Origin of the sequence: Pseudoalteromonas sp. BSi20311 (assembly GCF_000239875.1) — a bacterium.
Taxonomy (GTDB): domain Bacteria; phylum Pseudomonadota; class Gammaproteobacteria; order Enterobacterales; family Alteromonadaceae; genus Pseudoalteromonas.
In genome coordinates this window covers 1-44,911 of the sequence record NZ_BADU01000069.1, presented here as the reverse complement: position 1 = coordinate 44,911, position 44,911 = coordinate 1, and the positions used below count along the sequence as shown (strand labels likewise).

41 protein-coding genes are annotated in these 44,911 nt (G+C 39.9%); 26 read left to right on the top strand and 15 right to left on the bottom strand.

What is annotated here, in order from left to right:
• The first annotated feature begins 433 nt into the window (after positions 1 to 433).
• The gene (locus P20311_RS07770; protein WP_238529441.1) at positions 434 to 1,999 is read left to right on the top strand and encodes a diguanylate cyclase; all 1,566 of its coding nucleotides are present in this window, start codon (positions 434 to 436) and stop codon (positions 1,997 to 1,999) included.
• Positions 2,000 to 2,044: 45 nt separating this feature from the next.
• On the opposite strand, the gene P20311_RS07765 is transcribed toward P20311_RS07770, so the two are convergent.
• Positions 2,045 to 2,464, bottom strand: a complete 420-nt coding sequence (locus P20311_RS07765) for a VOC family protein (RefSeq protein WP_008111426.1) — start codon at positions 2,462 to 2,464, stop codon at positions 2,045 to 2,047.
• A 283-nt stretch (positions 2,465 to 2,747) separates the two neighbouring features.
• Here P20311_RS07765 and P20311_RS07760 point away from each other — a divergent pair, with 283 nt between their 5' ends.
• From P20311_RS07760 to P20311_RS07750, 3 genes are all read left to right on the top strand, one after another.
• On the top strand, positions 2,748 to 3,053 hold the full coding sequence (locus P20311_RS07760) for a hypothetical protein (protein WP_008111425.1): 306 nt from the start codon (positions 2,748 to 2,750) through the stop codon (positions 3,051 to 3,053).
• Positions 3,050 to 3,433 (top strand): hypothetical protein, encoded by a 384-nt coding sequence (locus tag P20311_RS07755; protein WP_008111424.1) that lies wholly within the window; start codon positions 3,050 to 3,052, stop codon positions 3,431 to 3,433. The genes P20311_RS07760 and P20311_RS07755 overlap by 4 nt, the downstream gene beginning before the upstream one ends.
• 141 nt (positions 3,434 to 3,574) lie before the next feature.
• A complete protein-coding gene (locus P20311_RS07750) occupies positions 3,575 to 5,764 on the top strand; it encodes a fasciclin domain-containing protein (RefSeq protein ID WP_008111423.1) in 2,190 nt (729 codons plus the stop codon).
• A gap of 70 nt (positions 5,765 to 5,834) precedes the next feature.
• On the opposite strand, the gene P20311_RS07745 is transcribed toward P20311_RS07750, so the two are convergent.
• Positions 5,835 to 6,659 (bottom strand): sterol desaturase family protein, encoded by an 825-nt coding sequence (locus P20311_RS07745; RefSeq protein ID WP_008111422.1) that lies wholly within the window; start codon positions 6,657 to 6,659, stop codon positions 5,835 to 5,837.
• Positions 6,649 to 7,098 carry an SRPBCC family protein gene (locus tag P20311_RS07740; protein ID WP_008111421.1) on the bottom strand — a complete coding sequence of 150 codons (450 nt, stop codon included), beginning with the start codon at positions 7,096 to 7,098 and terminating at the stop codon, positions 6,649 to 6,651. The genes P20311_RS07745 and P20311_RS07740 overlap by 11 nt, the downstream gene beginning before the upstream one ends.
• A 96-nt stretch (positions 7,099 to 7,194) precedes the next feature.
• On the opposite strand from P20311_RS07740, the gene P20311_RS07735 reads away from it, so the two are divergent.
• Positions 7,195 to 8,193 carry an AraC family transcriptional regulator gene (locus tag P20311_RS07735; RefSeq protein WP_008111420.1) on the top strand — a complete coding sequence of 333 codons (999 nt, stop codon included), beginning with the start codon at positions 7,195 to 7,197 and terminating at the stop codon, positions 8,191 to 8,193.
• A 139-nt stretch (positions 8,194 to 8,332) separates the two neighbouring features.
• The gene (locus tag P20311_RS18670; protein WP_008111419.1) at positions 8,333 to 8,506 is read left to right on the top strand and encodes a hypothetical protein; all 174 of its coding nucleotides are present in this window, start codon (positions 8,333 to 8,335) and stop codon (positions 8,504 to 8,506) included.
• Here P20311_RS18670 and P20311_RS07730 read toward each other — a convergent pair.
• Positions 8,503 to 8,913, bottom strand: a complete 411-nt coding sequence (locus tag P20311_RS07730; protein WP_008111418.1) for an NUDIX hydrolase — start codon at positions 8,911 to 8,913, stop codon at positions 8,503 to 8,505. The genes P20311_RS18670 and P20311_RS07730 overlap by 4 nt on opposite strands.
• A gap of 203 nt (positions 8,914 to 9,116) precedes the next feature.
• Here P20311_RS07730 and P20311_RS07725 point away from each other — a divergent pair, with 203 nt between their 5' ends.
• Both P20311_RS07725 and P20311_RS07720 read left to right on the top strand, forming a co-directional pair.
• Positions 9,117 to 11,006: a propionyl-CoA synthetase gene (locus P20311_RS07725; RefSeq protein ID WP_008111416.1), complete on the top strand. Its 1,890-nt coding sequence runs from the start codon at positions 9,117 to 9,119 to the stop codon at positions 11,004 to 11,006.
• Positions 11,007 to 11,125: 119 nt separating this feature from the next.
• Positions 11,126 to 12,394, top strand: a complete 1,269-nt coding sequence (locus P20311_RS07720; protein WP_008111414.1) for a mechanosensitive ion channel family protein — start codon at positions 11,126 to 11,128, stop codon at positions 12,392 to 12,394.
• Positions 12,395 to 12,397: 3 nt separating this feature from the next.
• Here P20311_RS07720 and P20311_RS07715 read toward each other — a convergent pair whose 3' ends face one another.
• Positions 12,398 to 13,282 (bottom strand): LysR family transcriptional regulator, encoded by an 885-nt coding sequence (locus P20311_RS07715; protein WP_008111412.1) that lies wholly within the window; start codon positions 13,280 to 13,282, stop codon positions 12,398 to 12,400.
• A 110-nt stretch (positions 13,283 to 13,392) separates the two neighbouring features.
• On the opposite strand from P20311_RS07715, the gene P20311_RS07710 reads away from it, so the two are divergent.
• Together P20311_RS07710 and P20311_RS07705 are read left to right on the top strand one after the other, a co-directional pair.
• Positions 13,393 to 14,535 carry an alkene reductase gene (locus P20311_RS07710; RefSeq protein WP_193371760.1) on the top strand — a complete coding sequence of 381 codons (1,143 nt, stop codon included), beginning with the start codon at positions 13,393 to 13,395 and terminating at the stop codon, positions 14,533 to 14,535.
• Positions 14,536 to 14,791: 256 nt separating this feature from the next.
• Positions 14,792 to 15,979, top strand: coding sequence for a diguanylate cyclase (locus P20311_RS07705; protein ID WP_238529440.1), 1,188 nt, complete (start codon positions 14,792 to 14,794; stop codon positions 15,977 to 15,979).
• A gap of 69 nt (positions 15,980 to 16,048) precedes the next feature.
• Here P20311_RS07705 and P20311_RS07700 read toward each other — a convergent pair whose 3' ends face one another.
• Positions 16,049 to 16,576: a hypothetical protein gene (locus P20311_RS07700; protein WP_008111407.1), complete on the bottom strand. Its 528-nt coding sequence runs from the start codon at positions 16,574 to 16,576 to the stop codon at positions 16,049 to 16,051.
• Between the two features lie 291 nt (positions 16,577 to 16,867).
• Between P20311_RS07700 and P20311_RS07695 the strand changes: the two genes are divergently transcribed.
• Positions 16,868 to 18,208, top strand: coding sequence for an L-cystine transporter (locus P20311_RS07695; RefSeq protein WP_008111405.1), 1,341 nt, complete (start codon positions 16,868 to 16,870; stop codon positions 18,206 to 18,208).
• A gap of 315 nt (positions 18,209 to 18,523) precedes the next feature.
• Entirely contained in the window at positions 18,524 to 20,791 is a 2,268-nt protein-coding gene (gene katG / locus P20311_RS07690) for a catalase/peroxidase HPI (RefSeq protein WP_008111404.1), read from the top strand.
• Between the two features lie 61 nt (positions 20,792 to 20,852).
• Here katG and P20311_RS07685 read toward each other — a convergent pair whose 3' ends face one another.
• Positions 20,853 to 22,733, bottom strand: a complete 1,881-nt coding sequence (locus P20311_RS07685) for an MFS transporter (RefSeq protein WP_008111403.1) — start codon at positions 22,731 to 22,733, stop codon at positions 20,853 to 20,855.
• A 233-nt stretch (positions 22,734 to 22,966) separates the two neighbouring features.
• Between P20311_RS07685 and P20311_RS07680 the strand changes: the two genes are divergently transcribed.
• The 6 genes from P20311_RS07680 (at position 22,967) to P20311_RS07655 (ending at position 28,334) form a co-directional block, all read left to right on the top strand.
• Complete coding sequence (locus P20311_RS07680) at positions 22,967 to 23,746, top strand: DUF2189 domain-containing protein (RefSeq protein ID WP_008111401.1); 780 nt, start codon at positions 22,967 to 22,969, stop codon at positions 23,744 to 23,746.
• Positions 23,747 to 23,918: 172 nt separating this feature from the next.
• Positions 23,919 to 24,338 (top strand): HPP family protein, encoded by a 420-nt coding sequence (locus P20311_RS07675; protein ID WP_008111399.1) that lies wholly within the window; start codon positions 23,919 to 23,921, stop codon positions 24,336 to 24,338.
• 160 nt (positions 24,339 to 24,498) lie between these two features.
• Positions 24,499 to 24,867, top strand: a complete 369-nt coding sequence (locus P20311_RS07670; protein WP_008111396.1) for a DUF2237 family protein — start codon at positions 24,499 to 24,501, stop codon at positions 24,865 to 24,867.
• Positions 24,868 to 25,174: 307 nt separating this feature from the next.
• Positions 25,175 to 25,699 carry a DNA starvation/stationary phase protection protein Dps gene (dps, locus tag P20311_RS07665; protein WP_008111394.1) on the top strand — a complete coding sequence of 175 codons (525 nt, stop codon included), beginning with the start codon at positions 25,175 to 25,177 and terminating at the stop codon, positions 25,697 to 25,699.
• A 177-nt stretch (positions 25,700 to 25,876) separates the two neighbouring features.
• A complete protein-coding gene (locus P20311_RS07660; protein ID WP_008111392.1) occupies positions 25,877 to 27,604 on the top strand; it encodes a SulP family inorganic anion transporter in 1,728 nt (575 codons plus the stop codon).
• A 277-nt stretch (positions 27,605 to 27,881) separates the two neighbouring features.
• Positions 27,882 to 28,334, top strand: coding sequence for a c-type cytochrome (locus P20311_RS07655; RefSeq protein ID WP_008111390.1), 453 nt, complete (start codon positions 27,882 to 27,884; stop codon positions 28,332 to 28,334).
• A 55-nt stretch (positions 28,335 to 28,389) separates the two neighbouring features.
• Here P20311_RS07655 and P20311_RS07650 read toward each other — a convergent pair whose 3' ends face one another.
• Complete coding sequence (locus P20311_RS07650) at positions 28,390 to 29,100, bottom strand: VC0807 family protein (protein ID WP_008111389.1); 711 nt, start codon at positions 29,098 to 29,100, stop codon at positions 28,390 to 28,392.
• A 256-nt stretch (positions 29,101 to 29,356) separates the two neighbouring features.
• Between P20311_RS07650 and P20311_RS07645 the strand changes: the two genes are divergently transcribed.
• Together P20311_RS07645 and P20311_RS07640 are read left to right on the top strand one after the other, a co-directional pair.
• Positions 29,357 to 30,136, top strand: coding sequence for a hypothetical protein (locus tag P20311_RS07645; RefSeq protein WP_008111388.1), 780 nt, complete (start codon positions 29,357 to 29,359; stop codon positions 30,134 to 30,136).
• A gap of 122 nt (positions 30,137 to 30,258) precedes the next feature.
• Positions 30,259 to 31,596: an MFS transporter gene (locus P20311_RS07640; protein ID WP_008111386.1), complete on the top strand. Its 1,338-nt coding sequence runs from the start codon at positions 30,259 to 30,261 to the stop codon at positions 31,594 to 31,596.
• A 61-nt stretch (positions 31,597 to 31,657) separates the two neighbouring features.
• Here P20311_RS07640 and P20311_RS07635 read toward each other — a convergent pair whose 3' ends face one another.
• Positions 31,658 to 31,999 (bottom strand): choline transporter, encoded by a 342-nt coding sequence (locus tag P20311_RS07635; RefSeq protein WP_008111385.1) that lies wholly within the window; start codon positions 31,997 to 31,999, stop codon positions 31,658 to 31,660.
• Positions 32,000 to 32,469: 470 nt separating this feature from the next.
• Here P20311_RS07635 and P20311_RS07630 point away from each other — a divergent pair, with 470 nt between their 5' ends.
• The 6 genes from P20311_RS07630 (at position 32,470) to P20311_RS07605 (ending at position 36,156) form a co-directional block, all read left to right on the top strand.
• Complete coding sequence (locus P20311_RS07630) at positions 32,470 to 33,153, top strand: CsgG/HfaB family protein (protein WP_008111383.1); 684 nt, start codon at positions 32,470 to 32,472, stop codon at positions 33,151 to 33,153.
• Positions 33,150 to 33,497 (top strand): DUF4810 domain-containing protein, encoded by a 348-nt coding sequence (locus P20311_RS07625; protein WP_008111382.1) that lies wholly within the window; start codon positions 33,150 to 33,152, stop codon positions 33,495 to 33,497. The genes P20311_RS07630 and P20311_RS07625 overlap by 4 nt, the downstream gene beginning before the upstream one ends.
• A gap of 1 nt (position 33,498) precedes the next feature.
• Entirely contained in the window at positions 33,499 to 34,179 is a 681-nt protein-coding gene (locus tag P20311_RS07620) for a DUF799 domain-containing protein (RefSeq protein ID WP_008111381.1), read from the top strand.
• 141 nt (positions 34,180 to 34,320) lie between these two features.
• Positions 34,321 to 34,953 carry an energy transducer TonB gene (locus P20311_RS07615; RefSeq protein WP_008111380.1) on the top strand — a complete coding sequence of 211 codons (633 nt, stop codon included), beginning with the start codon at positions 34,321 to 34,323 and terminating at the stop codon, positions 34,951 to 34,953.
• A gap of 14 nt (positions 34,954 to 34,967) precedes the next feature.
• Positions 34,968 to 35,558, top strand: a complete 591-nt coding sequence (locus P20311_RS07610; RefSeq protein ID WP_008111379.1) for a sigma-70 family RNA polymerase sigma factor — start codon at positions 34,968 to 34,970, stop codon at positions 35,556 to 35,558.
• Positions 35,545 to 36,156, top strand: coding sequence for a hypothetical protein (locus tag P20311_RS07605; protein WP_008111378.1), 612 nt, complete (start codon positions 35,545 to 35,547; stop codon positions 36,154 to 36,156). Before P20311_RS07610 ends, P20311_RS07605 begins: the two co-directional genes overlap by 14 nt.
• Before the next feature lie 84 nt (positions 36,157 to 36,240).
• On the opposite strand, the gene P20311_RS07600 is transcribed toward P20311_RS07605, so the two are convergent.
• From P20311_RS07600 to P20311_RS07575, 6 genes are all read right to left on the bottom strand, one after another.
• A complete protein-coding gene (locus tag P20311_RS07600) occupies positions 36,241 to 37,896 on the bottom strand; it encodes a P-loop NTPase fold protein (RefSeq protein ID WP_008111377.1) in 1,656 nt (551 codons plus the stop codon).
• A gap of 207 nt (positions 37,897 to 38,103) precedes the next feature.
• Positions 38,104 to 39,480 (bottom strand): Na+/H+ antiporter NhaC family protein, encoded by a 1,377-nt coding sequence (locus P20311_RS07595; RefSeq protein WP_008111375.1) that lies wholly within the window; start codon positions 39,478 to 39,480, stop codon positions 38,104 to 38,106.
• Positions 39,481 to 39,587: 107 nt separating this feature from the next.
• Positions 39,588 to 41,252, bottom strand: a complete 1,665-nt coding sequence (gene pbp4b, locus P20311_RS07590) for a penicillin binding protein PBP4B (protein WP_050949644.1) — start codon at positions 41,250 to 41,252, stop codon at positions 39,588 to 39,590.
• Positions 41,253 to 41,256: 4 nt separating this feature from the next.
• Positions 41,257 to 42,432, bottom strand: a complete 1,176-nt coding sequence (locus P20311_RS07585) for an exo-beta-N-acetylmuramidase NamZ domain-containing protein (RefSeq protein WP_008111371.1) — start codon at positions 42,430 to 42,432, stop codon at positions 41,257 to 41,259.
• A gap of 415 nt (positions 42,433 to 42,847) precedes the next feature.
• The gene (locus P20311_RS07580) at positions 42,848 to 43,642 is read right to left on the bottom strand and encodes a LytTR family DNA-binding domain-containing protein (protein ID WP_008111369.1); all 795 of its coding nucleotides are present in this window, start codon (positions 43,640 to 43,642) and stop codon (positions 42,848 to 42,850) included.
• Positions 43,642 to 44,625, bottom strand: a complete 984-nt coding sequence (locus tag P20311_RS07575) for a sensor histidine kinase (RefSeq protein WP_008111366.1) — start codon at positions 44,623 to 44,625, stop codon at positions 43,642 to 43,644. Before P20311_RS07575 ends, P20311_RS07580 begins: the two co-directional genes overlap by 1 nt.
• Positions 44,626 to 44,911: the final 286 nt, after the last annotated feature.

Sequence of the window (44,911 nt, the reverse complement as noted above, 5' to 3'; positions counted from 1 at the left end):
TACTTTATTACTAGTAAAGTCTACCGGCTTTGTTAAGGTCTGTTGACCTTTGCGGATTAAAATTTGCTCAAACTAGGGGCGGTTTAATCACGGCGCGAGGTTTGTAACCTAGTGGGCTAAGTAAAAACCGAGCAAAGCTTCCGCGTCCTGCTCACGCCCCTTACCTACATCCATGTAGGCAACAAAGAGTAAATCGCCCCTAGGCAGAATCCTTCGGGCAGCGCCTGTTTGGCATTGATGCTGCGTTATCGCCTATTTATGGGGAATAACCACACCACATAGGCTCTGCCTTGCCTAAATACCAAACAGACTGCTGCAAATTTAACCTTGAAAGGTCAACAGACCCTAGTATGGTTTAAAAGTGTTCGTCTACTTAGTAGCAATAAATTGTACGATAAAGACAAGGAGTTTTTTGAGCATGTTAAGCGCTCTCATGGTTAGGTTTAGCATTTTTATATGCGCTTTTACTCTGCTATTTAGTAACGTTACTTTTGCGCAAGAGCATTGCCAGCTCAGTGTAAGAGCAACAAACACATCGGTGTCTTTGTCCAAAGAAGTTGTCTCAAATATTAAGCTTAAAAACGGTATCAATCATCTCGAATTAAGCTGTAACTTAAACCAAGGCGGGGTGTTTTCATTTACTCGTCCTGCACTTAAAGACTTTTCGTGGCAGCAAAATTCAGTATATAAAATACCTTTAAAAACCAATCAGATGGCAATTTTAATGGACCCAGGCGTTTTTACTGCCCAGCTTACGGTTACTACCTCAGCAGCTTATACCCCACGCTTTACTTGGTCAGATACACAGCCTTTTGTCGAAAAAATTCAACGCTACAACCTTATTTTTGGCATTTTTTATGGTCTTTGCGCCACGCTTATTTTTTATGCACTAATTATAGGGCACGGCATAAAAGACCCTCTTTTTAAACTGTATGGCATTTATATTTTTTGCATCGCTAGTTTTATATTCTTTCAAGAAGGACAGCCTTATTTATTTACACAGCAGTACTACTCTGTGTACGTAAGCCATCTTTACACGTTAAGTATTGGCTTAACTATAATCAGTGCTACATGGTTTATGAGCGCACTATTGGAGCTACCTAAATACTTTCCAAAGATAAGCAATACATTAAAAGTTGCCGCCTTATGCGTACTGACTTTGTGCTTACAAAAAATAGCCCTCGATCTGCCACTAATAACCAATATTACCTCTGCAGTAACCGGCTATTTATCATTATTTATTGTCATGACTATTTTTATCCTCAGCGCGATACAAACAAAGTACGGTGTTAATGAAGCAAACTTGGTATTTATAGCACTGGCAAGTGTGTTTATTAGTATGGTGTTTAGAGTACTACTAACCGATTACAGCCCGTTCATTCAACGCTATAGATTTGTTATTGCGTTTACAATTGAATCTTTATTACTAGCTATTGCCGTCGGCAGACGAATTCAAAGGTTAAGTTATGCAAAAAAACAAGCTGAACGACACGCTAACTTTGATCACTTATGCCATATATACAATCGTCGCGGTTGGAGCTTAAAAGCAAACGACTTACTAGCAGAGCACAAGCAACGAGGAGGCGTTTTATGTTTTTTATATATAGATTTAGACCGTTTTAAAGCAATTAATGATACTTATGGTCATGATGTGGGCGACAAAGTACTGTGCAAAGTTGCAGAGTCACTTAGTCAACATATGCGCACTGAAGATGCCGTTGGTCGCTTAGGAGGCGATGAATTTGTGGCCATGGCATTATTTAATAGCAACGAAAAAATTAACCAGCGAGTTAACACCCTAGAGCAACAATTAAACCAGTTAACTATAGAGCATCAGGGCCATACCATTTCCATTTACGCCAGTGTTGGGCAAACTAGCTATACTCAGCCACCTGATAACTTAGACACAGTTTTAAAAGCGGGTGATGAAGCGATGTATAAACAGAAATTACAAAGAAAGGCGAAGCAGGCTGAAAAAATGGTAGTCCCCGCTATTTAAAAACATAAAACATGAGCTAGTCAATAAGACTAGCTCAGCTACAGTCTAATCCTTTTTAAATAGTACCTCAGGATTAACCATGGTTTTCATTTCGAGCACGTTACCGTTAGGATCTTCAATAAAAAAGGTTTCTTGCTCAAACTCATCACCTACAAAACGGCGGTAAGGCTTATCTAGATATTCAAGGCCGGCATCTGCAATACGTTTTTTTAACGCTTGAAATTCATCTTCAGATAAATGAATGCCAAAATGCGGTACAGCTACAGCGCCCATATCAACATCATGACGCACCGTTGGTAAGCGCTCTGTGCTTTGATGAAGCGTTAACTCGTTACCCCAAAAATCAATGTCTACCCATCGCCCAGCTTCACTATTACCCGTTTTACAACCAAGCACGTCACAATAAAACGCTTTCGCTTTTTCAAGATCACCAGCTGGAATAGCCAAATGCAAACAGTTAGACATAAATTACCTTAGGTTATAACTTTTAATATATGAAATATGCTGCATTATACATAATTTGTAATTTATAGAACATTAACGGCATTATTTTTAGTCATTCATTGCGTACATTTAATTTAAAGCCACGGTTATTTGCTCTTTTGGGGGCCATATATCGCTTTTAGTCTTAAATCGTCGATTTTAACTATTAAAGCTAAAACTGAACCTTTATGATGTGCGCCTTATGACTAAATTCATACTTTTAAAATTCATCACCTTTTTTATCGGCTGCTTGTCGTGCTTTATAATGCATACCACATTGGCATTACCTATTGTTGTGTCTGCTGCTTTAACAGGCCTTATCGGCTCATTTATTCCGTTTCCTGCACGTTATCAAAATCACCCTTATGCCTCCATTTATGCAGGTAGTTTTGCCGGTATGTGTTCCACCAGCTTAATTAGCAACTATTGGGAAATCGCTATTATTTCTGCCATTGGCGCTGTTTTATATACACTGACACTTAATGTATTTGCAGGATTTGGCGGACGATTAGGCAGTATTGCATTTGCCAGTGTAGCCCTGTTTGTTTTAGCTAAAGGATTGCTGATATGACTATTACATACCCAGTATTAGCCTTGGCTGGTGCTTTTTTTACCTTTTATTTAGCAAAGCATAACCGCTTTGATGCTATAAGAGCCTCAGCTGCACTCTCAATTATTGCCTATCTGATTTTTGCACAGCTGAGCCTCAACGCAGAACTCTATAGTATCGTTTTTTTTGGCGGCACCTTTATTGGCATGAGCGCCCCTCACCGCTTTGGTGTTTATACGCTTGCCAGTTCAGCAATTATATTTTCATTGTTTTTTGCCTATTTGGTTCCCATTCTTGATGGCTTTGGTGGCGCTTTGGGAATTAGTGCATTTTTATCCGTGTGTATTTGCCACCTTTTTATTTTACTGGGTGCGCCTCGCAGTAAAAAAACTAAAATTTAAGACTTACTTGAATAAAAGTTCAATTAAATCTTACACCTATTAAATCGTACAAAAATAACGCTCCTTTTTTGATCAATACAGAGCTTGGCTACGTAAAGTTCACAAAACCGTAACACTGTAACATTCAATTAAAGGAAAATTATGAATAAAGTATTTAAGCTCGGTGCTATCATACTTCCCTTGTTACTCATTCAAGGTTGTAGTAGCGACGACGATAACAACGCCCCTGTCACTGTAGATCCACAACCAGCCGTTTCTGTTTTTGATGCCGCACAGGACTCTGGAGAATTCACTACCCTTGTTGCAGCTTTAGAAGCAACAGGTCTAGATGAAACACTAGACGATTTAACTAACAGCTATACCGTTTTTGCTCCTACTGATGATGCATTTGCGTTATTAGGTGAAGAAACTATCAATAATTTATTAGCTGATCCTGATACTTTAAGCTCAATTTTAACTTACCATGTGATCTCTGGCAGAGTAGATGCGCAAGCAGCAATTGGTTTGGCTGGGTCAACCGTTGAAACGGTAAACGGACAAAGTATTGCACTGTCTTTAAATGGTGAAAGCTTATTAGTTAATACCAGCACGGTAACAATGACCGACATTAAAACCGACAACGGTATTATTCATGTTATTGATGCAGTACTTACACCAAAAACGGTGTCAGAAACACCGCCAACCAACAATATTGTTGAAACAGCTCAACAAGCAGGCGACTTTAGTACTTTGCTTGCCGCACTTGACGCTGCAGGCTTAACATCGGCACTGGCGGATACGTCGAAAGAGTTCACCGTTTTCGCTCCAACCGACGCTGCATTTGAAGCAATTGGTAGTGGTTTTTTAAATTCACTGCTGGCAAACCCAACCGTTTTAGCGGATGTTTTAAAGCAGCATGTACTTGTTGGGTCCGTTGATTCAGTCACTGCAATGTCTTTAAACGGCCAATCAGCTGAAACGCTATTAGGCAATACACTTCCGATTGCGATAAACGCAGATACAAATATGTTGTCGTTTGGCGGTGCAAACATCATTGTTAAAGATATTATGACTTCTAACGGTGTTATCCATGTAATCGATTCGGTTATTGTTTCTGATGTAACCTTACCGCAAAGCGCAGGAACAATTGCTGATATAGCCAGTGCAAATGGTAACTTTACTACACTTCTTGCTGCGCTAACGGCAACAGGCTTAGATACGTTAGTTGCTGATCCAGATAACACTTTTAGTGTATTTGCTCCTACGGATGATGCATTTGCAGCGCTCGGTCAGGATACAATTAATGCGCTGTTAGCTGATACAGATACACTTCGTGATATCTTGCTTTACCATGTATTCCCTGACGCCACTGTTTTATCTGATGACGCTGTAGCCATTGCTAATAGCAATAGTAACAAAGTAGAAATGGCCAATGGCGACATGGCTGCTATTTCTCATGTGAATAGCTCGCTATTTATCAATGATTCGGCAATCACAGAGGCAAATGTAACCGCTAGCAACGGCGTTATTCATGTATTAAATAAAGTGATTATGCCACCGGCTGAAGTCGGCACACCGACTAAAACTATTGCAACAGTTGCCACAGAAACGCCTGCATTATCTACATTAGTAACAGCACTGCAAGCAGCAGGGTTAGTTGATACGTTTAACGATACAACTCAATCATTTACTGTATTTGCACCAACAAATGCGGCATTTAGTAAAATCCCTTCCGCTGATTTAGATGCCTTATTGGCTGACACCGCTGCACTAACAGGTGTTCTGACTCAACACGTATTAGGCGCTCAAGTTGGAAGTACCGATGCATTTGCAGCCAATGGTAAAATGGTCACTACACTTGCTGATAATATGCTAAGCGTAAACGTGGTAGATTTTACCAGCACCGAAAATACAGCAACAGACAGCGTAGCTTATGATGCAACAAATAATAGTTTAGTAACGGGTATGGCCAACGCAATGCCTGGTAAAACCGTGTATGTATTTGATAACGACTTAGGTGAGGCAATGAGCGTATGTGAAGCAGCTTGTGCAACAACGTGGCCACCCGTGTTAGGCACTGCGGAGTCTATCGAAAATATTCCGGGTTTATCATTGATTGCTCGCTCAGATGACAGCATGCAAGTCGCTTACCTTGGCCGCCCTTTATATACCTTCTCAGGTGATACGGCAGCTGGTCAGAATAATGGTCAAGCTGTGAACGATATTTGGTGGCAAGTAAGCTTACCGGCTACATCACTACAAGTAGCTGGCAGCAATGTAACAACCACTGATATTTACACTAGTAATGGCGTTGTACACTTAATTGATACAGTGATCACAACGGCCAAATAACTAAATTTTACTGTGAGATAAGCCAGGAGTGATGCTATTTGCTTCTGGCTTTTTTTATATAAAAATAGGCTTACTTATTACTACTTTGAGAGCTTGTTGGGTAGCCAAACAACACGTTTAACTTGGCTTTTAACCCTTTAGCTTGGTAAGTACTTTTAAATAAATACTGCCACTGATGAAAAGTGATTTTGATTGGGTTATTACTGTTTAATTGACCAATAATGCCGTATTTACAGGGCTTGTTTTCATCCTCTTCTACATAAGTGCCAAATAATTTATCCCAAATAATTAAAACGCCAGCGAAGTTTTTATCTAAGTAGCCATTATTTATAGCGTGGTGCACCCGATGATGCGATGGGGTATTAAATAATGCTTCAAACCAACCGAGCTTTTTTACCACTTGCGTGTGTACAAAAAATTGATAAGCCAAATTAAGTGCCACCACCGCAAAAACAATCACAGGCTCAAAGCCTATTAATATCATCGGCAACCAAAATAGCCACATTCCCGCCAGCGGATACATTAAACTTTGCCTAAATGCCGTGGTAAAGTTCATTTTAGTAGAACTATGATGCACTACATGAGCGGCCCATAACCAATGAATATGATGTGATGCACGATGAAACCAATAGTATAAAAAGTCTTGCAGTAAAAAAGCGCCTAATACAGTAAATAGCGTCAATTCAATATCAAATAGCCGAAACTGATACAACCAATAAAAAAACGGCATTAATAATAATAACGCAATGGCATCAGCGCCTTGATGTAATAAAGCAAGTAACGCGTTGGCTAAGCTGTCTTTTATATCGTAGTAACGTCTAAATTTTATAAACTCAACCCCTACAAACAGCAAAAAAATAGGGCTCAGTGCCAATAAAATAATTTCAATGCTCATGATGTTTCTCCTGAAAATAGCTGGCTATTTTTTTAAGTGCTTGGCTAACATCTTTTTTTATAAAAAAAGCCAGTATAAAATTGGGTAACCACAAAGGCGCAATGCAACGAATATGGTAGCTGATCTCGGTGAGTGATGGCTGAGTATTATTGGCTTTTAAGTAAATATCACCACGGTGCTGTGCAACGGGTTTATCCCCTAAAATGCGGTAACAAATGTGGCTATTATCGGCCGTTATTATTTGCTCCTTAAATGTTGTACCTTGCATTTTTATTTGTCTAATGGTGCCTTTTCCACCACTTATTTCACCAAAGTCTTGCGGTGTTAACACTTCAAACTGCGCATTAAAAAAGCGCCCCAAATCAGCATGCGCTAATAATAAGGTGCGTAATTGTTCAGGCGTTGCTGCCACACTATGTTTAACGTTTATCTCAATCATTGTGTGCCCCCTATTATTTTTATAGATCTCTAGCATATAAAAATATTGCATGGCAAACTTGCGATTAGATGACTATTTTTTAGCTTTAGGCGACAAATGAAAACCTTAGCCGATCATTACTTTTCTAGCTGTTTGGATTATCTTCAAAGCACAGGATTAGATAGCCAAGAGATACTAACTGCCATTGAATTTGATGAATATACAAATAAGCAAACACAACAATTAGCGCCTCGTATTAGCTTAAAAAGCTATAATGCGCTGCTTAGTTATGCACAGCAAACGCTAAATGACTCCTTATTCGGGTTTGAATTAGGAAAACAAATACGTACCGCTGATTTTGGTATACTTGGGTATTTAATTGAATCGAGTACTAATCTAGCCAGTGCCATTACTGCATTACTGAGCTACGACAGCCTAGTGGCTAACATAGGGCGTGCTGAGTTTGAACAGCAACAAACACTTTGCAAGATAACCTGGTTAGCCGATCCACAGTGCAGTCCACAGGCCGTATTACGAAATATGACCGCGTGGGTAAGTGTTATACGCCAACTGCTTAATCTTCAGCTTTCGCCTAGTTGCGTTTATTTTACAGCACATTTTTCAGACAGTGAGTTACAACAATTAGCGCAATGGTTTAATTGCCCAGTAAAAGCTGGCGCTAACTTTAATCAAGTAGAGTTTCCAAGTAGTTACTTAACCCTTCCTTTTAAAACCGATAACTCCCAGATTAACGCTGTGCTAAAGCAAATGTCAGAGCAACAGCTATCCCAGTTTAAAAGTCAGCAATTATTAACAGAAAAAATTAATCATATTTTAATGGCTAAATACGATTTGCAGGACTGCTCACTGATCAGAGCGGCTAGTGCTTTAAATATGACCCCGCGCACAGTGCAACGTCATCTAAAGCAAGAAAACACCAATTTTGCCGCGCTTCTTGAGCAAGAGCAAAAACGCCGTTTGTTAACATATATTCCTCATTATTCGCTAAGCAGTATTGCAACTATGTTGGGGTTTAATGATCAAAGCTCTTTTAATCGCGCCTTTAAGCGCTGGTATCAATGCTCACCTCGTCAATTTATAAATAACAATAATTAAACAATTTGATTACCTAAAAAACACATTTAACGTGTACCTTTTTATTGATTTTATTTACACTAGCCTCATGTATTGCTTTAAAGACAATTATTTATGCGTTTGCGTATGATGTTAACTGTTTTTGTATTGGTTTTTTATAGTGCGGTCTGTCACGCAAACCCGGTTACCTTCTTCTCTTCACTTTGCAGCAAGTAAGCAGCTTAACCCGCAAACAGCGAAAATTATTACTGATAGATTAAACGCGATAAAAGAAAGCGGTGAATACCAACAAATTTTAAATAAATGGCAGCTCCCTATTCCAACGCGCCTTTAGTCTTGAGTAGGTAAAACGCCTTGCGTTAAGTAATTTTTCAATGAAGTAAACAAAGGTGAAGGTAAGTTATTAATATCGCACCAACGCCACTGTAAACATTTGTTAGGCTCTTTATTCACAGGCTCGCCACCTTCATACTTTGCCCGTACATATAAAGTAATATAGTGCTTGTTCTCGGCGCTAAAAATATCGTTGGTAAAATCGAGTTTACGAATATTAGTAACAGTAAGCCCTGTCTCTTCTGCTACTTCGCGCACTGCACATTGCTCAACCGTTTCACCAAATTCTAAATGCCCCCCAGGGGTTGCCCAGGTATTTGCACCATGTGCGCCTATTCGCTCACCGAGTAAAATTTTATTATCATGCATTACTATCACTGCAACGCCTACTCTGACAACTTGATTCATTATTACCACATTAAATAGTTCATCATTTTTATATGTTACCTCATTTAAGTCATCAAACTAGTTGTTAGTTCGTTATAAACCATAGCGTTAGCTAAAAACCAAACAACTCGTTCATTATTTAACCGACCATAGTCGAATATCACTCCTGATAAAAAGCGCTTAGTTTTAAATAAAGTTATATTAAATTTTGCTCAGGAGCCTTTATGTCAGGTGAATACAAACAACATTACAACGAGTTTAAACAAAACCCGGCAGCGTTTTGGTTATCGCAAAGTAAACGTCTCCCTTGGTACCAGGCTCCCGAAACAGCTTACACACAAGATGAAAACGGTTTATATCACTGGTATGCCGATGGCCAACTTAATAGCTGCTTTTTAGCGGTAGATCAGCATGTTATTGCCGGCCATGGTGATGAAACAGCGTTAATTTATGACTCACCCGTAACCAATACCGCGCGCAGCTACAGTTACTTTGAACTGCAACAAGAAGTCGCTAAATTCGCAGGAGTAATGCAGTCTTTAGGCGTAACAAAAGGCGACCGCGTGGTTATTTATATGCCCATGATCCCCGAGGCTGTAATTGGCATGTTAGCCTGCGCCCGCATCGGCGCTATTCATTCGGTCGTATTTGGCGGGTTTGCAGCGCATGAGCTTGCCGTAAGAATTGATGACGCCAAGCCTAAGTTAGTACTCAGTGCTTCTTGCGGTGTAGAAGTGAATACCGTAATTGAATACAAAGAGTTACTTGATAACGCGCTCGAATCAGCCTCGTATAAAGTAGAAAATTGTATAATTTATCAGCGTGAGCAAGTAACTGCACCACTTATGCCTGAGCGTGATATTGACTGGGCTGTTGCAATGCAAACAGCTACTGGCGTTGATCCCGTTCCGGTAAGTGGCGATCACCCGCTTTATATTTTATACACGTCAGGCACAACGGGTACTCCCAAGGGGGTTGTTCGTGAAAATGGCGGCCATGCCGTGGCCATGCATTACAGCATGGAAACCGTATACGGAATGAAACCCGGTGACGTGTTTTGGACCGCTTCGGATATTGGTTGGGTTGTAGGCCATTCGTACATAGTGTATGCACCGCTTATGTACCGCTGCGCCACTATTTTATTTGAAGGTAAACCAGTTAGAACCCCAGATGCCAGTGCATTTTGGCGAGTGGTTGAACAGTATAAAGTAACGGCTTTATTTAGCGCACCAACGGCCTTTAGAGCGATAAAAAAAGAAGATCCCAATGCCGATGGGTTTAAACAATACGATACTTCAAGCCTGAAACGCTTGTTTTTAGCAGGCGAGCGCTTAGATCCTCCCACCTACGATTGGCTCAAAGAAAAAACAGGCCTACCTGTGCTTGATCATTGGTGGCAAACAGAAACTGGTTGGGCGATAGCCTGTAATCCTGTCGGCATTGAGCACCTACCTACAAAAGCAGGCAGTTCAACGGTTGCGACTCCTGGGTTTGACGTACGTATTTTAGATATGAATGGTGACGAATGCGCCCCCAATGAACAAGGTGCAGTCGTTATTAAACTGCCCTTACCGCCAGGATGTTTACCCACTATTTGGCAAAATACCGAGCGCTTTAAAGCCGGTTATTTAAGTGAATATGAAGGCTATTATCTTTCTGGCGACGGCGGTTATATTGATGATGAAGGCTACCTATTTATTATGGGCCGCACCGATGATGTTATTAATGTAGCGGGACATCGTTTATCAACCGGTGAAATGGAAGAAATTGTAGCCGCTCATCCCGCGGTTGCTGAATGTGCCGTATTTGGTGTTAATGATGCGCTCAAGGGTCAAAACCCCATGGCCATGGTGGTATTAAAAAATGATTTTCATGGCTCGCATAAAGAAGTAGAGCAGCAATTGGTGCAAACCGTGCGTAATCAAATCGGCGCTATTGCGTGTCTTAAAAACATTATGTGTGTAGAGCGCTTACCAAAAACACGCTCAGGTAAAATTTTACGCAAAAACTTACGTCAACTTATTGATGGTGAAGAACTACAAATTCCATCAACCATTGACGATCCGAGTATTTTTGAGGAGTTAACTCTGCAACTTGCTGAAAATAAAATATAAATATTATTTTTAAAACGTCTATTTAAGCGCGGCTTAAATAGACTTTTCTCGCCCCATCTGCTTAACTAGATTTCATTAAATAGATGAAACTCACGCAAATAAATCTCTTGGGAATATAAATGACTGAAATACGATCGCAGCTGCGAGAATTTTTACTACAATGGTTTAGTCTTTATTTTCCTGGGAGTGCGCATTTATGGTACAACATATTAGTACTGTGCTGGGTTGGCTTATTTGCGCTCATATTGCACCTCATCTTAAGGTCAGTTTCAAAACGACTACTTAAAGGCCGCTTTAGTGATAAAGTTGTTCAAACCGATACCCACACGCCTGCCGACTTAGCGCTTAAATTAACACGTAATATTTCCTTTGTTTTACAAGGTGCAGTGGTTGTTATACAAACAAGGCTCTGGGTTCCAGAAGGAACGGCTTTTTTACATATCATTGAGATGTTTACTGATCAGTGGATCATTTTATTTGCACTGCTCTCGCTGTTCTCTTTGCTCAATATTTTTCAAGCAATATCTGACAGGCAACCCATTGCAGCTCACTTTCCATTACGTGGTTTTTTACAAACAATTAAACTGATCGCCAGCGTATTAACCGGTATTTTAGCGATTTCATTATTAATGAATAAATCCCCGTTAATATTACTCAGTGGTTTAGGTGCGCTATCGGCTGTACTGCTACTGGTGTTTAAAGACGCTATTTTAGGGCTGGTGGCCGGTATTCAGCTTTCAGCAAACAATATGCTTGCGGTTGGTGATTGGTTAGAAATGCCCAAATACGGCGCTGATGGCGATGTGATTGATATAGCCTTGACCACAGTTAAAGTAAGAAATTGGGATAAAACCATTACCACTATTCCAACCTATGCGCTAATTTCTGACTCATTTAAAAACTGGCGCGGTATGTCAGAATCCGGTGGGCGGCGCATAAAACGGAGCATTCATATAGAAATGAGCAGTGTGCGCTTTTTAGATGAGCAAGAGATCACCGCGCTGAAAAAAGCAGATTTATTAAGTCACTACCTCGAAATTACCCTACCGGCTATTAACGAGCAAAATACCACGAAAAAAATAGATATGAGCTGTACGTTAAATGGTCGTCGGCTCACTAACGTTGGCACATTTCGTCATTATTTAGTCGCGCTATTAAAACAGCATCCACATATTCATCAGGGAATGACACTGATGGTAAGGCAGCTAGAGCCAACTAAAAATGGCTTACCCATTGAGATTTATGCATTTACCAATACAACTAATTGGGGTGAGTATGAAAATATTCAGTCAGATATATTTGACCATATATTAGCGATATTACCCGCCTTTTCGTTACGCGCCCATGAGGCACCAACAGGGAACGATATTCGTCAACTAATTAAATAATCACTAAATCCGTTTTAATTGTGCTATTAACCACTGGTGAATATCGCTGTTATTTGAACGTGGATGCCACGCTGCAATCACCTTAAATGGCGGTGGTAATAATTCAACTTCAAGCTGTTTCACTTTGGCGTTTGGCAGTAAACGCGATGGGTAAAAAGCAATTAAGTCAGTACTGCAAAGCAAATCGGGGACAAATGAAAAGCCAGGCACTGACATAACTATATTGCGCGCATAGCCCTTATCAGCAAACCATTGGTCGTGAGAGCCTCTTAAGTTAGCACGTGACGCTGAAACCACTAATTGAGGGTGTGCCGCCACTTCAGCAAGGCTCAACGTCGATGAAGAAAACACCGTGTCTTTCCCCGCAATACAAATATGTTGTTCTTCAAATAATGTGTCATAGATTAAGTTTGTAGGGATAAATTCAGGAAAACTAATTAATAAATCCAGCTCTCCTGCACTTATTAATTGATTAACATTATCAGAGGCAAAGTCACGAATAATCAGCTTTAATCCTGGCGCTTCGCGTCTTGTTATTTCTAATAATTGTGGCAAAAGAGCTGCTATAGCGTAATCAGTCGCACTTATTGTAAATACGCCCTTGTAGCTACTTGGGATAAATTGTTTAGGTATTAATAACGCTTCTACCTGAGTTAATATTTGATTAATGGGCTTCTCTAGTGCAATTGCTTTAGGTGTTGCAACCATTGTATTGCCTTGGCGAATAAAAAGCCGATCGTCAAATAAGTCACGCAATTTTCGCAGCTGCTCACTAATAGCCTGCTGGGTTAAGCCCATTTTGCGGGCCACATCCGACACATTTTTTAGTTTAAGTAATGCACTCAATATTCGTAATTGTTTTATATCAAGCCGAGATATACCATTCATAATTGTATCTTAAACAAAAAAGCATTGTTTCAAATTGTACCTTTTAACCCCTATGCTCACCAGCATTGTAATTGGCGCTAAACAGCATTATTAATTTAAAAGGTATTAAAATGAGTCAACCAAGTAAAAATATCGACAGTCTATTTTCATCAATCAATTTAGGCCCATACACACTTAAAAACCGTATTGTAATGCCGCCACTTACACGTTCACGTAGCACGGTTCCTGGCAATATCCCCAACGAGGTGATGGCCACATATTATGCACAGCGTGCTAGTGCTGGTTTTATGGTTACCGAAGGCACTCAAATTGAACCAAGAGGACAAGGGTATGCCTGGACACCAGGCATTCATTCTAATCAACAAATAGCTGGTTGGAAAAAAGTAACTGATGCAGTACATGCAGAAGGTGGAATTATTTTTGCTCAACTTTGGCATGTTGGCCGCGTTTCACACACCAGCTTACAGCCTAATGAAGCCAAACCTATTGCCCCCTCAGCTCTAATAGCTGATAGCGTTAAAGTCTTTATTGAAACAGGACCGGCTCAAGGCGCTTTAGCCAACCCAAGTGAACCACAAGCTTTAACAACCGATGAAGTAAAAGAGCTTGTTGGCATGTATGCACAAGCTGCTCGTAATGCGCTAGAAGCGGGGTTTGATGGCGTAGAACTGCATTGTGCTAATGGGTATTTAGTAAATCAGTTTATTTCTGAGCACACCAATAAACGAGATGATGAATACGGCGGATCTCTTACTAATCGCCTGCGCTTTTTAAAAGAAATTGTCGCGGCAGTAAGTGACGTAGTAGGCCCTGAGCGCTTAGGGGTTAGATTTGCGCCCTTATTTAGCAGTACTGATGAAACCCGTGTTTATTTAGGGTTAGTAGAATCAAACCCGCATCATACCTACATTGAAGCGATTAAAGTACTTGAACAAGCCGGTATTGCTTACCTTTCAATTGCAGAAGCTGATTGGGACAATGCTCCTGATTTACCAGAGCTATTTTATCAAGCAGCTAGAGCTGAATTTTCTGGGCGTATTATTTACGCTGGTAAGTACACTGTTGAAAAAGCGGTGGCGATGTTAGCTAAAGGCTTCGGTGATTTATTTGCTTTTGGTCGCCCTTTTATTGCAAACCCTGATTTACCAGCGCGCATAAAAAATCAATGGCCATTAAATGAAGCCGATGCAGCCACTATGTATGGCGGGACTGAGCAAGGTTACAGTGACTACCCTTACTACAAAAACGATTAATTAATAGGCCATGGATGGCCTTATTCAATGTTAAAACGCTTTTTACATCGTCTCCCACCTTGTTGTATTTAATCTACTCACTATTTTTACATTTACTAAAATGTCATACATTTGGTTAAAAAATGTCGATAAAAAGCATTAAAGTTAGTTTTAAAGTATTGCTTTTAAATAATTAACAAGCATTAAAGTAGTAATATTTTTTAATGTCAATACAATAAGCTTTTATTTTTTTAGGCATCGGTCTTTGGAGCATGGGTTGTTAAAATTAGCAGGAGTTAAATCAACTTCTTTGAGTCTTTTAGCCGTGTATGGATTATTTTTGTTATTAACTCAATTTCAAACCCAATGGCAAAGTAAGCTCTCTCTTATTAATAATCTTGTTTATCCATTACTGATTATTACCGCTATATTTGCCACTCAGTTTAATCGAAGTCGAGTCGCTATTTTGTGCGCATTTTGGTTACTTTATTTATGTTCACTTGAGTATGCTTTGCCGTGGTCAAGTTGGCTTAAAACGCAATCTGACTGGGTTTTATTATGCGCTGCAAGTTTATTAATGTTGTTAGCCGTGATAAAAGATCGCGCACTTTTATCAATACACACTGCGACCCGAACCTTATTAATTATTCTATGTGGCGGCGCAGCGTTTGTGTGGCTGGCACTGAGTCTGCATTTACAAGGGCTATCATTACAACCTTATGTTTATACTCAACTGCTTCCTTATTTACCCATAGCTTTACCACTGTCGCTCATTGGTTGCTTACTCATTTGGCAAAGCGTAAGAACACATAACCTGACGCAAACGGCGTTACTCATTACTTTTATTGTGTGGTGCCTTAACCAACAACATGTTATTGATTTTCCTTGGTCTGTCATTGCTGTACTTATGGCTTCTCTGTATTTATTAGCGGTGAGTACCGACTCTTATTATTTAGCTTACAGAGACGATTTAACGAGCTTACCAACGCGCCGCGCACTTAATCAGCTTGCTCTATCATTAGGGCGAAAATACACCGTTGCTATGCTCGACATTGACCACTTTAAAAAATTCAACGACACCTATGGCCATGATATTGGCGACCAGGTACTTAAGCTAGTGGCAGCAAAAATGAGTGGCGTTAAAGGCGGTGGCAAGATTTACCGTTATGGCGGAGAGGAATTTACCGTTGTATTTCCAAGAAAAACAGCTGAGCAGTCAATTCCTGAACTCAAAACACTGCGTCAAAATATTGCAACTTACGACATGGTGATCAGAAACCCAAAACGCACAGATAAAAAATCTCGCAAAGGTAAACAGCCAAGCGACAATAAAACAGTGAACGTGACTGTTTCTATTGGCGTAGCACAAAGAACAGCAAAACAAAGCTTTGACGAGGCTTTAAAAAATGCTGATTTAGCGCTTTATAGAGCTAAAAAGAAAGGCAGAAACAACGTAAGCGAATAATGATTTTGTAACGTGGTACGCTAACGTTTAGTTATAGCATGCCCAAAGGCAACTAATTTTATCTGCAAACTATTGCTTTTCAATCACCGCTTTTAAATTATTTAACGCGGAGACCGAAAAGCCACGGTCGTAAAAGTAAATAATTTTGCCACTCTCATCAAGCAGTATTACGCGGCTGTTATTCGGGTTTTCGTTACCAGTAAATGCCTGAACCTTATCGCCATCTTTGTAAATTGTGATCACCCCACCCCACAACTCTTTTGGGATCCCTTTGCGCATACCGCTATCAATTAAGGTACTAAACATGCGAGGAACCATACCCTGAATAGTGGGCAACTCATAAGCGGTCACATTCACTGCGCTCATATCTAAACCAATAAGCCAACGATCAATATCAAACTGGCTATCTTGTTTATAACCAATTAACAGCAACGTATTGGGGTTGTTAAAGTCCTCAGGAATGGTGAATGACTTTTGCTCTAAGCTTTCTCCCGTCACAGTAGGAAATTGCTTACCAAGTAGTGCTTGGTTTGGGTATTGGGTTGAACACCCACTAACCACTAAAACCATCACCAGTGCCATTATTGCCTTTAACATACCTCTACTCCCTCTTTTAAATAAAAACTAAAGTGAACAAATTAACTTATTACCGCGTACTAAGGTTACGATTTTAACTGTAGTTAAGATCTTACTTTCATCTAGTAAACGCCATAAATTAAAGAAAATACAATCATATGGGTTAATTTTTTCAATAATGTGCTCATTCGTTATACTTTAATATTATTACTATATTCATTTTAATTCTATACCATAGCGAAAGCGTATTTTGTTAACGTCTTACAAAGCGTTAAAGTGCCGCGCTAATTCACAGCTATAAAAGAGGGTACTATGTCGCTTGCTGTATTATTAATGTTGGCATTATTTGTCAGTTTGCTGTTCGCGATTTATCTTTTTTCGCAAAAAAGCAGCTCTTTATCTCGTACCGTTTTATTTGGCTTAGTGCTTGGTAGCACCTTTGGCTTAGCCCTACAGTTTTTATTTGCCCACTCTCCAGAGACGATTAAAGAAATACTCAGCTGGGTAAGCGTGGTGGGTAAAGGCTATGTCGGTTTATTAAAAATGATCATCATGCCATTGGTATTAATTTTTATGATTGCCGCAGTGGTAAAGCTCGAAAACCAAGGCTCTTTAGGTAAAATATCATTTATTAGTATTTCTGTTTTACTCTTTACCACAGCAATTGCCGCTTTGGTGGGTATTGCTGTCACCTATGGATTTGACCTCAGTATTGAAGGGCTTGTTTCGGGTACTCGAGAAGCCGCTAGAATGGACACCCTACAAAGCAAAGCTGCGAATGTAGCCGACCTAAGTGTGCCGCAAATGCTACTGAGCTTTATTCCTGAAAACCCCTTTGCGGATTTAAGTAATCAACGTTCAACCTCTATTATTGCCACGGTTATATTTGGTGTACTTGTTGGTATAGCTGCACGTAAAGTAATGCTTGAAAAAACAGAACTTGCTAGCCCAATTCGTAACGGTGTAAACGCCCTACAAGCAACAGTAATGAGCTTAGTTCGCATGGTAATTGCACTCACTCCTTATGGTGTTGCGGGCCTAATGGCAAGCGTTGTGGCAAACTCAAGCAGTAGCGATATTTTAAATTTACTCGCCTTTATTGTTGCCTCGTATGTGGCTATTTTATTAATGTTTGTTGTGCATGGTTTACTGCTTAGCTTAGTAGGTGTTAATCCAAAACATTACTTTGAAAAAATCTGGCCAGTGCTTACCTTTGCTTTTAGCTCACGTAGCTCAGCGGCATCGATTCCTATGAATGTAGATGTGCAAATTAACCAGTTAAAAGTGCCCCCAGCAATCGCTAACTTATCGGCTTCTTTTGGTGCCACCATAGGTCAAAACGGCTGTGCTGGTATTTACCCTGCCATGCTCGCGATGATGGTTGCGCCAAGTGTGGGGATAGACCCACTCACGTTTGAGTTTATTTTACCGCTTATTGGTATTGTGGTTATTAGCTCGTTTGGTATTGCTGGCGTAGGCGGTGGTGCTACTTTCGCAGCGTTGGTTGTATTACCTACCATGGGATTACCTATAGAGGTAGTGGCTTTACTTATTTCTATTGAGCCTTTAATAGATATGGCGCGTACCGCACTCAACGTGTCGGGTGCTATGACCTCTGGTGTGATCACCAGTAAGTTAATGAAAACTCAATAGCATTAAGTTTATTTAATAGCCCAGCCTACGCTGGGCTTTTTTATGCCTATAGCTCTGCAAAGCCTTCTTTGCGTATTTACAATTCATTTATTTAATCGATTAAATTTAATAAATCATTTTTATAGATTGTACTAATCGCTTTATTTCGCACACGGTTTTTACCCTCTTTACTATACTATCCTCACTGCTTAGCCATTCAGGCTTGTTTAACAACAACTTGAATGAAGTATTAGCCTACTGTTTTTTAATGAGTAGGCCCTATTTTTTAATACGCTTTGTATATAACGAAATTCGTTAACTTTAAGGAAGCTGACAATGAAAAACCGATCATTTACAAAAAAAGCGCTTGTTGGATTTATAAGTATGGCACTTATGTCTGGCTCTGCTTTTAGCCAAGAAAAACCACAAATGTCTAAGCCACAAGGTGCTGTAGGCATGGGTGAGGCAAAAATGGGCGCAACCAGAACCAACCAATTTTGGTGGCCAGATCAACTTAACCTATCTCCTCTTCGCGATCATGATCTACGTTCAAACCCTTACGGTGCCGACTTTAATTATGCAGAGGCATTTAACAGTCTAGATTTAGACACTGTAAAAAGTGATATCGACGCTCTACTAACTCAATCTCAAGATTGGTGGCCAGCAGACTTTGGTAATTATGGCCCATTTTTTATTCGTATGACCTGGCACAGTGCTGGTACCTACCGTACGCTTGATGGCCGTGGTGGCGCTGGCGGTGGTCAACAACGTTTTGAACCGCTTAATAGCTGGCCAGATAACGTAAGCTTGGATAAAGCGCGCCGTTTACTTTGGCCAATCAAACAAAAATACGGTGAAGCCCTTTCATGGTCAGACTTAATCGTATTAGCCGGTAATGTTGCCTTAGAAAACATGGGGTTTGAAACCTATGGTTTTGCTGGTGGTCGTACTGACGATTGGGAACCAGACATGGTTTACTGGGGTCCTGAAGTAGAAATGCTTGCCAGCGACCGTGAAGATGCCAGCGGCAAACTAGAACGCCCGCTAGGTGCAACTCACATGGGTTTAATTTATGTAAACCCAGAAGGGCCTAAAGGAGTACCTGATCCAATCGGTTCAGCTAAGAACATTCGCGTTGCGTTTTCTCGCATGGCGATGAACGATGAAGAAACACTGGCACTTATCGCCGGTGGTCACACCTTTGGTAAAATGCATGGTGCGCACAAACCTAAAGACTGTGTAGGTGCAGAGCCTGCTGCAGCAGGTATTGAAGAGCAAGGTTTAGGCTGGAAAAACAAATGTGGTAAAGGCCACTCTGAAGATACCGTATCTAGTGGTTTAGAAGGCGCATGGACACAAGCACCTACCCGCTGGTCATCACTGTACTTAAGCAACCTACTTAACTTTGAGTGGAAACAAACTCGCAGCCCTGCAGGCGCTATTCAGTGGATCCCAACAGATGAATCATTACATAACGCCGTACCTGATGCGCACGTTAAAGGTAAATTTAACCCACCGGTAATGACTACGGCCGATTTAGCGTTAAAATTTGATCCTGAATATCGCAAAATTGCAGAACGCTTTTTAAATGACCCTAAAGAGTATCAACTTGCCTTTGCTAAAGCATGGTACAAATTAACTCACAGAGATATGGGACCACCACGTAACTTTTTAGGTAAAGAAGTACCAAAAGACGACTTAATTTGGCAAGACCCTATTTCAGCAGAAACTCAATCAAACATTGATGCTGGTGCAGTAAAAGAGCTTAAAGCCGCTATTTTAGACTCAAACCTAAGTGTACCTGAGTTAGTACGTGTGGCATGGGCATCGGCTGCCAGTTACCGTGATTCAGATATGCGCGGCGGTGCCAACGGCGCACGTATTGCGCTAGCACCACAAAAGGATTGGGCAGTAAATAATCCAGCAGAAACCGCAAAAGTACTTAAAGTATTAAAAGCGATTCAAGCTGACTTTAACGACAGCTTATTTAGCAAAAGCCATGTATCGCTTGCTGATTTAGTTGTACTTGGTGGTAATGCAGCGATTGAAAAAGCAGCCAAAGATGCAGGCTACTCAGTAGACGTGCCGTTTAATGCTGGCCGTGGCGATGCTACGCAAGCGCAAACTGACGTTAATGCATTTAGCTTATTAGAGCTGCCAGCCGATGGTTTTAGAAACTACTTTGATGCAGAGAAAAGCTATAAATCGCCAACAGAAATGCTGATTGATAAAGCGGATCAGCTTGACCTAACAGTTCCTGAAATGACTGTATTAGTCGGTGGTTTACGTTCACTTGATGCAAACTATAAAGGCACTGACTACGGCGTATTTACTGACAAGCCAGGTACCCTAAATAACGATTTCTTCGTTAACTTATTAGATATGTCGACGGTATGGAAAAAATCGTCAGATGCTGGCATTTATCAAGGCTTTGATCGTCAATCAGGTGAGCAAAAGTACACCGCCACTTCGGTTGATCTGATTTTTGGTTCAAACTCAGAACTACGTGCAGTTGCTGAGGTGTATGCCTTTGATACATCAAAACAAAAGTTTGTAGAAGACTTTGTTGCAGCATGGACTAAAGTAATGAATTTAGACCGTTAATAACCATTAAGTAACACAACCACAGCGCTGCAATTAATTGCAGCGCTTTTTTATTGTAAAGCTACTTTAAAGCAAGCACTCGATCACGCAAGTCATCGGCACTCACATTTTCAGATGCAACCGACTCACCAATCGCTACGCTTACTAACGACCATTTGGGTCTAGGTAGTCGCCACTTGGCTTTTCGGCTAAACATACTGCCCCATAATCCATCTAAATGAACAGGGATAACAGGCACAGGCGTGCGCTGAATTATTTTTTCAATGCCACGGCGAAATACATCAACCTCGCCATCACCGCTGAGCTTTCCTTCAGGAAAAATACCTACTAACTCACCACTTTCCAGTGTTTTAGCGATGTCATCAAAGGCTTTATTAAACGCCTTAGGGTTTGCCTTTTCACTATCGATTGGAATGGCTTTGGCCATTTTAAATAACCAATTAAGTGCCGGTGAATAGTAAATAGGTGCAAATACAACAAACCGAATTGGCCTAGGCGACGCCGCTAAAATAAACATCCAATCAACAAAGCTAACATGGTTACTTACCACTACCGCAGCCCCTTCATCGGGAATGTTAGGCTCGCCTTTAGTGCGCACCCGATACATGCAAATCGCTAAAATATAAATAATAAAGCGTAAAAAGAACTCAGGAACTTTGCTGTATATATAAACCGATATCAGTAAATTAAGCCCTGCTAATAACAACAGTAATTGTGAAATATTCCAGTGTAATAGCGTTAAAGTAACAATACTTAAAACGGCGCTGCCGACCATAAACAGTGCGTTTAATACATTATTAGCTGCAATCACTCGAGAACGGCTATCGGGGTGCGTACGCTGCTGAATGAGTGCATACAAAGGCACGGTATAAAACCCCGAGGCAATACCAATACCTGCCATCCAAACAAAATGCCAGAGCATATCGCCAGTATTAATTACTTGTTCAAGAGTAAGCTGCAACTCACTAACTTGGCGATAAAATTCAATACCAGGCTCTTGGCTTAGTAAATATAAAAATAAGGTAATTAACAGTGCACCAAAAGGCACAATACCTAACTCAATCCGTGAGCGTGATAGCTTTTCACAAAGCAAAGACCCCAATGCAATACTCAACGAAAACACCACTAAAGCAGCCGTCACCACCAACTCATCGCCTCCCATTACATGTTTTACGTAATTAGGGAGCGCCGTTAGTATCACCGCACCAATAAGCCAAAACCAGCTGATCCCTAATACTGACTTACCCACCGACTCGGTTTGTGCCTTAAGCGCATTAAAAACACTTTTGGTTGAAGTAATAGGGTTAATCGATACTTTTAAATTAGCATCATTGGCAGCACTTTTAGGAATAAATCGACTGCTCAAAAAGCCAATAACCGCTAGGCTCACTATTGCGATACTGATATAAATAGGGCCCGCTGCTTGGGTTATATAATAGGTGCCAAATACGGTGCCCAATAAAATAGCGACAAAAGTGCCCGACTCCACCAGCCCATTCGCTTTTGTTAGCTCATTTGGGGCCACATGTTGCGGTAAAATAGAGTACTTAAGCGGTCCAAAAAAAGTGCTTTGTAAGCCCATTAAAAATACAGTACCTAACATTAACCAAACCTGCTCGGTTAAAATCGATACTACGCCCACCAGCATAATAGGAATTTCGCAAAACTTTACGATGCTGATCAGTTTTGATTTTTCCAACTTTTCTGCAATTTGCCCAGCCATGCCTGAAAATAGAAAAAACGGTAAAATAAATAATCCTGCCGCCAAATTAGAATAAAAGGCACCATCAGCTACCGTAGCAGCCTGAAAAATTAAAATAAGTAGGATTGATTGCTTATATACATTGTCATTTAAAGCAGAGAAAAACTGCGTCACAAACAGAGGTAAAAACCGTTTGCTACCCAGTAAAGATCCTTGAAATTGTTGTTTATTTTCCTTCATTACGGTCTCTTAAAATTAGCTTCAGGGCTTAGATTACCACTGTGGAAAAGAAATACGAACCCACTTTTTAAGTACGTGCTCAAACATATATTTAAATAAACAAAATAGCTAACCCAATAAAAATGACTAACAAATGAACAATGCGACTAAATCAATCGTATAAGTTGTTTATGAGTTGTAAATAAAACATCTATGTTCTAAACCTAAAAGGTGACTAAAAAAGGAGCATCTTTATGCCAACTACAAACACAATAGACAAAGACACTAAATTCGCACGTTGTTTAGAGTGCAACAAAGTAAATACATTTGCCGCTTTTCATTGGCTTTCGTTAGCGTTTAAAGATATGGCGCGCGCGCCCATGTTGAGTTTAATTTACGGTTTAATCTTCACGCTTATTCCGGTAGCGATTGTTTACTCTGTTGTACTTACCGACAGCCACTTAGCTATTTTACCTGCAACCGTTGCTTTTGCTTTAATCGGTCCGGTATTCGCCGTTGGCCTATACGATGTAGCCTGGGAGCTTGAGAAAGGCCATAAACCTACATTAAGCCATTCATTAAAATCAATGTTCCGTAACCCTGTAGGTGAGTGGGGTTTTGCGGTATTACTCATGGTAATTATGATTATTTGGATGCGCCTAGCTGCAATTGTGCATGCGTTATACCCAAACCATGTAAACCCCACCTTTGAAGAACTTTCGGCGTTTTTAACTATAGGCAGCATTATCGGTGGGATTTTGCTGGTCAGTGTGTTTTCAATTTCTGCATTTACGCCGCAAATTATGATGGAAAGACGCGTTGATATTATGACCGCAGTCGTTTCTTCAATCCACGCAGTTAAAGAAAACTTTGCAGCCATGGTAGTGTGGTCAATTTGTATATTTGTACTAGTAGCGTTGGGCTTTGCTGCAGGTGCCGCTGGATTTATTATTATTATGCCACTACTTAGTTACGCTAGTTGGCATGGATACATTGCTGTTATTAAAACAAAAACACCACGTGGTTATGAATAATATTTACCTGTAGTTTTATCACTTAATTAAATGCTTTTTGGCATTTAATTAAGTGTTGCCTCTTCTCCCTCAGTTTATAAAATCCGTAAAAACCTTGATCTGAATAAGGTGCAAAGCTTAAAAATAGCGCTAATATAAGCTGATACACTACAGATAATATAAAGGAATAAACATGAGTCAAAACGTTACAGACTTAATGACACCGAACCCATTTTCAGTGAACGTAAAAAGCACTTTGCATGACGCACATAATTTAATGAAAGAAAAAAATATTCGTCATATTCCTGTTATCGACGAAGACGGCGCATTTGTCGGTATGCTGACACAAAAAATCATGGTCGCTAAAGTTATGGGGATCATGGCAACGTTTGGTGCAAATGCATTACAACGAAAAGAGAAACTCACAAAAGTAGAAGATATTATGGTGAGTGATTTTATTAGTGTCACCCCAGAGCAGCCGTTATCAGATGTCGTTAAGTTTTTTGTAGATAATCGCCACGGTTGTATGCCCGTTGTTAGCCAGCAGGGTCAGCTAGTGGGTATTTTAACGTCTTCTGATTTTGTGCGTTTAGCGGCAGCACTACTTTCGTAAGCGCCCTTGCTTAGTAAAAACTGCATTTTGGCTTTACTAAGTGCAGTTTTTTACTCGCTTAAAGATGTATAAAATTAATAGCATAGATAGCTAAGTCACTAACGGCCTGTTATGGTAAACACCTCTGCTTTCGATGATTATTACAAGGTAACTGTGCTGCATGGCTAATCAATTAAATGTACTGGGAACTCGCTTACAACTGTGTTGTGGTAATGGTGGCTATACCCGTGAAGGGTTTTGCTATGTGCCAGATTCAGACTTTGGCAATCACAGTGTATGCGCCATTATGACCGACGAATTTTTGCAGTTTTCTAAAGCGCAAGGTAACGATTTAATTAGCCCTAATCCTTTGTATGATTTTGCTGGCTTAAAAGCTGGCGACAAATGGTGCTTGTGCGCAGTGCGTTGGTATCATGCCATTGCTGCAAACGTTGCTCCTCCTGTGGTACTTGAAGCTACAAACCAAAAAGCGCTCGACATTATTCCGTTTGACGTATTAAAAGCGCATCAATATCAAAAAACGCTATAACGATTAAACACTGAACCCAGTTTTCTTTTGCCTAAATAGCGTAGGCAAAAAGAGTCCTTAACGTGCCCCTGTTTTAAACGTGCTTTTTTGCAGAATTTACAAAAAAGTGCATATTTTTCATATGCACTTAAGTTTGTTGCTTTGAAAAATACCGCCAATTAAAAATTAAAACAATAATTTCAGCAACTTAAAATAACAATACTATCGGCATGAGCATTGCTTCTATTAATACAAGACGTGTTCGTTATCGCAATTAAAACACTCACTTGAGTTAAGCGAGCACTATTTTGAAATAGTAGGAGGCATAATGAGTAACAGTAATAATGCAAACAAAGTCGCTGAATTTACCGCTCCCGGTGTAGAAAACGAATCAGCAAATAAAGCAATATCTGTTCTAGAAGATCGCATGGTAGCGCTAATTGATTTACAGCTAACTTTAAAACATATTCATTGGAATGTAGTAGGTCCAAACTTTATTGGCGTACATGAAATGCTAGACCCTCAAGTTGAAACCGTGCGTGAAATGACCGACACCATAGCAGAACGTATTGCCACTTTAGGCGGCGTCCCTGTTGGTACACCAAAATCAATTGTCGATCGTCGTACATGGGAAGACTACGCTATAGGCAAAGGTTTAGTAACCGAGCACTTAGCTGCATTAGACAAAGTATATAACGGCGTTAACGGTGATCACCGTAAAGCTATAGAATCACTTGCTGAGCTTGATCCGGTATCTGAAGATATGATCATTGCGCAACTTGCCGAGCTTGAGCAATATCAGTGGTTTGTTCGTGCCCATATAGAGTCATCTACGGGTCAATTGAACAGCTAATTTTAAATTGATATACATTGAGCCCAGCAAATATGCTGGGCTTTTTATTTTTTCACTATATCCATCTCATCATTAAGCTAAAACCATCATATTTAATCCACTATAACGCGTTTAGTTACTATACTTATTTTTATACAGAACTTACTATCTACTCCTTATTATTAAAGGGATTTTTCAGTGTTGTCGCGTTTATATAATTTTATGCCTGGTTTACAAACGTTGTTTAATTATCAGCGCCAATGGCTTGCCGACGATATGCGAGCAGCCTTATCAGTTGCAGCCGTGGCATTGCCTGTAGCTATTGCTTATGCGCAGCTTACCGGCGTAAATGCCGCCGTTGGTCTCTATTCTTGTATCTTACCTATGATGCTTTACGCACTATTTGGTACCTCTAAACAGCTTATTATTGGCCCTGATGCCGCAACCTGTGCGGTGATTGCCGCAGTAGTGACTCCACTTGCCGCAGGCGATAGCTTTAAACATTGGCAATTAGTGATCACCATGACCGCAATGACAGGTATCTGGTGCTTTATTGCCAGCCGCTTTAAACTAGGTGTACTTGCTGACTTTTTATCAAAACCTATTTTAATGGGACTGCTCAATGGCGTAGCTATTACCATTATTGTTAGCCAGTTTTCAAAAGTATTTGGTTTTACCTTTGACGAACGCTACTTACTGGAGCGTTTAGGAGGTGTGCCAACCTATTTATCGCAAACTCATATTCCCACCTTGCTAATGGCTTTATTAACACTGAGTGCCTATTTCGCTTTCAAACGTATTAAACCAAGTTGGCCTGCCTCTATGCTGGCAATCACATTGGCTGCAACCTTAGTTTGGTTATTCAACTTAGAACAATTTGAGATAAAAACCATTGGCGTTGTAACGGGTGGCTTACCTATATTTAACCCTCCGATGTTTGATATTGGGGTGATCCGTGAGCTCGTAGTTCCTGCACTTAACTTAGCCATAGTCAGCTTTGTAAGTATGATGTTGACCGCACGAAGCTTTGCTGCAAAAAATGGCTATGACATTAATCCAGATAAAGAATTTAGAGCCTTAGGTATTGCCAATTTAGCCTCAGCATTGTCACAAGGCTTCGCTGTTAGTGGTGCTGACTCGCGTACGGCTGTTAACGACAATGCCGGCGGTAAAACTCAATTAGTATCGATTATAGCGGCTGTTATTATTGCCATCATTGCGTTATTTTTAACGGCTCCCCTTGAGTATATTCCCAGTGCAGCACTGGGAATTGTGCTTATTATTGCTTCAATTCATCTCATCGATTTAAAGGCGTTATGGCAATTAAAATTTAAAGATAAGCAAGCATTCTACTTAGCATTAACTACGTTATTTGCGGTGTTGTTTATTGGTGTAATCCCTGGCATAACGCTTGCTGTATTATTGGGTTTATTTCAATTTATCCGCAGCGTTATGCGTCCATCTGACACTATTTTAGGTATTGATGCCAAAGGGGTAGTAAGAAGCCTCGACGAAACAGATAAAGCCAAAGCGATACAAGGCGTTTTTATTTATCGATTCAATTCGCCTTTAACTTACTTTAACGTGGGTTACTTTAAACGTCGCTTATTAGAGCAATACGCCCGCCAGAAAGACGATATAGAATGCGTTATTATCGACGCTGTACCTTGTTTTACTCACCTTGATTTAAGTGTAATGAGCATGCTTGCCGACTTAGATGTAATTTTTAAAAAGCGCCATATTCGTTTAGAGCTTGCTGGCAGAAAACGTCAATTGCTCGCTTGGTTTAAAACGGCAGGAATTACATCTGGTAAAGAGGGGATTTATGTTCACTCAGACTTGTATATCGCCCTACAAAAAAACAGTGTGAGTCAACATATTACTGAAGCCGCTTTATTTAAATCGCCTAACCAAAGCTCAGCTTAGTTAGAATTATTAGTTATCATCTACTACACTCAAATTGTAGATAAAATATGGTGATGACTCATTTCATTAACTGAAAAATATCTGAGACTCAGTGCAAAGAATGTTTTCTTTATTAACTTGTTAAGCCTTAAAAAGATATCGCAAGCAAAAATGAAAATGCCATACCATGCAGTATCAAAATACTCGTGCAGCCGCTTATTTTATGGCTTATCAAATAAAGCGTTATTGATGAGAACAATTAAGCACTGCAAAAAACCAATTAAAAAATGGAGTTATTATGAAATATACACTCTTAATTGCATGCTTAATGGCACTGGCAGGTTGTGATAAAGGCGTTGATTCACCAAAAGGATTTAGCTTACCCGAGGGTAATGCAGAACAAGGTAAAGCCGTGTTTTTAAAATATAAGTGCTTGGCATGCCATACACTTGCAGGCGTAGAAGATAGCAGCGTAACAAAACATGACGATATTTCTATTAAGCTAGGAGGTAATAAAACCAAAATAATTACTTATGCTGAGCTGGTAACGTCAGTGATTAATCCCTCCCATCGGTTTTCTAGGCCTTATAGACCCGACGCCAGAAATGAAGATGGCAGTTCAAAAATGACGGTATTTAACGATACCATGACCGTATCTGAACTCACCGACTTAGTCACTTTTTTACAACCAAACTATAAACTTATCCCGTACCACAGAACTAATTACCAACTTTACTCTCACTACAAGTAAATATTGATAGCAAAAAAAACCGTTGTTAAACAACGGTTTTCTTTATGCGTTTTATCTACTCGGCATTAACCATTTCTTCAAACTTCATACCGGTTAGCTTAGTCAGCACTTTAATTACATATATAAAAATACCAATAAGCATCAGCATAGAAGGAATGGCAATAACGGGATAACTTAACAGGGTCATTTCACCAAGTTGTTCGTTAAATTCCACACTTCCTGCGGGGCTAGTAACAATCCATTTAGCTAAGAGGTAATTCATAGTTGATGAAAACACAAAGGTCAGCGCTAATAAGTAATTAGCGTTAGTAATTTTTTGTTTAAAGCTTTGCGTATTGCCGCGTTCAGCAAGGGCATCGTAAATAGTGTCTAACTTGAATAAAAGTGAGTTTAATAAAAGTTTGGCTAGCAAGGGCTTACCAAAAAAGCCCGACATTAGCACTGTAAAACCAATAATTGCCGGTATAGCCGCTTCTTTAATTGCTAACCACTCAACGTTAAGCTCAAACAGCGCTATACCACCGGTAAGTAAAGTACTTAAAAAGCCCAAAAGTGAAATAAAGTTTAATGAGCCCGCTTTTATAAAATCATAAATACCATAACTAATAGGAAATATGAGCGCCACAATTAAGCCAACCACACTGCCTAAATATTCAGGGCCAGAGAACTTCATTAAAATGACTGAAGGAATGATGATATTAAATACTATTTCGATAAGCGGATTATTTTTTTTACGCTGCTTTGTGGCTTGATTATGACTGGTCATTGTTAATTCCAAAAAATATTACTGCTGCCATCACTTTCCTCCTGTGTGGAGTAAATAATGTTTTAAAGTGCCTTGAAACATAATACCTGCAATACAGCCGCTATTCTAGCGCAGCACTAAATCGTATTATTTTATTATGTGGAGCTTACACTGCCATGAAATAGGTATAAATTAAGCCGTTAAATTAAATCATCGGTCGTAATTTAGGTTCTCAAAGACTATATTTAACCTATAAAAAATAAATTAGCTTCAATCCATGCTCATTGCTCAGTATTTTTATAAACCATCCCTTTGGTTGCTTTTATTAATTGCTTGTTTTCATCAACCCGTAAATGCTAAACATATTATTGCTGTTGCAGAATTAAGTGGACTCTTTCAACATGCAGCCAATAATGAAGAGCAAGGGGTTTATCATGCGTTGTTAACCAAAGCCCTTGAAGATACTGAGCTAAATAAAAAATATATTATTGAAATCATGCCAATGAAGCGTGCCAAACTGGAGTTTTTAAAAGATCGCGTTGCTTGCTACGCACCTGGAGAAGACACCTTTGATGGCTCTGAGGGCATTGCTCTACCAAATAATATTTTACACAGTACTCCATATAATAAAGCGCTGATCAAAGTGGTGTCTAATAGCCCAGAGCGGATTATTTCGAACTTAGGGCATATTGATGATAACGATATTGTTAGTATTGTTAGAGGGGTACCCAGTAGCCGTGAGCTAGATAGAATAAAAGAAAAGGCCAAAATAGTTATAGAAGTAAATAGCGAAATGGAAAGCTTGCAACTGCTGTTACTTGGCCGGGTCGATTTAATCTTGGCTTTTTACCCCGATATTACCTTTGCATATAAAGAATTAAACATAAACTCTCACCTCCCTTATAGTGACAGCTATTCACCAGTAGAAATAAACGACAATATTATTTGCCACCCCCGCTATAAAAAAGACTTCGATAAAATAAATAAAAAAATAGCTGAATACCTACAAAATGGTGAAATGAAAATACTGTTAAATGATTACTTCATGCGCTCATGATATTAATAATACATATTTACAGTTTACATATAGCTGGCCTATAAAAACTGATTTATACAGCTTGGAAAACATCGGCGCTTGCTCTAGTATCTAATTGTCTTAGCTCAATAATTTGCATTTTAATGAAATCATTTCCATCACTGTATTTTGCCAATTTATTTTTAATTATTGGTACCGGCTTACTTACAACCTATTTAGCCCTGTATTTAGGTAAGCAAGGCACGTCCACATTTTGGATAGGCTTAATGACCTCGTGTTATTACCTTGGCTTGTTGCTGGGCTCTAAACTTGGTTACCACCTAATAAAATCGGTAGGCCACATTAGAACCTTTGCCGCCAGTACCGCTGCTGTGACAGCCTGTGTGGCCGCCCACGGGGTAAGCGATAACCTATACATATGGCTTGCTTTAAGGCTGTTTGTTGGCTTAGGTATGATGTGTAATTACATGGTGCTAGAAAGCTGGCTAAACGAGCAATCAGCGCCTGAATCTCGCGGGCGAGTCTTCTCTTTTTATATGATCACCTCCTACCTAGGCATGATTTTAGGGCAACTAGCGCTCGCACAATTTCCTGAGCTAGGGTATGCGCCGCTATTTTTAGTGTGCATGGCGTTGGCTATCGGCATTATTCCAATTTCTATCACTCGCAGAATTCACCCAAAACCGTTAAAACCGATAAAAATGAGCCTATTTGATTACGCTAAAAAGGTGCCTCAGTCGCTTACTGCGGTACATTTCGCGGGCATTATTAATGGTAGTTTTTATGGTCTAGCGCCTATTTTTGCTAAGCTATCTGGCTTTGGCGCCGCTGAAATTGCTATTTTTATGTCGGTGACTATTTTTGCTGGCTTGTTAGCACAATGGCCTATGGGGATGCTCTCCGACCGTATTCGCCGCAGTGTGTTAATTCGTACTAATGCAGCAGCTATCGGAATTGTAAGTTTGGCATTGTTTTTATTACCTACCTCACAGCCTATTGCCTACATACTCACTTTTATATTTGGTTTGTTTGCCTTTACTTTATATCCGCTGTGTTCGGCACTGGCCAATTCGCGGGTTGAAGACGAAGAACGCGTAGGCGTATCATCTGCATTATTAGTCGCTTTTGGCGCTGGTGCTGCAATAGGCTCAACAGTTAACGCACAGCTTATGAGCTACTTTGGTCACCCAGCATTGTATGCGTCTATTTCACTATTAACCGTGGCCATGTATTTACTGCTGACCTTTATTAACTCAAAACAAAAAGTTGAACAGCCTGAACCCAGTGATTATGTGGTCGGTACATCCGATGTTACAAACTCGCCACTGGCCGCTACGATGGATCCGCGCATTGAAGAAACCACAGCACAAGATCAAATGCTGGTTGTAGATGAAGAAGAAGATGAAGATGATGATGAATTTTTTGAGCATCCCCAAGGCAAGCTGTTTAAAGACCTGGAAAACGAGCAAAAAAATGCATAGCGCTTAGCTATGCATTTTAGTAACTCAATCGCGCTCATTATTGGGCGAGTATAAAAGCCGATTAACGCACTTGATGTAAAAAGTATAAGTACTTTTCGTATTGGTCAATAATATCAGCAATTAACTGATTTTTACTGTAGCCACAAATATTGTATTGCTGAGAACCCTCTTGCAAGTACACCTCAATATAATACTGAGAAGTATGCTTAATATCGCTGCGCTCCCCCATAAAGGTAGGTATTGATGTTTCACGCGCCCAAGTTCCATAAATAAAGTCGGTTTCACTGCCATGCCCCACGACTAAAGCACAGTGAGTTTGGTCAACATCAACACGAGTTTCTAAGCCTTCATTTTTAAATACCTCAGCCACATCGCTCATGGCATCAATAATATTGGTATGCATAAATTCCAGCGCTTCTGTTTTTGTGGCATAGCAATTAAATGCGATAAATGCTGCTGCCAGCCCACATCTTGGATACGCGACAAACTGCTTGGTGTAGCCTGATTAAGGTGCTGAATATTATCGCGTTTAATCACTTCCACACGCAGTGATTTAAATAACCCATGGACTACCCGACTTATCGCCTACCGAAATAGTCCTGCACTTACAGCCGCAATTAAATGATGCATCTAAAAAGTTAGCCGACAAAATCAGAGAAAATATTAATAGTATTTAAGCAATAGAAGTTAGTACTCATTAACGCTTGTTAACATCTATTAACAATGAAAAGTAATAATAATTGCATATTTATCGCTTTTTGTTTATAAATGGGCACGGAACGGATTCTTGAATAATGTCATAAGCTTATCAGTATAAGTACATCCCCAAGTGTTCGTTTAATTATTTACCCCCAACGAACATTGGAAAATTTCATGTTAAAAAATAAAAAACATTTAGCAACAGCCCTTATTGCTGCACTTGCAGCTGCCACTTTATCTGGTTGTGCAACTACTTCATCAAAAGCTATAGACACACCAACAGTCGCAACTTACAACACCACTTACTCTGGCACCAAGAGTAAATTAGTTGTGGGTCAGTTTGTAAATCGCTCAAGTTTTCAAAATGGTATATTTTCATCAGGCCAAGATCGCTTAGGTAGCCAAGCAAAAACAACCTTAATGAGCCACTTACAACAAACTAACCGTTTTAGTGTGCTGGATCGCGACAATATGCAAGCACTTGCAGAAGAAGCTAAATTAACAGGCGCAAAGCAAGTAATTAGCGGTGCAAAGTTTGTAGTAACTGGCGATGTAACTGAATTTGGCCGTAAAGCCATAGGTGATCGCCAATTATTCGGTTTACTAGGAAAAGGCAAATCACAAATTGCATACGCCAAAGTAACACTTAACATTGTTGATGTAACAACATCAGAAGTTATTTACTCAGTACAAGGTGCTGGCGAGTACAGCTTATCAGAGCGTGAAGTAGTTGGCTTTGGTAGCACAGCTTCATACGATGCAACATTAAACGGAAAAGTACTCGATTTAGCGATTCGTGAAGTGGTAAATAAACTAGTTACTGGTCTTGAATCGGGTCAATGGGGTAGTAAAGCATGAAAAAGCTAATCGCTACCGCTATAGTATGCGTCGCGCTTACTGGGTGTAATAACACCAAAGAACCTCTTTATTATTACGGTGACTATAACAGCGCCGTTTATGCTTATTTAAAAGCAGATGAAGTTTCGGTTGAAGAGCAAATAACTATTCTAGAGCAGGTTATTGCTGATGCAGCTAATAACAGTAAAGCAATAGCACCAGGATTACATGCTCATTTAGGTATGCTGTATTTTGATACAGGCAATGCTGTGCAAGGTATTGCTCATTTTGAAACAGAAAAACAATTATTTCCTGAATCAGTTCAGTACATCGACTTTCTTCTAAAATCGGCAAAGGGTGCTTAATATGCGTTATTTAAAGCTAATCTCTATCGCAACATTATTAACAGCACTCGCAGGCTGTGTATCACCGCCACCGAGCCATGATTACAGTGCATTTAGACAAGCAGATCCTCATTCAATTCTTGTGTTGCCTCCTTTAAACAACACACCAGAAGTCATCGCGCCTTATAGCGTAATGACACAAATGATGACTCCTATCGCTGAATCAGGTTTTTATGTATTTCCTGTTGCGGTTGTTGATCAAACCTTTAAAGGTAATGGTTTAACGGTTGCAAACGATATTCACCAAGTGCCCGTTAAAAAGCTACATGATATTTTTGGTGCTGATTCAGCCTTATATATCAACATTGAAGAATACGGTACTAGCTACGTCGTTATTTCAAGTGAAACAGCGGTCACTGTATCAGCAAAACTTGTTGATTTACGCACTGGCGAAGTCCTATGGCAGGATAAGGCAAGAGCATCGTCTGCTGAGCAACAAAACAACAACACGGGTGGTGGCTTAGTCGGAATGCTAGTTGTTGCAGCTATTAATCAAATTGCTGAAACAGTGAGTGATAAAGGCTTTGAAATTGCTGCAATTACTTCTAATCGTTTACTTTCATCAGATACATACAATGGCTTATTGTATGGCCCACGCTCGCCAAACTACGGCCAGCCCGCGCTAAGTGAAAAGAAACAGTAATTTTTAATTAAATATACAAAAGCCGAGTTAAATACTAACTCGGCTTTTTAATTAATTAAATTTTAAAACTATTTCACCCCTTTTCTATTTGCCAACCGTTATAGCTCTGAAACAACATAATAAGTTAATTTGGAGCGGCTTATGCACACACTTGAATTTCCTAAAAACCCCATGTTCAAAACATCAACAGCTGTTATTGGCGGTGCTGTGATGACCTTTATTGCATTTGCCTTTATGCAATACTTAATTAGTGGCGAACAAAGAGCACCTATAAAATTGGGTGATGATATTACTGTTGAGATTTTTCAAGCACCAGAAGATAAACAAACCACGCATATTAAAAGAATACCGCCACCACCCACACCTAAAGTGCCGCCTAAAGCACCACCACGTGTAACACCTAGTAATGAGCCAATAACAGCAATAAGCACAGCACCACCCATAGTAATTGACGGATTTGGTAACGATATGAAGCAAACACTTACCCGCCCTACGGGAGATGCTTCACCCATTGTGCGCATAAATCCAAAGTACCCAACTAGCGCGGCACGTGATGGTATAGAAGGCTGGGTGCAACTTAGCTTTAATATTTCACCCACTGGTGAAGTGATTGATGCCACGGTAGTAAATTCGGAGCCAAAACGCATATTTGATCGCGAAGCACTTCGCGCCATTAAGCGCTGGAAATATCGTCCAAAAGTAATTGAAGGTGTGGCACAATTACAAACAGGTCAAACCGTACAGCTTGATTTTAAATTAGACAGTTCGCAGTAAAGGAATAAGCGCCTATGCTATTGAGTATTAAGTCATGGTTATTTGAAGCGCCAAGCAAAGACTGCATGGCGCGGTATGCAAAAAGTGGCGACAACCGCCACTTAGAGCAGCTTATTGCCTTATACAGTAACGATTTATATCATTACTTAGTTACCCAGTCTAATACACATTTAGCATACGACGTAAGCCAACAAACATGGCTAAAGGTTATTGAAAAGCGCCATCTGTACCAAGCACAAACCACGCCCAAAGCCTGGTTGTTTCGACTAGCACGTAACACATTAGTAGACGAATACCGCAAACAGCAACACTTTGTAGAGCTTGACGAAAACAGCCAACTGCCTGCGCAAAATAACAATCAAAATGAATTAACAAATAGTGATTCGCATATAGGTGACACACACATAAGTTATGAAGCGTTTAATGCTGCGCTCAAGCAACTTAGCTTTGTGCAGCGCGAAGCCATCACCTTACAACAAGAAGGCTTTAGCCTTGCCGACATAGAGCTTATAACGCAAAGCAACGCCCAAACCATAAAAACAAGGCTACGCTACGCCAAACAAAACCTAAAACAATTATTAGGAGACCGTAATGAACAAGCCTGATGAGCAGTTTAATGAAAAGCTCACACAACATTATAATGAGCGAAAAGCACGTACCAGACTTTCGCACGCTCAGCAACAGGCGTTAAAACATAGCGTAATCCAAAAACAACCTAAAAAGCTTGGCTTTTCTCTGCAACTCACAAGCCTTACCTGCGCATTGGGCTTACTGGCTTTTATAGTGCTCGACAGTAGCAACGTGATAAATACTGCCCCTAAAACCGTATTAAACACCATAGACATACACGACTACTCGTTTATAACAACGCATGAAATAGATCAAACAGGTAGCTACGCAAGCACCATAACGCAACAAAAACGCGCGCTCGACACCCAACTAGCAAACGACTTACGCCGCCATCAACAACACCATATAGAATACGGCACGCTCGTAAAGGTCGACAACGACTGGTACATAGCCAGCTGCAATGACGAAGTACTGGTACAAATTAAGCAGTCACTGCTCAGTGATTTAAAGGGAAGACACGCAGTAGAAAGTAATATCAATACCGGTGATATGCTCGCTATGGCGCATAACGGCAAAGGGCAGATTATTGCGCTGAAGCATGCTGGGGCTGGGGTTAAGATGTGCGGGGCTTAGGTGGTTTAGCTCAGTTAAGATTGGTGGTAATTTAGATAAATTACCACCGAGAACACAGAGGCGCTTCGCGCTGCACAGAGGTAGTTAACTATCGCCCATATAATCTAATGGTGAGGAAAGCTCTATAAAATCACGATATTGCTCTTTAGTAATTTTGTTATATGCGTCTTTTACATAAATATATTTAATCAAAGACTTAGCCACTTCATATTGAGTAGAATCATTGCATTCCCGTAATTCATTTTCAGCTTGCTCTAATTCAGTTAACTTCCCCCCCCGCGTGTTTCCAAATCCTGCAAAAACAAGTGATGTTTCAACTATAAAAATTTGGCAGAAAAAATACTCTATGTAATGCTTTAATTTAATTACTTTCTTCGTATCTTTGTAGCGGTTAATTATACAGTTCAGATCCTTGCTATATAATTTTGAATCAATAAAAAATATAACATCTCTTTCTAAGTCTCGGGGTAGTATTTTTTCTGATAAATAATCAGATAACCTTATATTTGGTGTTTCACCTTTCTTATTTAATTTTGTTCTCTTAAATCTACCATTTATAATTTCTTCATAAAGAGGGTGATCTTTTTCATAGATACAAAACAAAACAGCGAGTACGAGTACATCTACTTTTTTATCACTTGGTAAATTTACAATAATGGCAGTAATGCGTTCAGTAATTTGAATAGCTGTTCTAGGCGGCACCTGGAACGCATCTAAAACAACTGAGATATTAGCTAAAGCAGTTTCGGGGATTTCTGTGCGGGGGAGTAGCTCAATATTTTTACTTTTTAAATACGCAGATTCAAATTTAGTTGTATCACTATGTACTGATAAAAAATCCTTCAAAGCAGGACGCTTTAAGCTATAGCGACTATTAAAAAAGCGACCTAAATAAATCTTAGCGTCAAACCCTTCACCATAAATTGATTTGATTGTATGCTGCAATTGCTCAGTATCTGTTGCCACAACAAACACGATGCCTTTAACATCAAAAATGTGCTTAATAGTCTCTAGCATTTCGACCGCATAACTTGGGCGACAACGGTCTAATTCATCAATAAAAATAAATATCGGTAATGACTTATCTTCCTGCTTTTCAAACTTACTGACCCAGTCTGCTAACTTAGACTTTATTACTTCGATACTTTTATTTTTTGCTTCATGATCTTTAATCAAATTTTGTGCAAGCGCTTTTACTGCTGGTGAAAAGTCGCTACCAGTCAGCTTATTGGTATTTTGATTCTGATCGTTATCAATTTCATCATCAGAAAATAACAATGCATGCAGTTCATCTATATCTATGCCTGATATTTTTTTAGTTAAGCCTTGTGCAATAGCGGGTGCAACAGCCTTAAACATCGAAACTGCGCTTTTAGGAATAGTTATATCAAATTTCGCCTGAAGTTGTAGCTGCTTAATGATCCCCGCAATTACAGTTAAAAATGGATCGTCTGAATAGTCTTGCTGCCATGCATCAATATAAACGACAGGATAATCTACTATTAATTCTTGTGACCAACGCTTAAGAAAATAGGTTTTACCTGCTCCCCATTCTGCATTAAGATTCAATACATAGTTTTTCTTTTGCTCTTCATCAGGTCTGGCTTTGTCAAAACCTTCTTGAGCCAATAGCCTTGATAAGAATGTAGCGTAGCGGGCTCGATCTAATTTATCAGCAGGAAAATACTCCCCAAGTAAACGGTTTGGCTTGTTCCAGTTGAAGTCTTTAATATCGTGCATTTAATTTCCCTTTAAATCATTCTTTTTCACATAGTGCCATACAATATGCAATAAACGTAACCTATTAATAAAAAGCTATTATTTATCTCTGTGTAGCGCGTAGCGCCTCGGTGCTCTCGGTGGTGATCAATCTTAAACAAAAAAGCCTGCAGATTTGCAGGCTTTAAACTCACTCACTTTGTTGGGTTTCGCTACGCTCTACCCAACCTACAAAACAATTAAGCTCGTTACCAAGTAAGCTATAAACGTTAGGCCACCGCCTACTAATGCATAGGGTAATTGGGTTTTAACGTGGGTAAGTAGGTCACAGCCTGAGGCGATGGCTGATACTGCGCTGGTGTCGGATATAGGGGAACAATGATCGCCAAATATCCCGCCGCCTAAAATAGCGCCTACCACCAGCGATGGCGGTAAGCCAAGCGCTTGAATAAGCGGTACGCCAATGGGGATAAGTATGGCAAACGTGCCCCACGATGTACCTGTAGTAAACGACATAACCGCGCCAGTTAAAAACAGCACTGGCACTATTAAATATATTGGTAAGTAATCGCCAACCAAAGATGCCACAAACACGCCTGTACCTAGCTCCTTTAAGCTTGCGCCCAAGGTCAGCGAGAGCAATACAATACTTACCAGTGGGAGTAATTCGCCCATGCCTTTAAAGCCGGTATCAACAAGTTGGTGGTGGGTAAACTGGCGCGATCCAATCATTAAGCAATAGGCCACAACAATAGCCAGTACCGTGGCATACAATACTGATTTTGAACCGCTGCCCTCGGCAAGTACCCCGTTACCGGTGTAAAACATAAAGCCGACCATGCTAACAATTAGCGTAAGCAATGGCACTAGCATAAAGCGTGCTTTAGAGCCTGTTACTTCTTCTTTTAGTTCGGTCTTTTGTAGCTCTAACTTTTGCTCGGCTACTTTCATTGGCCCGTATACTTTATCGAACGCAATGGTATAAAAAACAATAACCAGGGTGATTATGGCGTAAAAGTTATAGCCTACGCTGCCCCACAATACCGATACTGCCGACTCACCTAATTCGTAATTACCTAACAAGCCCAGTACAAATGCACCCCAGCCGTTTAGTAATATTAAAATACATACAGGTGCGCTGGTGCTATCGATTATATAAGCTAAACGCGCGCGGCTCATTTTAAATTTATCGAACAGGCCGCGAGATAAAATACCCGAGGTAAGCACACTTAAGTTTGACTCTATAAATACCGCAACGCCGGTAAACATAGTTAAAAAGCCCACTTGGCGCTTACTTTTCGCAACGCCTTTGTTCATCAACAAATTAACGGTAGCAGCAACACCGCCAGATTCGCGAATATAGGCAAGTAAGGCGCCTATTAAAATACTAAAGATGAGTATACGGGTATTACCGGGGGAACTTGCTACAGCAACTATGCGTTCAATGCTATTTAAAAACGTAGTAAATACGCTATTTCCTTCACCTTGTAATGCGAGTAAAAATTCCGATGAAATTACCGCAACAAGCAGCGCCATAATGACTTCTTTGCGCCAAAACACAATAATAATGGCAATCAGCGGTGGCAAAATAGAATACCAATGCATAAACAAACCTTTTTAATTTTTATAATAAACGCGGCTTTAACAGCCTTGGTTAGTTAATAGTAAGCAGTTAACTTAATAGATTTACACCATTAAGTCACTCACTGAGTTTACTGATTTAACAGCGCCTCATAAATTAATGAAACAATAGAACCATATTGAGCTGTTTCATAGTTTTTACCTACAAACTGATAACGTTTTTCACTACCTTTAATTGGTGAATGGCGTGCATTGGTAAGTAAGATGATGGCTAAATCGTAAGCGGGATCAATCACAGTTACTGTGCCAGTCCAACCTGTGTGTCCATAAGCTTGTGGGCTGGCATACGGGCCAAAGTGCCAGCGCCGCGCTTGATTATTTCCTGCAAGACGAAAACCTAAGCCGTAGGTTTCATCGGTACTTTGTGGGGTTAAAAACTGCGCCAAGCTGCTGGCATTAAAAATTTGCTTATCGCCGTAACCGCCCTTGTTGAGTAACACTTGGCATAAAACGGCTAAATCGGGGGCATTACTAAATAGTCCGGCATGGCCTGCTACACCATCAAGTGAGTAAAAAGCACGCTCGTCATGCACCTGTCCTTGCAACACATTGGTGCGAATATTATCAAAATGAATACGGCCATCTCGGGTATTACCACTAAGCTCTGTGGCGGCAAATTGCTGACGGTTAAAGCCTTTTTTAAGGGGGTTAAATAAGGTGTTATTGAGCTTTAAAGGCGCGTAAATATGCTGCTCTAGGTATTCATCGAGTGGTTGGCCGCTAATACGCTCAATTAAAACACCTAAAATCATGTAATCAATGTCAGAGTAAACATGCTGGGCGCTTGGCTCACTGGCTAGTGGCACGCTGGTAAGCAGTAATTGTTTGGTGGTGTCGCTGGCTTGTGAAAAAAACACCTCGCCATAGCGGGTGTCTTTTCGATGAAAGTCGAACACTGGCGGATAACCGGCTTTATGAGTGAGTAAGTCTTTAACTTGGCGCAGCTCTCGTCCATCGCCTTGGTATTCTGTTAGGTAATCACTCACTCTGTTATTTATATTTAATCGCCCTTCGCTCACAAGCTTCATTAGTGCAAAGTTAGTGGCAAATATCTTTGTGTTTGAGGCTAAATCAAAGAGTGTATTTGTTTGCATAGGCTCTGGGCGTAACAACATTAAGTCATTTTGCTGATATTGCTTGGCATCACCATAAGCGGTTAATTTTAATATCTTACCCGCTTTAAGAATCGCTAGTACCGCACCAGGAAAGCCCGCACTTACATCTTTTTCTATTAGCTTATCTACCGCGCTAAAATCAATGGTTTTAGCCGCTGAGCTATTTAGAGTAGCAAAGGCAAATCGCAGCGTTAAACTGCCGTCAGCAGGTTGAATGTTATCAACCTTAAAAGTGTTAACTCCGTTGTGAGTGTACTGCCCTAAATTAAAGGCATACTCAGTATTTTTTTGCAGGGTATCAAGCGCTAACTTTTTATTATTAATATAAATATCGGCACTTAAGGCGCTTTCATTTTGTAGTAATAATTGCCCGCGCCCTTTATACGCTTTAAAGGTCCCACGATTATTTACATATTCTCGGCTACTGGGGTTGGACTCAGGAAAGGTAGCAATAACTTGCGCATTAGCGAGGCTCTGTATTTGATTAGGAATAAACGGGCGCTGAGATTTAATTGCACTGCTTGCGCCACTGCAACCGGTAATAATAAAGCAAAGCGCAATTGTCAGCGCGTTAAAAAAAGTACGCTTTGCTAACACGGAAAAATTTAAATACACACTCATTCCTTTATTGGTAGAGCAAATAAGGCGCTCTTTGCTGTTTAAATTGCTCAAGCCCCGCTTGCCAACTTTGCTTAATTTCCTCAGCTGTTCGCCCCGCTTCTATGGCAAGTCTGAGCTGATCAGTTCCTGCGAGTTTATCCATAAAATCGGCACGTTCAAAAAACACCTGCTTAGCCTGTGTAAGCTGCTGGTAAGCATTAATTAAATAATTTAAGTTTAAGCCTGTGATATTACTATGGCGTAAATCAATCCCTTTCACCATTTGGTCTTTAAATTTAGGATTAAGCGCTGCGCCTTTTATTGAACGCGGGGTAAAGCTAAAGTCCCCAAGTGCTACTGGTGAATAACCAATAACCTGAAATGCAAAGTCAGTTCCTCTACCTATGCTAACAGGGGTTGCTTCAAAAAAGCAAAGTGATGGATAAAGCGCAATTGATTGATCGTTGGGTAAATTAGGGCTTGGTTTTACCGGCAAACTGTATGGTGTTGTGCGGCTGTAGCCGACAACAGGGATCACGTTTAGCTTTAAATCACGAGCCTGATTGATCCAGCCCTCGCCTTTGATCATGTTAGCAAGCTCGCCTACCGTCATACCGTGTAATACAGGGATTGGATGCATACCCACAAACGATTTAAATTCTGGTTCTAATAATGGGCCGTCAACATAAGCAATATTAGGATTTGGCCTATCGAGTACTATAAATTCAACACTTTGCTCTGCAGCTGCCTCCATCATGTAATGCATAGAGCTTATGTAGGTATAAAAGCGTACGCCCACGTCTTGAATATCAAAAATAATTACATCTACATTTTGCAATGACTCGGGGGTTGGCTTTTTGTGTTTACCGTAAATAGAAATAAGCGCAATACCGGTTTTGCTATCAACGGCGTTTTTAACATGCGCTCCCGCATCATGATCGCCTCGAAAGCCATGCTCAGGTGCAAAAATTTTAGTGATGTTGATGTTTTTAGCCAGCAAGCTATCAACCAGATGTGTTTGACCCACTACAGAAGTTTGATTGACCACCAGCCCGACACGTTTGTTTTTTAATTGCGGTAAGTACAAAGCAAATTGCTCTGCACCAACGGCGATTGCATGTTTAGCCTCATTTGCATGTGTAGCAACAGTAAAAAGTGCGCTTAAAATAAATAAGAATATAAAAAATACGGTTTTAAACATACAGCAAGATCCTTTTAAACAAGACGTTCAAAATAACACAGCCGAGTTTAAAGAGCAGCTTAGGTTTTAGGTTTTAGGTTTTAGGTTTTAGGTTTTAGGTTTTAGGTTTTAGGTTTTAGGTTTTAGGTTTTAGCAATGAGAAACTGTGTTTCTAACGTAAGTAAGCACTACGTCCACATTGAAAATTGACGATGATATTATTTGTAGAATTTAGCTTGCTGGCGTTTAGATTGTGAACTTCTCATTTACTCCTCTTTCATTTCTCTTTGTGCATTTAAATTTTTAAGAGCGTTACTCACAAAGAGGTTAAGAGGCGCTGCGCTTTTAGAGAAGTAATTAAAACTTTATAAGCCAAAAGCAGCGTAACTACGTTTACATTAAAAATGTTGGCGGTGGTGTTACTAAAAAACTACCGTTATTGTTTTATTAAGCTTTTTAAATTTTTACTGTACGTTCTACTCACCTTTAGGTTTTTTTCATTATCTAACACTGCCATGTATTCAGAGTTACGTAATGGATTGAGCTGTTTGATGTGGCTTAAATTAACAATGGTTGATTTATGTATGCGTAAGAAGTCTTCTGGTAAGGTGTTTTTTTCAAGATCTTTTAAACGCGCTCGCATTACATAGGTTTCTATCAGTGTATGAACACACATATAATCGCCTGCGGCATCGATCCATAAAATATCTTTAAACGGAATTATTTGAATCGGGTTTTTAGCATCTTGGATCACTAAGTTTTCGGCTTCAAATTTATAGTCAGAATTAGCAGAAACGGCGATTTCGTCGGGATCATTTTTCACCAATGACTGCTGTACTTCAATTAGCTCGTTTTTACTATTTAGCTTTGCAGTATTAATAACTCTATCAATCGCTTCAGCTAAACGGTCTAACTTAACGGGTTTAAGTAAGTAATCAAGTGCGCGCACTTCAAATGCTTTAACCGCATGTTGGTGAAAAGCAGTAACAAAAATAACCGCTGGGCAGCTTTCTGGCTGAAAATGTTTAATTAACTCAAAGCCTGATTTTGTTGGCATTTCTATATCTAAAAAAACTAAATCTACGTCATGTTTGTTCAGTATATTAATTGCTTCATCAACACTTTGGGCACTGCTAATCACGTCTATTTCGTCAAAAGCTTCCAAACGAATACGTAGCCCTTCAATTGCGCTGTATTCATCGTCAACCAGTAAAGTTTTTAATCGCATCATTATTGCAAACCATTAATAGGAAGAGAAATACACAGCCATGCGCCGCCTGTTTTGGCATTGCCTTTTTCAATGTGGTGGCTGTTTCCATAGATTAATTTTAAGCGTTGCTCACAATTAGCTAAGCCTATGCCTCTTTTTGATTTTTTATTGTCGTTAAACCCTTTGCCAGTATCTGCAACTTTAATGAGCAATGCGGTTTTTGTTTTTTCAACATTGATTGTGATCACCATTTTTTGATCTGCTCGCATGCCATGTTTTAAGGCATTTTCGACTAACGGTTGAATTAATAAAGAAGGGATTAATAAATCGTTGCATGGTTCATCAACGCTTATATTAACCTCTAACCGGTCGGTAAATCGGCATTGCTCTATATCTAAGTAGGTTTTTAATATGGCAATTTCTTCTTTAATCGCTACTTTTTCAAGTGGGTCGGTATACAAGCTATGGCGCAGTAGGTCACATAGTTTTTCGAGCATATTAACAGCCTGCAAACTTTCTTTTTTTAAGATTAAGGTGCAAATGGCATTAATGCTGTTAAACATAAAATGCGGGTTAAGCTGGTATCGTAGCATTTTAAGTTGCGACTCTTTGGCAAGGTGCGTCGCTTCGGCGGCTTTTTGAGTTTGCTCTAAATTATCTAAATAAATTTTAATTGCATAATAAAAAGCAGTCCATGTTGAAAGCATAGTTAACGATGCTGACGTCCAAGTACCAAAGTCAAACCACGACATGGCAAGCCAGCCATTGCCATATAACCATTGCAAAGTGACCCACTTTATTTGTGTCCAAACTAATGTTGCAGTTAACAACAGTATTAAGTGTGATGCGACTTTCGTTTTGAATGCGTGCTTGCTTGAGCAGTTGTAAGCTCTTCTTAAAGCTAGCGTGATCAAAAAGCCACATGTTACATCAATGATTAAATGCGGTATGTGTATTGACCACGGCTCTTCGCTGGGTATTTTAATCATCAGCTCAGTTAGCATTGCATATACAATCCAACCACAACTTTGAAATAACCAGAAAAGGTGGCTTCTGGGGTTTTTGGCATTCACATTCGTAGATCCAGTTTTAAAGGCAGCCGATTATCTTTTCTTTGTCGACTGCCATTGAGTGTGGCTAATTTGCGCAATTTAATTTTGAAGCATTATTATCTGGCTTCTTCGTTAAGGTTACATCTGCAATTGCTAAGCGTAAGTTACGACTAGTTACGCGCAGTACATCTGTTATCTCTGCAGATACATCGCCATCATTACAATTTAACGGTATTGC

Bases quoted from the DNA above. Each gene is read 5' to 3' on its own strand.
- P20311_RS07770 (WP_238529441.1), top strand. From the start codon at position 434: ATGGTTAGGTTTAGCATTTTTATATGCGCTTTTACTCTGCTATTTAGT.
- P20311_RS07765 (WP_008111426.1), bottom strand. From the start codon at position 2,464: ATGTCTAACTGTTTGCATTTGGCTATTCCAGCTGGTGATCTTGAAAAA.
- P20311_RS07760 (WP_008111425.1), top strand. From the start codon at position 2,748: ATGCATACCACATTGGCATTACCTATTGTTGTGTCTGCTGCTTTAACA.
- P20311_RS07755 (WP_008111424.1), top strand. From the start codon at position 3,050: ATGACTATTACATACCCAGTATTAGCCTTGGCTGGTGCTTTTTTTACC.
- P20311_RS07750 (WP_008111423.1), top strand. From the start codon at position 3,575: ATGAATAAAGTATTTAAGCTCGGTGCTATCATACTTCCCTTGTTACTC.
- P20311_RS07745 (WP_008111422.1), bottom strand. From the start codon at position 6,659: ATGAGCATTGAAATTATTTTATTGGCACTGAGCCCTATTTTTTTGCTG.
- P20311_RS07740 (WP_008111421.1), bottom strand. From the start codon at position 7,098: ATGATTGAGATAAACGTTAAACATAGTGTGGCAGCAACGCCTGAACAA.
- P20311_RS07735 (WP_008111420.1), top strand. From the start codon at position 7,195: ATGAAAACCTTAGCCGATCATTACTTTTCTAGCTGTTTGGATTATCTT.
- P20311_RS07730 (WP_008111418.1), bottom strand. From the start codon at position 8,913: ATGAATCAAGTTGTCAGAGTAGGCGTTGCAGTGATAGTAATGCATGAT.
- P20311_RS07725 (WP_008111416.1), top strand. From the start codon at position 9,117: ATGTCAGGTGAATACAAACAACATTACAACGAGTTTAAACAAAACCCG.
- P20311_RS07720 (WP_008111414.1), top strand. From the start codon at position 11,126: ATGACTGAAATACGATCGCAGCTGCGAGAATTTTTACTACAATGGTTT.
- P20311_RS07715 (WP_008111412.1), bottom strand. From the start codon at position 13,282: ATGAATGGTATATCTCGGCTTGATATAAAACAATTACGAATATTGAGT.
- P20311_RS07710 (WP_193371760.1), top strand. From the start codon at position 13,393: ATGAGTCAACCAAGTAAAAATATCGACAGTCTATTTTCATCAATCAAT.
- P20311_RS07700 (WP_008111407.1), bottom strand. From the start codon at position 16,576: ATGTTAAAGGCAATAATGGCACTGGTGATGGTTTTAGTGGTTAGTGGG.
- P20311_RS07695 (WP_008111405.1), top strand. From the start codon at position 16,868: ATGTCGCTTGCTGTATTATTAATGTTGGCATTATTTGTCAGTTTGCTG.
- katG (WP_008111404.1), top strand. From the start codon at position 18,524: ATGAAAAACCGATCATTTACAAAAAAAGCGCTTGTTGGATTTATAAGT.
- P20311_RS07685 (WP_008111403.1), bottom strand. From the start codon at position 22,733: ATGAAGGAAAATAAACAACAATTTCAAGGATCTTTACTGGGTAGCAAA.
- P20311_RS07680 (WP_008111401.1), top strand. From the start codon at position 22,967: ATGCCAACTACAAACACAATAGACAAAGACACTAAATTCGCACGTTGT.
- P20311_RS07675 (WP_008111399.1), top strand. From the start codon at position 23,919: ATGAGTCAAAACGTTACAGACTTAATGACACCGAACCCATTTTCAGTG.
- P20311_RS07670 (WP_008111396.1), top strand. From the start codon at position 24,499: ATGGCTAATCAATTAAATGTACTGGGAACTCGCTTACAACTGTGTTGT.
- dps (WP_008111394.1), top strand. From the start codon at position 25,175: ATGAGTAACAGTAATAATGCAAACAAAGTCGCTGAATTTACCGCTCCC.
- P20311_RS07655 (WP_008111390.1), top strand. From the start codon at position 27,882: ATGAAATATACACTCTTAATTGCATGCTTAATGGCACTGGCAGGTTGT.
- P20311_RS07650 (WP_008111389.1), bottom strand. From the start codon at position 29,100: ATGACCAGTCATAATCAAGCCACAAAGCAGCGTAAAAAAAATAATCCG.
- P20311_RS07645 (WP_008111388.1), top strand. From the start codon at position 29,357: ATGCTCATTGCTCAGTATTTTTATAAACCATCCCTTTGGTTGCTTTTA.
- P20311_RS07640 (WP_008111386.1), top strand. From the start codon at position 30,259: ATGAAATCATTTCCATCACTGTATTTTGCCAATTTATTTTTAATTATT.
- P20311_RS07635 (WP_008111385.1), bottom strand. From the start codon at position 31,999: ATGCATACCAATATTATTGATGCCATGAGCGATGTGGCTGAGGTATTT.
- P20311_RS07630 (WP_008111383.1), top strand. From the start codon at position 32,470: ATGTTAAAAAATAAAAAACATTTAGCAACAGCCCTTATTGCTGCACTT.
- P20311_RS07625 (WP_008111382.1), top strand. From the start codon at position 33,150: ATGAAAAAGCTAATCGCTACCGCTATAGTATGCGTCGCGCTTACTGGG.
- P20311_RS07620 (WP_008111381.1), top strand. From the start codon at position 33,499: ATGCGTTATTTAAAGCTAATCTCTATCGCAACATTATTAACAGCACTC.
- P20311_RS07615 (WP_008111380.1), top strand. From the start codon at position 34,321: ATGCACACACTTGAATTTCCTAAAAACCCCATGTTCAAAACATCAACA.
- P20311_RS07610 (WP_008111379.1), top strand. From the start codon at position 34,968: ATGCTATTGAGTATTAAGTCATGGTTATTTGAAGCGCCAAGCAAAGAC.
- P20311_RS07605 (WP_008111378.1), top strand. From the start codon at position 35,545: ATGAACAAGCCTGATGAGCAGTTTAATGAAAAGCTCACACAACATTAT.
- P20311_RS07600 (WP_008111377.1), bottom strand. From the start codon at position 37,896: ATGCACGATATTAAAGACTTCAACTGGAACAAGCCAAACCGTTTACTT.
- P20311_RS07595 (WP_008111375.1), bottom strand. From the start codon at position 39,480: ATGCATTGGTATTCTATTTTGCCACCGCTGATTGCCATTATTATTGTG.
- pbp4b (WP_050949644.1), bottom strand. From the start codon at position 41,252: ATGAGTGTGTATTTAAATTTTTCCGTGTTAGCAAAGCGTACTTTTTTT.
- P20311_RS07585 (WP_008111371.1), bottom strand. From the start codon at position 42,432: ATGTTTAAAACCGTATTTTTTATATTCTTATTTATTTTAAGCGCACTT.
- P20311_RS07580 (WP_008111369.1), bottom strand. From the start codon at position 43,642: ATGATGCGATTAAAAACTTTACTGGTTGACGATGAATACAGCGCAATT.
- P20311_RS07575 (WP_008111366.1), bottom strand. From the start codon at position 44,625: ATGCTAACTGAGCTGATGATTAAAATACCCAGCGAAGAGCCGTGGTCA.